Origin of the sequence: Vibrio metoecus, from assembly GCF_009665255.1 — a bacterium.
Lineage (GTDB): Bacteria > Pseudomonadota > Gammaproteobacteria > Enterobacterales > Vibrionaceae > Vibrio > Vibrio metoecus_B.
The window spans coordinates 1,557,129-1,614,799 of sequence record NZ_CP035686.1 but is presented as its reverse complement, the minus strand read 5'-3'; the positions used below and the strand labels follow the sequence as shown (position 1 = coordinate 1,614,799).

Sequence of the window (57,671 nt, the reverse complement as noted above, 5' to 3'; positions counted from 1 at the left end):
TGCTGGCCCAACAGGGGTGGGCAAAACAGAAGTGACTCTGCAGCTTTCTAAACTGCTCGGTATCGAACTGCTACGTTTTGATATGTCGGAATACGGTGAGCGTCATTCGGTAAGCCGGTTGATTGGTGCTCCTCCGGGTTATGTGGGTTATGACCAAGGTGGGTTACTGACTGATGCTGTGATTAAGCACCCGCACTCGGTTGTTTTGTTGGACGAAATTGAAAAAGCGCACCCCGATATCTTTAACTTGCTCCTACAGGTGATGGATAACGGTACGCTAACTGACAACAACGGTCGTAAAGCGGATTTCCGTAACGTGATTTTAGTGATGACCACTAATGCGGGGGTGGCGGAAACGGTGAAAAAATCGATTGGCTTGATCCAGCAAGATAATAGCCATGATGCGATGTCGGAAATCAAAAAAGTGTTCACTCCTGAATTCCGTAACCGTCTTGACCACATTATCTGGTTCAACAGCTTGGATGAACGCGTAATTCATCAAGTGGTTGATAAGTTTATTGTGGAACTGCAAGCCCAATTAGATGCTCGTGGTGTCTCTCTTGAAGTCTCTGAAGATGCGCGTCACTGGTTGGCAGTGAAAGGCTATGACCGAGAAATGGGCGCTCGTCCGATGGGACGTGTGATTCAGGATCAGTTGAAGAAACCACTTGCCAATGAGCTGCTGTTTGGTTCACTCGTCGATGGTGGTACCGTAAAAGTAACGCTCAGTGATGATCGATTGGCTTTTGAGTATTTTGGTACTCGTGAAGAGGTTGTTCACTAAACGAGTTATCCAAATAGACAAAAGGCACCTTAAGGTGCCTTTTTTAATCTCGAATATTTGATGATTGAGTCATTAGCTGAGTAAGATAAAAATGGTACCGGTTAACGTCATCAAAATATTGGCGATAGCATAGGTGCCTGCGTAACCCAGTGCCGGAATGGTGGATTTCGCGTACTCATTTACGATGTCCATTGCTGGTGCGCAGGTGCGTGCACCAATGATGGCACCAAACAACAAGGCTCGGTTCATTTTGAGAATATAAGCGCCGACCAAATAGGCGAACACGACTGGCACGACGCTCACTAAGAAAGCTAAACCAATGACTTGAACACCCACTTCAGAGAGGTGTTGGAACATTTTGCTACCTGCATTGAGCCCAATCCCGACCATGAAGATGGCCAGACCAAGGTCTTTGACCATATTCAGTGCACCTTGAGGTACATAACCAAAAGTGGGGTGGTTGGCACGCAGGAAGCCCAAAGTAATGCCAGAGAGCAGCAGCCCTACCGCATTACCAAGGCTGAAAGAAACCTGCCCAAAGGTCATCGTCACCAACCCAAACAGGATGCCCAAGATAAAGAAACTGCAGAAGGCGAGCAGATCGGCCATTTGGCTGTGTACTGAGATAAAACCGATCTTATCGGCTAGCCCTTTTACCTTGCTCTTTTCACCGCTGACCTGAAGTACATCTCCTTTGGCAAGGACGATATCCAGATCCATCGGCATCTCAATCTGTGCACGCACAACGCGATTGAGGAAACAGCCGTATTCGGAAAGGTTAAGGTCAGACAAACGTTTCCCCGCGATACTGTCACTTTTTACCACGATTTCTTCTTCAGAAATACGCAGGTCAAGTAGGTTGCGGTCAAACACCTCTTTACCATTACGGAAGCTCGGGTCAAGGCGTGCGTGGCTATCCGGGAATCCTACCAGTGCAATTTCATCACCCTCTTGTAAAATCGCGTCACCATCAGGATGCGCCAGAATGCCATGACGACGAATACGCTCGATATAGCATCCGGTTTGACGGTAAATGCCTAGCTCACGTAAGTTGCGGCCATCAATCCAGTTAATCAGCTCAGGACCAACGCGGTAGGCTCTAATAATTGGCAGATACACTTTACGTTGACTACCCAAACCACGTTCTTGCGCGATTTGCTGCGCAGAGTCGGATAAGTTTTGCTTTTGCAACTTAGGAAGCAGTTTTGCAAACATGATCATGCTGATGAGGCCGATAAGGTAAGCCATAGCATAGCCGACTGAAACATTATCGAGGATCAGTGAAAGGTCCATATTTCTTGGTATTGCTGCGAGCCCAGAGTTTAGGGCATCTTGAGCGCCCACCAGTACGGGGGTTGATGTAAGGGCTCCCGCCATCATCCCTGCCGCTAAGCCATAATCGAGCCCGAGATAATAACCGCCGAAATAGGCGATCCAAGTAGCGGTAATCAGTACCACTAAACTTAAAATTAAATAATGCTTCCCATCTCGGAAAAAAATACCGAAGAAGTTCGGACCCGCTTCAATGCCTACACAATAAATAAACAGCATGAAACCAATAGTGAGGGCTTCGGGAGTAAAAGAGAAGCCGAGGTGACCCATCACTAGCGAGGTGATCAAAACACCAATTGAGTTACCTAACTGGAAGCTGCCAAAGCGAATTTTCCCGAAAGAGAGACCAATGGCGAGGACTACAAAAATCAGCAAAATTGGATTTTGCTCTAGCAATAAAACGACGTCGATGTTCACGATTTAACTCAATTCACGCGTGACAAGAGAGGGAATAATAAAATTTTGGGAATTGTATCCGAATATTGCAAAAAGATAAGTGAATTTTTGCGCGAATGCGCATTCTTTGGATCGAAATAGCTAAAAGAAGCGCTGAGCAGTATGAAATCACGAATAACAAAAAGCCCGCGATATTCGCAGGCTAATTTGCTCGTCAAGAAAGGCTTAGTCGAATAGACCCAGATTTTCTTTTGCGTAAGCTTCAAAATCAGTACAACCACCAATGTGTTGTTCATCAATGAAAATCTGTGGAACGGTTTCTACAGGTTTTCCGATGGTTTTCTCTAGATCGGCTTTGGTGATGCCTTCCGCATGGATATCTACGTAGCGGTAGTTGAAATCATCACGTTTTGCTTTCAACGTTTCAGCATGTTCTTTTGCACGAACACAGTAAGGACAGCCAGGACGACCAAAAATGACCACAAACATAACTTTCTCCTTCATTTTGTTTGCGCGTACTATGCCCGATCCAAAGTGGGAAATAAAGTGTGATTTAGCCACTTGATTCAATAGGTAAAAACGATGGTTCCGCAGAGGGTGGCGATGTTTTTTCCTACACTTTCTCACTCGCAGTTATGATGGAACTGATTGAAACGGCTCAACTTAGGTGTGAAGTCGTGCAAGAACCTATAATTTTTTTGTGGTTATGTTTGGCAAGTTGCACTTGGTCAAACAAATTTGCTTACTTTGAGCGCAAGCTAGCACTATCGCTTTATGAGAACGTTGGAGGGTGCATGTTTCAGTTCATGACAGCAACACGGATCATCTTTGGTGAAGGAGTGTTAGAGAGCTCTCTTTCCGTCATCAGCCAATATGGCTATAGCGTGTTGTTGGTCTCAGGGAAAAATTCTGAGCGATATGCACCACTCATCAACTATCTACATCAGCAAAATATGCGCTATCAGCACGTTGTGGTATCAGGGGAACCTAACATCACAATGGTCGAAGAAACAGCTGTGTTGGGGCGCCGCTTTAAACCGGATATGATCATTGCGATTGGAGGAGGTAGCGTTCTTGATATGGGTAAAGCCGTTGCCGCGGTTATTCCCAATCAAGGAAACGTATACGATTATGTTGAGGTTGTCGGGCGTAGTGTACCTCTCAAGACCAAACCTCTGCCTTTTATTGCTATTCCGACGACAGCGAGTTCTGGTTCAGAGGTGACTCGAAATGCGGTTCTCAAATCGGCTCAAGATCGTGTGAAGATCAGTCTGCGTAGTCCTGATATGTTAGCTGATGTAGCAATTGTTGATCCGACGTTGACCTACGGAACGGATCCGTTGACCTCTGGTCGAGGTGCTATGGATGCTTTTACACATTTGATGGAAGCCTATGTGTGTGGTGAGCCGAATCCTCTAACCGATATGATTTGTGAAGAGGGGTTGCGCCGATTAACTCGATCAATGATCCCAGGCTGTTTAAGGGATGATAAAAAGGCCCGTAGTGATTTATCGTTTGCTGCCATACTGGGGGGAATGGCTTCTACAAATGCCAAATTGGGGGCGGCACACGGGCTCGCTTCTGCTCTCGGTGGCAAACTGGATGCTCCCCACAGTGTCATAACCGCACGTTTAGCACCTTATGTAATGCGTGAAAACATTGAAGCTGCGAGAGAAGTGGGGCGTGTTGAAATTTTACAGCGTTACAAAACGATTTCACGAATCCTCACTGGGCGTAAAAATGCGTGTGTCGAAGATGGAATCTTGTGGGTGAATATGATGTTAGAACGACTATCCATCCCTAATTTGACCGATTTTGGTGTGTGCGCCACCTCATTTGAGCGTGTTGCGGGGGATGCATTGAAATCAACTGCGATTAAAGGTAATCCGATACCGCTCACATTAGAGCGACTGTTACATATTCTTCAGCAAGTTTGTGCTTGTCATCAGCTCGATTCGGTTGAGCCAAAAACCTCACAGGGCGAAGTTGAGATTCGTCAGCTGTTGCAGGAAGAAAGTAGTCGTTTAAGTGGCCAGCATTAAGGGAATCGCTGAAAATCCCCTCTAAAACTAACGGAGCCTAATGGCTCCGTTAGTTTTAGAGGGGATTTGTCACTAATAAGGGGGTAACTTATCGTAGCGAGAGTCTTTCAAGACTTCTTTGACTCGTTTGAGGTTTTCTCTAAAGCCAGAACCGCGACGTAAGGTGAAACCGGTTGCCAGTACATCAATCACGGTCATTTGCACCACTCGGCTTGCCATCGGCATATACACGTCCGTATCTTCTGGCACATCAAGACAAATCGATAACGAGCTTGCTTTATCGAGTGGCGAGTCCTTGGCGGTAATCGCGATGACGGTAGCGCCGTTTTCACGAGCAAGATTAGCTATTTCCACCTGGCTTTTGGTACGGCCAGTATGGGAAATCAGCACAATAACATCGTTATCCGTACAGTTAATGCAACTCATACGCTGCATCACAATATCCTCAAAACAGCTGATAGGGATATTAAAGCGAATAAATTTATTTTGTGCATCGCGTGCGACGGCTGATGATGCACCTAAACCAAAAAACGAAATACGTTTAGCTTGGGTGAGCAAGTCAACGGCTCGGTTAATTTGCACAGGATCTAGACTATTTTTAGCAACATCCAGACACGCCATGGTTGATTCGAAAATTTTATGCGTGTACGCGTCTGGGCCATCATCCTCTTCTACGTTACGGTTAACGTAAGGGGTGCCATTGGCAAGGCTTTGCGCTAAATGCAGTTTAAAGTCTGGAAAACCTTTGGTATCAAGGCGGCGGCAGAAACGGTTCACCGTTGGCTCACTGACATCAGCCATCTTCGCTAATGTCGCAATGCTAGAGTGAATGGCTGTTTGTGGTGATGCCATAATCACTTCGGCAACCTTACGCTCAGACTTGCTGAAATTTTCTAGGTTTTTTTGAATTTTTTCTAATGTATTCATAGTGTTCACGCAGGCTAGAGAACAACTCGTTGGTCTGGAGTTCGAAAACAATAGGGGAGAAATCAATGGTTTCCGGATGATTGACCCACCAACGCCGATAAGCCGAGTATAAACCTAAGCGTGATAAATCCAGAAACGAAACTCTCAGAAAGACCGTGAGAATATGACAAGCCTCAATTAAATTTTATAAAAACTACACTTTTGGTGTTCAGTTTGGCTCATATAGACGGCTTCTAGCCCATGATTGACGCAAGAGTTACAACAATCTGAAATTTTATTTCTATTTGCTGTAACTCTTCGTGAGGGCTATTGATTAAGAATAGTTTGAGTCAATTGTTCAATCTGCTTCATCAGTTTGGGGGCTTGCAAGGCAATGTCGCGCTGTTCATCCAATACATTGCGCAAAATTCCTTTCGTTGTGAGCGGATTGGCTAACACGACACGAAACACAATAGTGGCCAATTTATCCCATTGATGCGGGTTCAATTGAGTACGAGATACAAATGACTTGCCGGTTTCCCGTTGCTTTTTCTGGATAAACTTAGTGAGCTCGTTAAGTAACTCATTCAGTGCTGCACGCTGCGCACCTTGCGACTTCTCCAATGCTTCGCGCACATGTGCGGGGAGGTATCGGTATGTCAACAGGCATAATTCAGGTTGAGAAACCAACTCGAAATCGGTTTGAGCATCAATCAGATCTGCAAAATAGCGCGCCTTTTCTATGCTCTGATCTATGAGCAGCTCATAGCCAGGACGGCTAATAATATGCATGCTGGCGTAGACCAACATCGCCATGCCAGAGCGGGAACCTTCTAGTGTGTGGCTCCCTAGATCTTTGGAGCCTTGACGCAGAATGTATTGTGCATGGTGTTCAATAGAATGCATCGCATCTGGGTTTTTAAACAGAACCATGCCAGCCCCCATTGGGATGTAAAGCTGTTTATGTGCATCGATAGTCACGGAATCCGCGAGTTCAACGCCATCAAGAAGATGACGATAGTGGTTCGACATTAAAGTTGCACCGCCCCACGCGGCATCAATATGAAAATGGATCTGTTCACGCTGACAAATTTGCGCAATTGTTCTTAGTGGATCTATATTGCCGGTTTCCGTGGTTCCGGCCACACCGACAACGGCAAAAACTTTGATTTTTTGTGCCGTTAACTCTGCAATTTTTTGTTGGAGATGCTCAGGGCAAATACGGTTGTAGGCGTCTGTTTTGACCGCAACTAACCCTTCTTGCCCAATGCCTAACACATCGGCGGCTTTTTTGAGTGAATAATGACCACGCTCGGAGACTAAAATGGCTAGGCCTTCGTACCCGTAATGGCGCATGGCCTTAAACAGCCCCGCTTTTTCTACGCCAGGGAAATCTCCTTCTGCTTTGAGAGCGTTGTTACGTGCCACCCAAAGCGCCGTGATATTCGCAACGGTACCGCCAGAGCAGAATGCACCGAGAGAGTGATCGGCACTGTGCATCCACTGTTGATAAAAGTGGTCATTTTGCCCGTAAATTAACCGATGAATCATGCCGAGAACTTGACGTTCTAGCGGTGTGAACGCTTTGGAGGTTTCAATTTTGACCAGATTTTGGTTCAGGGCAATCATGATTTTTGACAGCGGCATTAAAAAATAGGGGAGCGCCGAGGTCATATGGCCGATAAAACTTGGCGATGCCGTATGCACCGAATGTGAAACCAAAGTATCAAGCAGATGTTGTGTGTGATCGGAAACGAATTGTGGCTGCTCAGGTATTTGAGCATTCGAAAAATCTTTCTCAATCTCTTTGAGTGGTTTTTCTTCGGCAACAATGTGTTTACGTAGGAACTGATTTAAATTGCGAGAAAGTTCCTCATCGATCTTGGTTAAAGTCGAATCTGGACCTTCTGGCACGGTGAAGATCTTGAGCAGAGAATCGAAGTTGACTTGCGCAGATTTTTGTTCTGATACCATACAGCGTCGTTATTATTTTGATTGATGGGTTTCAAGCGGGACAATCTAATTCAAAACGGGAGCAATGTCCCGTCTTAATTCGGAAAGCCTTGATTGCATTCGCGAGTGCTTAAGGGCATTCAATCGCTTCGACTTTTTCGATCGCTTGGTTATATCGATTTAATGCCGATTCAATTTGTTTAGGGTGGCTGAGTAGATCAGCAAGCGCTGAGCGTAATTCATAATTTTGCGAATGTGGTGCGGCTTGTCGATCCGCAAAAGTGACACTCGCTAGCTTGCCGAGTTCATCACTGCGGGTTGCTAGCTGCTTAATCTCTTGCTGTTCTAGCTTTAACCAAGATTCTACGTGCTGAGCAGTCTCAACCTTGGAAGGATCGTGTTGTAAGTAGTAATGTACGGCTGCTCGATTCAATGCGAAATGATGTTGTCTGCCTTCTAAGAACCATTGACTGACTTCGGTTAATTCTGGGTACTGATCGCTTGTGAGCTTCGTAAGATCGCTATACCAATTAAGAGAGGCGTCGATGTAGGCGTCGTATTTTTGACTTAGGCAAGCATTATCTGCGTAGGCAGAGACTGAGATGACTGACATGAGTAAAGCAGTGCTCAGGCGTTTCATAATCTTTCCTTTTTGAATTGTTATAGTTGGTTAGTTCCGATGGGACTTCACTGAAATAAAGTATTACTCCCAAACGACCTCGTGCGCTAAACCGATCGTTTGAGAATGTTTGGTTAATACATTGTTTGCTAAATTGTAAATCTCAAAGCGAAACATTGTAAATGAGACACTCAGGAAATCTTGAGATCTAGCTTGCAAGAGAAACAAAGAATAGGATTAAAACCGGTACCAACAGGCTGAGAATGAAACCACTGACGATGGCGACAGGGACACACTTTACGCCTCCTGTGGTTTGAATGACGGGTAAGGTAAAGTCCATTGCTGTTGCGCCTGCATATCCAATGGCAGTGCAAGGATGACGGCGAATCAACATCGGGATAAGAACCAAGGCAACCAGTTCGCGTAGCAACTCAATCATAAAGGAGGCGCCACCTAACACAGGACCGAACGCTTCACCAACCAAAATGCCTGCTAAAGAGTACCAACCAAAGCCTGATGCCATGGCTAGAGCTTGATAGATCGGCATATCTAAAACCCAAGCGGCCACCATTCCTCCTAACCAGCTGGTTGAAATAATGATCGCTGCGATCACCATACCATGTTTGTTGAGCAGGATTTGCTTGAGCGACAAGCCGCTATTGCGCAGTTGGATACCGATAAAAAACAGTAGGAGAAACAGAATCCAACCGCTGGCGGATTCAACCCAATGTAAGTCTTGATCCAATATCACGCCTACTGCCAACCCCGCACCGACGACAAGAATAAGCTTAGCAGACTCTAGCATCATGCTAGATAACGGGAGCTTTTTGTGAGTGGTATCCGTTTTCAGCGGAAGATAGCGATCAACCAAAGGTAACGCCATCAGATTACAAGCGCCTAAGAGGATAAAAAACACCGCAGTATATTGAACAATGGTTTGTAGATTGCTTTGCAGGTTATCCAACCCCGCTAAGCTTAAGCCCATTAAGAATAAAATCACGTACACCAAATTTGAGGTTGCACGGCTTAAGCGTTGAAGGTGAGACGGGTTATGAATAGTGAATAGATAACCGACAACAAGTGGTAAAAAAATAAAGATCATCCCTGACAGCATAACATCCTCATGGCTGGCTTGTTCAGATGCCACTGGCACTGATTACATCGCTCAGCTTACTTTTAAATTCCAATTCACTCAAATTACTGAGTTTGTAAAGCACTTCAGCACCTTCAGAGTTGATTTCGACATCGTGGTCGTCAATTGCCTCATCCTGCTTTCTAAACATAAGTAGGTGATGTGCAATACGTGCGATATCCAGATAACTCACTTCTGGACGAGTGGCGACTAATTCGCAGTTGCAGGATACTTCTAAAAAGTCGTTATCAAATCCCCAATGGCGCAACACTAACTGACTGATTGAGGAGCACTGCGATTGGAAGATGTGCAACGCAATATCGGGATCCAAATAGTTCCCATTTTGCAGATATAAGTGGTACTCATTGACCAAACAAAACAGCCCAATATCGGCGAGTAACCCCACCAGTAAGGCCTTTTCTAGTTCAAGATAGTGATATTTTTTCGCATCGACACATTTAAACGTTTGTGTCACTAACAGCATGGTTGCTCCTAGTTCCCGCGAAATCGTTGCACTTTTAACCAGTATTCGGTTGCACTCTTTGCTGAGATTGACAGCGTGCTTTAACTGCTCAATAGCTTGTGCGGTGACGATATCACGAACCCTTAAAATGCCTAGCCGAGAAACGGCGGTGACAATATCGGTACAGGTAATGTTGCGTCGGTTAAAGACAACGGAATTAGCGACACGAATAACAGTGGCTGAAAGGCCAGGATCTTCAATCAAGCAGTCTGCTACATCGGTAATGGAGGTGGACTCCTTCAAGCACAGACGCTGAATTTTGAGAACGACATCCGAGATAGGGGGAAGGGATATTTTTCCGGTACTGATAGAAAGCTCGACCAATTGCGCAAATTCACTTTCCAATCCTTGGATGAGTTTATGTTTAGTTTCTGGTAGCCAGTAAAAAGATAGATGACTCATAAAATACACGATCAAGCAAAGTTAAGCGCATTTTAACTATCGCTAAACTAAATAAGCAAACGGTTCCACACGTTTTGGAGAGTGTGCTAGTTTTTTCGTTGAACTATTGAGCGATTTAGTAAACGAGGTTTAATCATTCCAGACAACAAAAAATTGACGCTGTGATACTTGTCTCATAATGTGGCGCAAAATGATTGCACGGGTGTGAGATAAGTCCGGACTTATTTTTCATCGTTAACTATCATTAACCACATAAAATAAGCAAGCTCATGCTAACGATTGAATAGACTTGCTACCAATTTCATTTTTTCGCTTTATTGCTGCTATCTGGTGATCTTCCTTAATCGGGGAATATGATTAAAGGATCAATGGATATGAATGAGCAACAGTTTTTCGATTACGTAAACAAGTTTGGCGCCTACCAAAAACGCTCGATGTTTGGTGGGATTGGTTTGTTTCAACATGATGCAATGTACGTATTAGTCAGTGAAGATCGAATTTTTGTCCGTGGTGGCGAAGAACTTGATCCTGAACTGATTGCTTTGGGATGTGAAAAATATCGCCATGTTAAGAAGCAGACGACAGCAACGGTAAACTATTACGACATCACTGATTTATATGAACAACATCATCCTGAATTAGACTCCATCATCGAACGTTCCATCCAGTTTTCGGTGAATCAGCGAGAGTTTCAACGTTCAGCTGCGAGCCGTCGTTTGCGTGATCTGCCCAATATGCAGCTCACTTTAGAGCGTATGGTGAAAAAAGCGGGTATTGATGATGTTGAAACCTTCATGAGCATGGGTGCTCCTGAAGTGTTTAATAAAGTCCGTCAAGCTTACGGTAGTGATGTGGATGTCAAACTGCTGTGGAAATTTGCAGGTGCTATTGAAGGGATCCATTGGAAGTTATTACAAGAGCCACGCAAGCGTCAGCTACTTGAAAGCTGTCAGCAACGTTAGAGTACGTCGCTAAACGAATCCAATAACGAACAAGTCGAATAAAGAAGCCGGGCGACCCCGGCTTCTTTATTCATATCAGAGTGTTATCTAAAAACTTAGAAGTTAAAGCGCGCAGTAAACATCAACTGGTCGTCATAAAAGTCATTAAAGCGAGCTTCGGCACCGAGAGAAAAGAGTTCGGTAGAATGGAAACGTGCATACACTGAGCCTAACCAATCATCGTTGTTGTCGATAGACACATAACCTGCCTTGCCACCGACTTCGAGTTGAGGGCCTAACCATTGGCGAATACCAACATTCAGTTCCATGCCAGTATCGGCGCTTGAACGTTTGCGGTTATCCACTAAACGAAATAGCATTTCACCCGTCAAATCCGCCCAGTTATTGACTGGTGCATGGAAGCCAAATCCGGCGGCAACGTCATAGTCACTCTCAAATTCAGAGTCGATACGAGCAATAGCATGAGCATTAGGGTGTATAGAACGGCTCATCGCAGCACCAAAAGTAACCGGGCTAGCGCCGATGCGCGCTTCTACGTAGTCATAGCTAAAGTTGCTCATTACGGTACGGCTATCATTATTATTACCGTCAACAGCGAATGCTGAACCCGCGGTAAGAAGTAGTGCAGTTGCAATGATTGTTTTACGCATAATTAAGATAAACCTATATCTTCTGATTAATTCCAAGGCCACTGCCTGTAAATCCACAGTGACTGAAGCCATAAAATCGACTCCGGGCTCATGGTTGACATCATAAGGCATTGATGTATCAAGCTACTATCAAAAAATGTCAGAGTTTTGTCGTTGATATGAATTTTAAGCAAGTTAAATGCCAGATTGCTACTCACCAAAGCTCATTCTTTTGGCTGAGATCGCATTCAGAATTTTTTCTGCATCTAAGATTTGAATCCAAGGCATTAAGTCATCAGTATTTTCAATGACGTATTGGGTCAGTTGTTCTTTTACCACCTGACGTAATTGTTCACCGTGCCAGGGTTTAGCAATATAAAAGTGTAAACTGGCATGGTTAACCGCTTGAACGGTATCTTCCAGTCCCGCTTGGCCAGTAAGCAGCATTTTGCGTGTTTTGGCTGTATCGCTGTCTTGGTTGAGTTCAATCAGAAATTGGATTCCAGTCTGCTCCGGCATGATGTGATCGCACAGGATGAGAGCGAGGGGGATCGCCTCTTGGCGATAATCCTCAATCACGGATTTCGCTTCCGCAACCGACTCGGCCGCTTCAATAATGAAATGCTCTTCAAAACAATCGAGATCTTGCACGACACTGTCGAGCACTTCTCGTTCATCATCTACACATAAAATCAGGTATTTATTCATCATTAGCTCCTTGTTACCGTGGATGCATCGAGCGGTAGCCACACTGTCATGGTGGTGTAGAGATTGGGTTCGGATTCGACTTCAATCCATCCTTGATGTTGCAGAATGATCTGCTGGCATACAGAAAGCCCAATGCCAAGACCAAAATTACCTTCTCGTTTAGTGGTGTAATTGAGGGCGAATATCTGTTCTTTAAGCTGGTCTGGAATACCACAACCATTATCAGTAAAGCGAACGACGGCATAATCGATATTTTGATGCTGTTGTTGCTGAGTCTCTATACGTAATACGCCATGCTCCGGAAATGCATCAATCGCATTCGAAATGAGGTTGGTCCAGACTTGCTGCAAAGCGATAGGTAAACAATAAATGAAAGGCAGTGGGGCGTACTCTTTTTCTACTTTATGCCGCTTTAGACGATTTTCGAAAATGACCAGAGTGTCTTCGATGCCTTCATGAATATCGACTAATCGATAAGTTTCATCGTCGGGACGCGCATAGCCTTTAAGGCTTTTCACCATATCTGCGATGCGTTGTGCGCAAACTTGAATTGAGCGCAGTGTGCTGCCGGTAATATGGTAACTTTCTAATTGTTCGAGTTGTTTTTGGGCGGTTTCAGGGCTGCTTCTGGCAAGCTGAATCATCGCTTCGTCATTATCAAGGCCGAGCTTGACCATCTTTTTTGCCATCAAACGATGATGAATGAGCTCTTCTAATTGTTTCGCTTTGCCCCGCTCTTCCGAGGTTGAGATCGGTTTGGCTTGCATGGATTGGTAAAGCAATTGTGCACCGAGCTGCTCTGTGTCTGCTCGATCTTCTCCTTCAATAAGAAGACGAATATGCGAAGAGAGGGTTTCCGTACCTCTCAAAATGGCCGCCACCGGATTATTGAGTTCGTGTGCGACCCCTGCGACCAGTTGGCCTAGCATGGCCATTTTCTCGCGTTCCATGAGTTGTTGATGTGCTGATTCAAGAGAATCGAGGGTTTTTTGCAGTTCCAGTTTGGTGGTGATACTGCGTTGTAAACGCCGGTTAAAGTGGCGCAGCAGTAGGTTGGTAAACAGTGGCAGTAAGCTAGTATCGTTATGCATCACCTTGGTAAACACATCGCGATCGAGTTTAATCACTTCAGTTTTGGTTAAGGTTATCGCGGTAGAAAAGGAGGGCTCACCAGTGACAAATGACATCCCTCCAACAATATTGCCCTTTTTATGGCGTACCACTTCACGTTGTTGGCCAAGGTCATCTTTTTTGTAGAGCGCGACTTCTCCTTCCGTAATAAACCATAAAAACCGGTTCGGTTCGCCTTCTTGGGTGAGCAAATGTTGTGCTGAATAGGTTCGGCAGGCCTGTGTTTCATCTTTTTCATCAAAGAATTGGTACAAAGCCCCAATCACTTTTTCGGCTAATTCACTGTCGGAGAGTCGGTGGTAATCGGTGATGAAGCCTTCACTGTAGCTACGCATTTTATAATCAATGTGTGCACGCAGTAGGCGTTGTTGATCCAACACTGTGCTGTAGCTAAGTATATTGTCTTTGTCGTGCTCTAACACAAAGGAGGTCAGCTCTTGTAGTGCGGTTTTACGTAAAACATGATCCTGCAATGGCTTAGTCAGGCAGTAATCTAAACGGCCTTCGTTAACGGCGTTGAGAATGGCTTGGATATCTTGCCCGCAGCTAACCAGAACTTTACGTGCGTAACGAGTGTGGGAAATTTTATCCAATCGGATTAAAAACTCGGCACCGTTGAGTGCTTCATGGTGGCTGGCGATGACGAGAGCGACGATCTGCTCATGTTGTTCAATAAACTCTAACCATTGTTGAGCTTCTTCGATGGATTCTGCACTGCAGAGATCGAATTTATTGGCAAAACCCGCTAGCTCTTGACGCCATTGTTCAATGCTGACCGGGTTGTTATCTAAAATGAGCAGGGCGTAGCGATTCACAACCTTTTCTCTGGCAAGGGTTCACGCCGTTACTTTAGCAGGGATGTCGCTGATGAAGTGGGAGCAGGGTTGGAGAATTCCTAATCAAAAGTGTTGCAATTCAATACTCTGATTTATTTCATACTTTTCCCGCTGTTTGCGCAAATGTTGACAATTATTTGTATCTTGTACGACTTTCGTCCCCTAAACTAATTAAACTCAATCCCAAGGAAATATTCGACTATGAAATCAATAAAAATTATCGGTGCAGTGGGTGGGGCAGTTGCGCTTGGTTTATGCTGGCCGCTCGCGGTAGGACAAATTGGAGAGTCCGCGATAACGGATGGTATTAACAATTTTAAAAGCGCCTCAACCACAGCAGAATTGGTTAATTACCAACGTGGCTATTTATCGTCGCAAATGCAGACGCGTTACCGTATCACAGACCCTGCGATTGTGGCTCAATTGCAAGCGGAAGGGATCCCGACCGAAATCCTAGTGGATAGTCAATTAAGTCATGGTCTGACGGGGGTTTCTGCCGTATCGACATTGCCACAATTCCCGCAATTCCCGTTGCAGATTTTGTCTAATACCCATCTAAATGGAAATACCGATTACACCGTTAAATTGGATCAGTGGAATTATGTATTCCAAGGTGAAGAGCCAATTACGGTAACGGTTGAGCCTGCACAAATGTCGGGTTCTATCACAACATTGGGTGAAATGACCTTCCAACTCAATATGCCTAAAACCATCTTGGATTTTGAAAACCAAGCACAAATGGTGCTTAGCCAAATTTCTGGAGAGGGGCAAGGTAAAGAGAGTGATGGCCTGTGGCTAGGGGCGCAAAATTTCAAACTGGATAAACTGAGTGTGAGTCAAGCGGGTCATTCTGAGTTTGATATGGATGGCTTTAGCTACCATTTCACTTCTGGACTTGATGGCTCGCAAACTCGTTTTACCACGGCGCATCAAATGAAGGTTGCGAATGCCAAATACAGTGACGGCGAGTTTAAAGACTTTGCGTTAGATTTTACGCTCGGTGATTTAGATGCTACGGCGACCAAAGCTCTTTCTGCGCTTTATCAAGGCTCTCCAGAAATGACGGACAAAGATATTGAACAGATTCTGCCACAAGTGGAGGCGCTGTTTAGTAAAGGTTTCTTTGTGGCTATCGATAAATTTGCGGCCAACATTGCAGGGGGCGAGTTTGCTTCTAACTGGCGTTTTGCGGTTCCGGAAGGTACGCAGAATCTTTTACAAGATCCGATGGCGATCGTTCCTGCGTTAACCGGTCAAACGAAAACATTCATTTCTCACCAATTGGTGGAGGCTTTCCCGTTCATTCAACAAGGTATTGACCAGTTGATGATGATGGAGATGATGACAAAAGATGACAAAGGCTACACGCTGGAAGCTGAAATTAAAGAAGGCAATGTGGTTTTCCCGAGTGGAAAAACCATGCCTCTCGTGATGTTGTTAATGCCGTTAATGATGTCGCAAGGCTAACCTGTCATTTTGTTGTATTTTGCTCAAGAAAAGAGGCCGTAAGGTCTCTTTTCTTGCTTTTTATCTGATAAAAAAAGTGGTATTAATCACAACACTTTTCGTTAGCAGGAGCAAAGAACACATGGAGCACAACACCGATACGGTTTATAACTTTAGTGCAGGTCCAGCGGCGTTACCTAAAGCCGTGATGCAGCAAGCACAAGCTGAGTTTGTAAACTGGAATCACCTAGGTACTTCGGTGATGGAAATCAGCCACCGCAGTAAGCCATTCATTCAAGTTGCCGAGCAGGCCGAGCGCGATTTGCGTGATCTTCTGAATATCCCAGTTAATTACAAAGTGCTGTTTTGCCAAGGTGGAGCGCGTGCGCAGTTTGCCGCGGTACCATTGAACTTATTAGGTGAAGCGGAGACGGCAACGTACATTGATGCAGGCTACTGGGCGATGAGCGCAGTGAAAGAAGCGAAGAAATACTGCACTGTCGATGTTTTTGACGCCAAAATCAAAAAAGAAGGCAAAATTGCCGTATTGCCGGCGAGCGAATGGCGCATTGCGAACAATGCTGCCTATGTGCACTTCTGCCCGAATGAAACGATTGATGGAATTGAAATCAACGATTTGCCTGTAACCGACAAACCAATCGTTGCCGATATGTCTTCGACCATCTTGTCGCGTGAAATTGATGTATCGAAGTACGGCGTAATTTACGCCGGCGCACAGAAGAATATTGGCCCTGCGGGGATTTGTATTGCGATCGTCCGTGATGACTTGCTGGATTTGGCTAGCGATCTGTTACCGGGAGTGCTGAATTACAAAATTCTTGCTGAGCAAGAATCGATGTTTAACACCCCACCTACCTTTGCTTGGTATCTATCGGGCCTCGTTTTCCAATGGTTGAAAGCACAAGGTGGCGTCAAAGCGATTGAAGAAGTGAACCGTGCAAAAGCGGCGCTGCTTTATGGCTACATTGATTCATCCGATTTCTACCGTAACGAGATCCATCCAGACAACCGCTCGCTGATGAATGTGCCATTCCAACTCGCGAAACCTGAGTTAGATGACACCTTCTTAGAACTGGCTGAAGCGCGTGGTTTAGTCTCGCTAAAAGGCCATCGTGTGGTTGGTGGTATGCGTGCTTCTATCTATAACGCGATGCCATTAGAAGGCGTTCAGGCTCTTGTCGACTTTATGAAAGAGTTCGAAACGCAATACGCGTAATTCATCTGTCATAGAGGCTTGCATAGCTAACGAAAAAGGCTTCCCTCGGGAAGCCTTTTGTCATACTTGACTCAGCAGAAAACAGAATTTCTAAGCAGTTATAGAATGTACGCCAAATTTACGCACTGAATACGCCACGCGTTCTGCGGGGGTTGGGTAAATCAGTGATGAGCCTAAACTTTCAATGTGCTGCAAACGAGGCAAGAGTCCTGCGCCATTAGCAATCTGAATCGCGAGTCCGGGACGCGCGTTGAGTTCTAACACCATTGGACCTTCTTCTTTATCCAGCACCATGTCGGTTCCAATGTAACCTAACCCCGTCATCTCCCATGCACTGGCGGCTAGTGTGAGCAGTCTTTCCCAGTGGGGTACAACTAACGTGGCAAGCTCTTTACCCGTATCTGGGTGATGAGTCACCGGCTTATTAAATTGCACCGCACGTACAGCTTGACCGGTCGCAATATCAATCCCCACGCCCACTGCGCCTTGGTGCAAGTTGGCTTTACCATCAGAGGCTGAAGTGGAAAGCCGCATCATTGCCATTACAGGGTAGCCCTTAAACACAATAATGCGCACATCTGGCACCCCTTCGTAGCTAAAACCATCAAAACAGTCATCAAACTGAATCAGGTTTTCGACTACTGCGACGTCGTTTTTCCCCCCCAGAGAGAAAAGTCCGGCGAGCGCATTGCTGATGTGGCGTTCCACGTCCTCTTTGTTCATGGTTGATCCCGAAGGCTTGGTGTATATCCCATCTTGGTGAGAGGTCACGACTAAGATCCCTTTGCCACCACTGCCTCGTGCGGGTTTTATGACAAAACCCGGCCAGCTTTTGACCATTTCGTGGATTTTTTTCACTTCGGCTTGATTGCTGATCACTCCGATGAGCTTTGGAACAGTACACCCAGCTCGTTGAGCGATCAGCTTGGTTTTGAGCTTGTCATCCACTAAAGGATACTTGGAACGATCGTTATAACGTCCGATATAAGCGTGGTTACGCTTATTCATCCCCATGATCCCTTTGCGGCGTAACTTAAAAGGGGAGGTGTAATCAGAGAGCGAAAATGAGAACCACATTACTTCTCCTCCACCAATGGTTTGAAGCGGCGTAGTTCAGAAATTCGATAACCGGTGTAAGTTCCTAATAGTAGGATTGCAGCGAGAACAACCAGTTGTAATCCAATGAAATTAAAGGTTAAGTGCTGTACATAAGAGTTGGTCATCGCAAGATAGATGAGTACCGCAGTCGAGAGAGAGCCACCACCTTGCAGCAGCACTTCTTTGGCGCCTTCTTCTTCCCACAGAATCGACATCCGCTCAATCGTCCAAGACAAAATAATCATAGGGAAGAAAGTGATGGTTAAACCTTCGGTTAAACCAACTTTGAACGCGACGACAGTAAAGACCGAGATGATCAAAATCACTGTGATGATGACCGCAGAGATCCGTGCCACCAGCAATAGGTTGAGTTTTGATAAATAACTACGAATGACAAGCCCCGTTCCCACAATCAATAAGAAACCGATGATACCGGTGGTGAGTTGAGTTTGTACAAAGGCCACAGCAATCAGAACTGGCATGAAAGTCCCAGAGGTTTTTAGGCCAATAATCACCCGTAAGAACACCACAATCAGCGCCCCAATCGGGATCAGCATGATGGTTTTGAACATGGCTTGTTCTTCAAGTGGCAAGCTGTGAATCGATAAATTCAGTAACCCATCGGCTTCGACTTTGCTGTCGGTAGCTTGTTGTGGTGTGACTTTTTGCGAAATCATACTGAACATGACTTGGCTGTTTTGTCCACCCACGACATCAAGCAGAGAAACGTTAGATTCATCCCATACTAACAAATCTGGGTGAGTCGGTTGTGTGCCTGTTTCTGGGTTAAACAGGATCCAAGCACTGCCGTTCCATACTTCATTCATATGCTGAATCGACTGACGACGGCGACCATCTTCTAACTGGATTACGCCGACCACTTTATTCGGCACTTGGGCGTAGGAGAGCAGCTTTTGGGTAGTTTCCACCTTGCTCATTTTGTTCAGCAGCAGGGATGCGTTTTGGCTTTCAGTGTCGTTGAGCGTTTTGATCAGTTCACGAGTAAAGGTGACATGATCGGCAGAGCGTTGCGCAGCTCGATCAATCAAAGCAATCGCCGCCGACTCTTCAGGGCCATCAAACGTGGGTTTGACAATTTCTTGTGTCGGTGGAATTTGTACCGCTTTCGCTTGTGGATCCACTAAGAATTGCGCTTTGTAGTAGATGGTTTGTGGGCCGCTGGCTTGACGAATTGACCATTCAATTCGACGACCTGAATCGGTATTAAGGTAAGAAATGCCATAGCCTGGTGATGACGCGGTTTCATTGATCAGGGTATAGCCTTCTTGCGTGAGGGGCGCAGCCAATGAAACTTTGGCCTCTTTGCCTTGCGCGGCAAATTCAATTCGTGCTTCGACATCCCATACTTGACGGGCTTCTCCGGGAGTCCAAGGCACACCGTAATCTTGGTGACGCAATACACTGAGCGTAATACCCGTGACAAACAGCAGGAAGACAGAAATATAAAAAGGAATTTTAGAAGTCATTCGCTCGCCTATTTTTGTTCGGTCTGAATGTATTTTCGACTGACATCGACTAACGCGATGTCACGGATAAACTCGCGGCCGAGTAGAACGGGGTGTGTCATTTGCGAACGGTCAGCAAGAGTAAACTGGGCTTTTTCATGAATCACTCCAAGTTTGACCCAAAGTTCAACCACGGCACGACGTTCTGTATTTTCGTTGGTGGATTGACGAATACGCACATAACGTAGCACAGGCGCTTCAATCCAGTTGGTTTCGGTCTTGGGATTTTTCTCGTCAGCGAGATGGAAACGCACCCAGTTCTTGCCGTTGCGTTCAAACTCTTCAATGTCGATCGCGTTGAGCGAAGAGGTGGCTGCACCAGTATCAATGCGAGCGTCAAAAGATTGTTTGATGGTATCGATGGTAACGCTTTCGATTTCACCCAAGACCACATCATGTCGGGGCTTAGTCAGTGTTGCACTAGGCTCATTAGGAATTTTTACGGACTCGACACGTTTTGGTGCGGGAGGCGGCAGTTTAATTTGGCTGACTTGAGTTTTTAGCTCAGTAATTTGCTGTTCAAGGCTTTCGATATAATCATTTTGCAGACCCAACTGAGATTCTATATTGGTCATTTTTTGGGTCATGTTGGTTTCAGAATTTTGAATCGCGGCGAGTGTCGCTTGGTGGTATTCATCGCCATTGGTGAGTGCGCAGCCCGAAAGCAAACTCAATGCGGCAAAGGGTGCAATTCGCTTAAACATTTGCGACCTTATTATTTTCTAATGAGTGATTGTATAGATAAGTTATAGCAAAGGATGCTTAGCGCATCCTTTGTCAAGGGTAACTTGATACCCGAATAAACGAGTTAAAACTATGTCAATTATGGCTTTTTAGCAATCAGAATGGCACGACGCGGCGCCGGATAACCTTCAACCGTCTTGCTTGGGTCTTGTGGGTCAACGTAATCGGGCAGTGAATTGTGCGTCATCCACTCAGTAGTTCGCTGCTCGCCAAGGGTTGTGGTGTTTTCATCGACAATACGTACATCGACAAACCCAGTTTTTTCTAACCACACTTTAAGAGCCAGCGCAGAAGGGAAGAAGTAGACGTTGCGCATTTGGGCGTAACGATCAAAAGGTACTAAGACAGTATTTTCATCACCTTCTACCACCAAGGTTTCAAGAATTAACTCACCGCCAGAAGTTAACTGGTTTTTCAGCTGTAGCAGATGATCGAGTGGAGAGCGACGATGATACAGCACACCCATGCTGAACACGGTATCAAAGGCGTTCAACTCCGGCATTTGTTCAATACCAAGGGGTAACAAGTGGATGCGTTGGTCATCACCCAGCAGTTTACGCACCGCTTCAAACTGGATCAGAAACAGCTCGGAAGGGTCGATGCCAAACACTTGCTGCGCCCCTTCACCTAACATGCGCCACATGTGATAGCCGTTACCGCAACCTACATCGAGCACCAAACGGTTTTTGAGTGGTGAGATGTGTGGCAGCAAGCGATCCCATTTCCAATCTGAGCGCCATTCGGTATCAATATGAATGCCGTGCAGATGGTAAGGACCTTTACGCCAAGGATGGAAGGTTTTGAGCACCGCTTCCAGCTTCTTCTGTTCACCTTGCGCGAGTGGCTCATGATTGTGTGCCGCTACCGCGTTTTTCAGATCAATCACCTCCGGTTGACCGACCGGAATTTTCTTGAGGTTACGCATCCAGCGATCGAGATCTCCGTGCTGCTTAGCTTGCCAATCCGTCAATTGCTGAGGCAGGGTGTTGAGCCACAACTGTAACTGCGGATGTTGAGCGATCTGTTGGTAAACGTTGGCAAAGTTGAACATGGGGCTAAATACCTAAACTATGCTCTCTGCACATGACTTCAGGATCATGCTTGGCGCAGAGAGTCGCTAACATGAAGATAAATGACAAAAATAGTTAACAAAATAAGCAATTTACTTAATGGCGAACATTGAGCCAAAGTTAAAGCACTGGAACCAGACTTCAAAGCTAGAGAATCCCAACTTAGCAAAGCGTTCTTTATGATCTTGGATTGAATCAGGGCGCATCACATTCTCGATGGCGCTGCGTTTTTGGCTAATTTCCAATTCACTGTAACCGTTGGCACGTTTGAAATCGTGGTGCAAATCGATCAACAGTTCGTGCGCTTCTTGATCAGAAAACACAAATTTTTCCGACAAGATCAAAATGCCACCTGGACGCAGTCCGTTGTAGATTCTCTCCAGTAGTGCGTAGCGATCATCCGGCGCGAGAAACTGCAAGGTAAAGTTGAGTACCACAACAGACGCATTTTCAATCGCGATGTCACGAATATCGGCTTCGATCACTTGCACTGGCGTGTCAGAGCGATAAGCGTTGAGGTGCAGCTTGCAGCGTTCCACCATGGCCGCTGAGTTATCGACCGCAATGATTTGGCAGCCTTCTTGTTTGATATGGCGGCGCATCGACAGCGTAGCCGCACCCAGTGAGCAACCTAAATCGTAAATCTTGGAATGAGGCTTCACAAAGCGCTCAGCCAGCATGCCAATCGCGGAGATGATATTGCTGTAACCCGGCACCGAACGTTGGATCATGTCTGGAAAGACTTCAGCAACGCGCTCGTCAAAGGTGAAATCACCGATTTTATCGATGGGTGCGGAAAAGAGAGTATCTTTTGGGTTCATAGCAGACCTCATGGCAGCGTCTTGTTCCTGATCAAGCTGAACAGGCTCAATAAAAGGCGCGTATTTTATGAAAAATCGCAGCGTCTGTCATTACACACGTGGTGTTTAGGCGAAATAGAAGTATATAGTGCTTGTGGTTTAGAACATGCTCAGTTGTGGTTGTTCTGGTGTGGCGGGAAAGGGGGCTAAGTCAGGCAGCGCGATAGCCTTTTGTAATTGCTGGTAAAGTTGCACCGCGAGCTGAGGTGCCAAATCATTATCTGGCGTATGAATCATCAGATAAGGCTGCTTACCTTGCGCAATCCACTCGGGCAGTTTATGGAGCCAAGCACCGAAAAAGGGTAGGTTAGCCTCAATCTCAGGATGGCCGATAAAACGGATCATCGGATGATTGGCGGTGGCAATCGCATGCACCGGCACTTTCGGTTTTTTCTGCTGCGCATCAATTACCGCTTCGGTATTCGGTAGCGCCGAAAAAACGGGGCGACTGTCCATAATGATGCGATCAATGTTTTGCTCAATCAGCCATTGATGGAGCGCTTTTTCCGCTGCGCCTTTGCCAAAAAAGGCCAAATGACGTACTTCTACGCCCAGTGGAAAATCGGCTGGAAACCAGTCTCTAAAGTTTTTCAATTGCGCCAGATGTTCAGGGCCAAAAGCAGCGGGTAATTGAATGGTCCACATGCCAATTCGGTCGTGCAAGGGCTGCATTAAACGCAAAAAGCTCAGCAGCTCTTCTTTGCAATCGCGCAGTAAATGCTGGTGGGTAATGCTTTTCGGCAGCTTAAAGGTGAAGCGAAAGTCATCATGAGTCGCGGCGCGCCAGTTGAGTACGGTACTGGGCGAGGGCGACGCGTAAAAGGTGGTATTGCCCTCCACGGTGTGAAAAACGCTGGCGTATTTCGCAAGGCGCTCAGAGGCTTGTGTGCCGCTGCCATAAAACTCACTCTGCCATGCAGGGTGAGACCACAGGGTTAAACCGAGTCGCAAGGGAAGAGAAGGCATCACTCTGGCTGGGCTCCTTAAATCATCATCACGAGAGTTTTGAAGAATACGAGATTTTAGCGCTATAATCAGCGCCTATTTTTCCCTTCTGGTTAGCCTTTAATCTCCGGTTGACGGGATTATTGCGTTAAAAAGCAGCAAGGGGTAAGAAAAGACAACAAATTGTACGTGGGAAGGTCGATCTTAAATCCCTTTCGGCGTATAAATGGAACTTTGCTGAAATGGCAGTCTGCTAAGCACACCACGACCTTTCAGCGTTAAATTTGATGACTAATTGAGATTGGGAAATTCACTATGCGTAGCCATTATTGTGGTCACCTGAACAAGTCCTTGGTAGGACAAACTGTAGAGCTGTGCGGCTGGGTTAATCGCCGTCGTGATTTAGGCGGTCTAATCTTCATTGATATGCGAGATCGTGAAGGTGTTGTTCAGGTAGTAGTGGATCCCGATATGGCGGATGTGTTCGCTGTGGCTAACCAACTGCGTAGCGAATTCTGTATCAAACTGACCGGTGAAGTTCGTGCGCGTCCAGAAAGCCAAGTGAATAAAGACATGGCGACCGGTGAAGTTGAACTGTTGGCGCGTGGTCTTGAGATCATTAACCGTTCAGATGTTCTGCCGCTCGACTTCAACCAAAAGAACTCAGAAGAGCAACGCCTTAAGTACCGTTACTTGGATCTGCGTCGCCCAGAGATGAGTGACCGCATTAAACTGCGTGCGAAAGCCTCAAGCTTTGTGCGCCGTTTCTTGGATACACACGGTTTCCTTGATATCGAAACCCCAGTGTTGACCAAAGCGACACCAGAAGGTGCGCGTGACTACTTAGTACCAAGCCGTGTCCACAAAGGCAGTTTCTACGCGCTGCCACAATCACCACAGCTGTTTAAACAGCTACTGATGATGTCTGGCTTTGATCGTTACTACCAAATCGTAAAATGTTTCCGTGACGAAGATTTGCGTGCTGACCGCCAACCTGAATTTACCCAGATCGATATCGAAACGTCTTTCATGACCGCAGAACAAGTGCGTGCTGTGACGGAAAAGATGATTCGTGAAATGTGGCTTGAACTGCTGAATGTGGATCTGGGTGATTTCCCAATCATGCCTTACAGCGAAGCGATGCGTCGTTTCGGCTCAGACAAGCCAGATCTGCGTAACCCAATGGAGCTGGTGGACGTTGCTGATCTGCTGAAAAACGTGGATTTTAAAGTGTTCTCTGGTCCAGCGAATGATCCAAAAGGCCGTGTTGCTGCACTGCGCATCCCAGGTGGCGCAGCACTGACCCGTAAACAAATTGATGAGTACACGGCATTTGTGGCTATTTACGGTGCGAAAGGCTTGGCATGGCTGAAAGTGAATGATTTGGCTGCGGGCATGGAAGGTATTCAATCTCCAGTGGCGAAATTCCTCACTGAAGAGATAATCCAAGCCATCATCGAGCGTACTCAAGCACAAACTGGCGATATCATTCTGTTCGGTGCAGACTCTGCCAAAGTGGTTGCTGAAGCTCTAGGTGCACTGCGTCTGAAAGCGGGTAAAGAGTTGGGTATTACTAATGAATCTGCGTGGGCTCCACTGTGGGTTGTTGATTTCCCTATGTTCGAAGGTGATGACGAAGGTAACGTGGCGGCAATGCACCACCCATTCACTTCACCACTAAACCTGACGCCTGAGCAGTTGAAAGCGAATCCAGAAGAAGCACTGTCAAACGCTTACGATATGGTGTTGAACGGCTACGAAGTGGGTGGTGGTTCAGTCCGTATCCACAACGCAGAAATGCAATCTGCTGTATTTGACATTCTGGGTATCACGCCAGAAGAGCAACGTCTCAAGTTTGGTTTCCTGCTCGATGCGCTGAAGTTTGGTACCCCACCACACGCAGGTCTGGCATTTGGTCTGGATCGTCTGGTGATGCTGCTGTGCGGCACGGAAAACATCCGTGATGTCATTGCCTTCCCGAAAACGACAGCCGCCGCGTGTCTAATGACCGATGCACCAAGTTTGGCGAACCCAGCCGCTCTCGAAGAGCTGGCGATTGCGGTCAAGCTTGCAACGAAAGATAAAGCGTAATCAACGCCTTGCAAAGGGTGGCATTAGCCACCCTTTTTTTTAACCTGCGCAGCACGAGAGCGCAGACAGTAAAATGATACAAACAGGATTTCTTCTTTGGCTCAGATGTACTTTTATTACTCGGCAATGAATGCGGGTAAGTCGACTACCTTATTGCAATCGGCGTTTAACTACCAAGAACGCGGCATGAATCCACTGATTTTTACCGCCGCGATCGACGATCGTTTTGGTGTTGGCAAAGTGAGTTCTCGGATTGGCCTTGAGGCCGAAGCACACCTTTTCCATGCAGATACCGATCTGTTGCATATGATCGCAAAATTACATGAGGCTGAACCTCGTCACTGTATTTTGATGGATGAGTGCCAGTTTCTCTCTAAAGAGCAGGTTTACCAACTGACCGAAGTGGTGGATAAACTGGATATCCCTGTGCTGTGTTACGGCTTACGTACCGATTTCCTTGGTGAGCTGTTTGAAGGCAGTAAATATCTACTCTCATGGGCGGATAAACTGATTGAGCTGAAAACCATTTGTCACTGTGGCCGCAAAGCCAACATGGTGATCCGTACTGATGAACATGGCAACGCCATCAGCGAAGGAGATCAGGTGGCGATTGGAGGCAACGATAAATATGTTTCGGTATGCCGCCAGCACTATAAAGAGGCGTTGGGTCGCTAAGTGGATTCATCTTCTCACTGGTTACCATGACCCGTGACTGAGTAAAGAAAAAAGCCAGACGGATAATGTCTGGCTTTTTTTATGAATGATAATGATCAGCGATTAGGCTTCACGTTTTTCCAGCTCAGCCGCCGCTTCCTCAGTGATCATCGAATCCACAATCACGGCACAAGCCGCATCGCCGGTAATGTTGAGCGCAGTACGGATCATGTCGAAGATACGATCCAGTGCAAACAGCAGTGGTAGACCTTCAATAGGAATACCAGCAGAGAGCAGAACCGCCACCACAAGGAATGAAGGCCCCGGAACACCCGCTTGACCAACCGCACCCAAAGTCGCCGTCACGATGATTGCAATGTAAGCGCCCATGCTGAGTTCAATATTGAACAGCTGAGCAAAGAAGATAGCCACCAGACCGTAGTAGATCGCGTTACCTGACATGTTGATGGTCGCGCCCAAAGGCAGTACGAAAGAAGCCGTTGAGTTGCGCACACCCAGATCGTTTTTCACCGTATCCATAGTGACAGGCAGTGTCGCCATAGAAGAGGCAGTAGACAGTGCAACCGCTTGTGGCTTTTTCATTGCTTGAATGAACTTTTTCGCCGATGTTTTGCTGAACAGTTGGATCATGACTGGGTAAGCCACAAAGCCAAAAATCGCAATCGCTGCTACGTAAACGACAAACAGCTTAAACACCACCATCAGTGCGCTGAAACCGAAAGTACCCACGGCATCGGCCATTAAGCCAAATACACCAATAGGTGCAATCAGCATCACTTTATTGATCATCCACACCATGGCATCAACAATGGTGTTCACCGCGTTGATCACTGGGTCACGTTTTTCTTTGGCTTGCTTAGAAATCGCAATGCCTAAAAACAGACAGAAAACCAAGATCTGCAGGATGTTAGCTTCGTTCAGTGACTGGAAAACGTTGGTTGGGATCATACCAATAATGGTTGCCCAGAAAGTGGGGAGCTCACCTTGCGCTGCGTATTCTGCTGAGAACATGCTCTCAACGCCAGAAACATCAACACCAACACCCGGTTGGAATAGTTCACCCATGATCAATGCTAGAGCAACGGCTGCTGCAGATGTAAGCGCGAAGTAACTGAGTGTAACGGCGCCGACCTTGCCCGCGGCATGGCTATCACCCAGACCTGCCGCACCAGAAATTAGTGCCACAGCAACTAGAGGGATGACCAGCATTTTGATCAGATTAATAAAAATTGCACCTAGTGGGGCAAATAGTGTGGCATCGTGGCCCATTGCTGCACCCACGGCAGTACCCGCGAGCATGGCGATCACGACTTGTACGCCGATGTTGTTTAGTAAACCCTTTGTCTTTAACACTTCCATAACCTCTGTGCTAATAAATTGTAAATTCCTAGTGTTAGCCACTAGTGTCATATCACTATATGGGCAAAAATTTTGCTCCTGCTTTTTACACGGAATGTTTACATTTAGCAATAAGCGCATCGAGCGATTTCTCAATAGCGGAATAAAACGAGAGCGATTTGGCGTTTTTACCCGCAAGGAAAACGTTTGCTATTGGTTTCGTGAATGGGTTTGTGTTGCTGGTATGGGTTTATTGGTGTTTTGCGTGCTGAAGGATTGTTAATGAAATGATGCGGCATTTCGGTGGTGGAAGTGCCGCATCAAATTAAGCTATGAGTTAAATTTGTGTTGCTTGCTTCATGGCTTGAGTGAAGTTTGCGAGCTCAGTAAGCTGTTTTGCAGGGTTATCCAAATGTGTTTCAATGATTTTCACTACTGCAGACCCTGAAATTGCACCGGCTGCGCCGGCTTCAATTGCTTGTTTGACCTGAGCGGGCTCCGAAATACCGAAACCCAGTAACGCAGGTGGCGCATCGAATTGTTGCAGACGTTCAAGTAAAGCATGTACTGGCATATTGGCTTTGGTTTCTGCCCCAGTCACCCCAGCGCGTGATAGTAGGTAGGTGTAGCCTTTGCCTAGTTGAGCAACTGCTCGTAAGGTTTCATCACTGGCCGTTGGTGGCGCAATAAAGATCGGCTGAATACCAAACTTCTCTGCGGCCGCCACAAAAGGTTGGCTTTCATTGGTAGGCACATCCGCAATCAGCACCGAATCCACTCCAGCTTTTTGGCAGCGTTGATAAAAATCTTCGATACCGCGTGCGTACACCAAGTTGGCATACATCAGTAAACCAATCGGAGTGTCAGGGTTGCGCTCACGAATCTGCGCGATCAGCTCAAAACAGACATCTGGCGTGGTTTTCGCCGCTAATGCACGTAAGTTCGCGCCTTGAATCGTCGGGCCATCGGCCAGAGGATCTGAGAACGGCATACCAAGCTCAAGCGCATCTGCTCCTGCATCAATCAGAGTTTGCATGATGGCGAGTGACTGCTCTGGGTTTGGGTCACCAATGGTTACGAAAGGAACGAAAGCGCCTTGCTGCGCAGCGCTCAGGCGTTGAAATAGGGCTTGATAACGGTTCATTACAACGCTCCTTTGTCTTCAAGTAATTTGTGTACGGTGAAAATATCCTTATCACCTCGGCCCGAAAGGTTAACCACGAGCAACTGCTCTTTGTCTGGCTCGGCATACGCCATTTTGATTGCATGTGCGAGAGCGTGTGAAGACTCCAGTGCTGGGATGATGCCTTCGTTACGTGCCAACGCTTGGAACGCATCAAGTGCTTCATCATCGGTAATGCTTTCGTATTCGGCGCGGCCAATGGCATTCAGGTAAGCATGCTGTGGCCCCACCGATGGGAAATCCAGCCCCGCAGAGACAGAGTAAGACTCTTCCACTTGACCATGTTCATCTTGCATCAACGGTGCTTTCATGCCGAAGAAGATACCAGTTTTACCGTGTTTAAGTGGCGCGCCATGTTGGTGGGTATCAATGCCTTTACCAGCTGGCTCAATACCGATCAAACGTACCGATTCCTCTTCGATGAAATCAGCAAACATGCCAATCGCGTTTGAACCACCGCCGACACAGGCGATCACCGCATCGGGCAAACGACCTTCACGAGCAAGGATTTGGTTTTTGGTTTCTTCGCCAATAATGCGTTGGAATTCACGCACAATGGTTGGGAACGGGTGAGGGCCCGCCGCAGTGCCGAGCAGATAATGCGCGGTTTCGTAGCTACCAGACCAGTCACGCAGCGCTTCGTTACAGGCATCTTTTAGCGTTGCTGACCCTGAATGAACCGGAATCACGGTTGCGCCCATCAAGCGCATACGGAACACGTTCGGGCTTTGGCGCTCAACGTCTTTCGCACCCATGTACACGCGGCACTTTAGGCCAAGCAGCGCACAGGCTAATGCCGTCGCCACACCGTGTTGCCCCGCACCAGTTTCGGCGATGATTTCATGTTTGCCCATGCGTTTTGCTAGCAGGGCTTGGCCAAGTACTTGGTTGGTTTTGTGCGCGCCGCCGTGCAGCAGATCTTCACGCTTCAAATAGAGTTTGGTTTTGGTGCCTTTGGTGATGTTTTGCGTCAGCGTCAGCGCCGTGGGGCGACCTGCGTACTCTTGCAGTAGGCTCATAAATTCAGCGCGAAAAACATCATCCTGCTGGGCATCAATAAAAGCTTGTTCCAGTTGATCGAGTGCCGGAACCAAAATTTGTGGCACAAACTGCCCACCGAATTCGCCAAAATAGGCGTTTAATTTAGCCATGCTTACATTCCTTTCTTATGCATGTTGCCATGCTGATAATCTAATAATTCCGTAACTGTTGGAAAACCTGTTGTAACTGGTTGGCGTCTTTTTTACCCGGAGCGCTTTCCACGCCAGAGTTGAAATCCAGTCCGCGGCAGCCAAGTTGCGCCGCTTGGGCGACATTCTCGGCGCTCAATCCACCGGCGAGCATCAGGTCGCTATGTTTTGGCAGCAAGCGCCAATCAAAACTGTGTCCTGTGCCGCCACTCTGTTCGCCGACTTTGGCATCGAGCAGATGTCGATCGATGTGCTCTGGTAGTAGCTCAGGTAAGGCATCACTCACGCCATACGCTTTCCAAATTTCAATGGATTCTGGAAGGGAAGCGCGTAGTTCGCTTACATACGCAGAATCTTCCTCACCGTGCAGTTGCACCGCAAATAAGCCCAATTGGGTCGCGATATCAGCGACTTGTGCTGCTGGGTGATTTTGAAACACGCCGACATACTGTAGCGGTGCGCCGCTCATGGTCAGGCGCGCTTGTTCTACATTCACAAAGCGTTTGGATTTCTCAACAAAAATCAATCCACCAAAAACGGAACCGGCTTGGTAGGCTTTAACCGCATCATCAGGATGAGTCAAACCGCACACCTTGTGTTCGCCGAGCACAATTTTTCGCACCGCCAGTTCAAGATTGCTTTGCGCCATCAGCGAGCTACCAATCAAGAAACCATTGGCGAATTGAGCCAAATCACGAACCTGCTGATGGGTGTAAATGCCGGATTCGGAAATAATGATGGTGCCTTGTGGAATGAGCGGTGCCAACTGCTTGGTGCGATTTAGGTCGGTGGTCAAATCACGCAGATTGCGGTTATTGATGCCGATGACTTTCGCTTGCAGAGCAATTGCACGTTCCAGTTCTTGCTCGTTGCTGACTTCGGTGAGCACGCCCATACCAAGGTCGTGTGCCACAGCGGCCAGTTCACGATATTGATCATCATTGAGCACAGACAGCATCAGCAAAATCGCATCCGCTTGATAATGGCGCGCCAGATATACCTGATACGGGTCGACCATAAAATCTTTGCACAATACAGGCTGAGTCACCTGAGCGCGCACTTGTGGCAAAAATTCAAAACGACCTTGGAAATACTTTTCATCGGTCAGTACCGAAATGGCATTGGCGTACTCGCCATACACGGAGGCGATGTAATCGAGATCAAACGCTTCACGGATCAGCCCTTTTGAAGGTGAGGCTTTTTTGCATTCGAGAATGAATACGGTGTTATCGCCGCTCAAGGCTTGATAGAAATCGCGCTCGGAGCGAGTCAGTAATGGATGAAAGCTAGCAAGAGGTTGCTTGGCTTTGCGCTCCTCAATCCATTGGTATTTATCGTTGACGATTTTGACCAGCACTTGCGCCATTTGCGCGGTTTGTACGGAAATATGCTCAGACAACTGCTCGGACATTCTACTTAACCTCGTTGTGCTAACTGCTGAACCAATCCATAGGCTTGGCCCGATTTCATCACGGCGATCGCTTGTTGGGTGTTGGCTTTCAGATCTTCTTGACCAAATAGACGCAGCAGAAGTGCAACGTTGACTGCCACTGCCGCCATTTGTGCTGCTGTACCATTGCCCGTTAGGATCTGGGTGATGATGGCGCGATTCTCTTCTGGCTCTCCACCACGGATCGCATCCAGTGGGTAACGGCTAACACCAAAATCTTCCGGGGTGAGCGTGTACTCAATCAATTCGCCTTGGCGAATTTCCGCCACTTGCGTTTCGCCATGAATCGCGACTTCATCCAGACCTGAACCATGCACCACCGCTGCGCGTTTCAGACCCATTTGTAACATGGTTTGCGCAATAGGACGAACCAAATCCTTGCTGTAAACCCCCATCAATTCAATATTGGGACGAGCAGGGTTAATCAGGGGGCCTAAGATGTTGAAAATGGTGCGAGTTTTCATGGTTTGACGCACCGGCATCGCATGGCGCACACCGCTGTGATACTGAGGGGCAAACAAGAAAGCGACACCGAGATCATCCAAGGCTTGACGCGAATCTTGCGCGCTCATGGCAAGGTTGATCCCAAATGAGCTGAGTAGATCGGAAGAGCCGGATTTGCTCGATACCCCACGGTTACCGTGTTTAGCGACTTTCACGCCACACGCTGCGGCGACAAATGCCGCGGTGGTTGAGATGTTGATGGTGTTTGAGCCATCGCCACCGGTACCTACGATATCGGCAAAGTCATAATCAGGACGCGGAAACGGATTCGCGTTGGCGAGCAGAGCTTTAGCCGCACCAGCAATTTCATCTGGCGTTTCGCCTTTGATTTTCAGCGCAGTCAGTACCGCAGCCATCAATACAGGATCCATTTCACCGCGAATAATTTGGTCGAAAAGCTGTTGGCTCTCGGCTTGCGTTAGCCCTTGCTGTTCATAGAGTTTATTAATAATGGTTTGCATAACATTCTCTCCCTGTGCGGTTACGCGAATTGAGTCTGTGCTGGTGTTGCAGACAATGCCCAATCAATGGCATTGGCCAGCAAGGTAGCGCCGTGGGTGGTCATGATCGATTCTGGGTGAAATTGAAAGCCGCACACTTTGTCAGCTTCATTAACCACCGACATCACCAAACCATTCACTTCTGCCGTCACGGTCAGTGTTGCCGGTACTTGCGTTGCGACCAGCGAGTGGTAACGCGCAATCGCCAGCGGTGAGGGTAGCCCGCGATAAATGGCGTGGTTTTGGTGCTCCATCATCGACACTTTACCGTGGATGATTTCACCCGCGCCTGCGACCACGCCACCATAAGCCTCAACAATCGCTTGATGCCCTAAGCAGATACCAATCACGGGAACTTTGCCTTTCAGGCGTTGCAGCAGGTCTGGCATGCAGCCCGCTTCAGACGGCGCACCTGGCCCTGGGGATAACACAACTACAGGATTGTCCAGTTGCTGCAGTGCTTGCTCGATAGCATCCGCAGAAAGGTTGTTGCGATAAATCGTTACGACATGACCGAGTGAGCGAAACTGATCCACCAAGTTATAAGTGAAGGAGTCAAAGTTATCGATAAACAGAATATTGGCCATGATCATTCCTTCCCTTGATGAGCGTATAAAATGGCGGAGATTACCGCTTGCGCTTTGCCGCGCGTTTCATCGGCTTCGGCTTGTGGGTCGGAGTCGTAAACGACACCCGCGCCAGCTTGAACTTGGGCGATGCCGTTTTCCACATAAGCGGAACGGATCACGATACAGGTATCCAAGTCGCCTTCACCAGTGAGATAACCCACAGCACCGCCATAGCTGCCGCGACGCGCTTGTTCAACATCGCGGATTAACTGCATCGCGCGAATTTTCGGTGCGCCAGTTAGCGTGCCCATATTCATGCAAGCTTGATATGCGTGCAGCGCATCCAAATCTTCACGTAACTGACCCACCACGCGTGACACCAAATGCATCACATGGCTGTAGCGATCTACTTGCAGCAAGTCAGCGACATGGCGAGTACCGGCTTGGCTAATGCGCGCGACATCGTTGCGTGCTAAGTCAACCAGCATCATGTGCTCGGCGTTCTCTTTTTTATCGGTGCGCAGTTCAAGCTCAATGCGGCTATCGAGGTCAAAATCGATGCTGCCATCGGCGCGCTTACCGCGGCGGCGAGTGCCTGCAATCGGGTAGATTTCCACTTGGTTGGTGTGCATTTCATACTTGAGCGCGCTTTCGGGGGATGCGCCAAACAGGGTAAAGCGTTCATCTTGCATGTAGAACATGTAAGGGCTTGGGTTACTCTGTTTCAGCCGTTGATAAGCTGCGAGTGGTGAAGGACAAGGTAAGCGAAAACGGCGCGAAGGCACAACTTGGAACACATCGCCTTTGACCACGTACTGCTTGAGGTCACGCACGATATCGCAAAACGCTGCATCGCTAATATTGGTGGTCACTTCCACATCAGATAAAGATTGCGCACTCGGCAAAGGCAATTTTTGATTCACTTGCGCACGAATTTCACGCATCCGACTTTTTAATTGGCTGTGCAGCGCATCGCCCGGTTGGAATTGGGTCGCCTGCAGTTGGCAAGTTTCACGCTGATGATCAATGACCATCAGAGTTTCTGCGACATAAAACACGTAATCAGGGCATTGATTGTCGGTAGGTGCTTCACCCAACGGTTCAAAGTTAGCCACTAAATCGTAGGCAAACAAGCCACCTAAAAACAGCGCGAATTTACCGTGGTCAGTGAGATCAAAACTGTGCTGTACTAAACGTAGCGCATCGAAAGAAGACGCTTCGCGCAAGCGAGAGTCTTCATCCAACGTATCACAGGGTGTAGAGAAGGTGAGGGTAAGTTTCGCCTTCTCTACTTTGCAAGGAATCCGATCTGTGAGGTTGCCATGAATAATGTTGAGCAGCGCTTGGCCGTTTGCACTGAGCGCATGATAGGTCACTTGATGGCCTTCACACACAATGCGCACGGCAGCATCCACTAACAGAAGGCTTTTCAGATTTTGCTTGGAATCGATTTCTGCGGATTCCAGCAGTAGGCAGTCGCTGCGCCCAGCGCAAAGAGCATGAAATAAAGCCGTAGGATCTTGCGTATAAGGCAATTCACTGTGTAGTACCTCAAGCGGCGCGGTTTTCTTTATGTTGATGGCCTTATTCATAAGACCTCCTTAACCATGATTCGATTGTGCACTGATCACCGCGATGAGAAAGCAAATAAACAGCAGTGATATTGTGGAAAAAGACGAATAAAAAGCCCGCTCAAATTGGCGGGCTAGGTGTGTGAGTATCTAAACTTAGAAATACACGTGAGCCCACCAAGAACTTGTCCAAGTGCGCCACCAAGTCAGTTCAGCATACGCTGGACTGAAATTGGGTTTATGATTTGGGTTAAATTCTTGTAACATAGTGAGCCTTAGTAAAGAGTCTTGCATTTGCGTACTAGTTAACTAGTGCGGCGATAAAAAGTCAAGCCTAAAAATCAAGCAAATAAAAAATATGAGAATTGACCTGCATAGTCATACGACCGCTTCTGATGGACGGTTTACCTATCAAGAATTAATTGAACGAGCCGTCAGTTTCAATATTGATGTTTTGGCGATCACGGACCACGATACAGTGGCAGCTTTGAGCGATGCTCGCGCTTACATTGCACAGCAGCAATATCCGCTACAATTAGTGAACGGCATTGAGATTTCAACGGTTTGGCAAAATAAAGACATTCATATTGTTGGTTTAAACATTGACCCTGAAAGTGAGGCGTTGGGGCTGCTCATTACGCAGCAACAGCAGCGCCGAGTGGAACGTGCCGAGTTAATGGCACATCGTTTACAAAAAGCCACGCGTGAGGGAGTGTTAGAAGAGGTTCAGCACATTGCTGATGGTGCACCGATTACGCGTGCTCATTTCGCCAAATGGTTGGTGGATAATGGTTATGCAGCGAATATGCAGCAAGTATTTAAGAAATACCTAACCCGAGATAATCCGGGTTATGTGCCGCCTAACTGGTGTTCAATGAGCGATGCAGTGACCGCGATTCACGCCGCGGGTGGGCAAGCCGTATTAGCGCATCCCGGACGATATGACTTGACGGCCAAATGGCTTAAGCGCTTAATGACCGCGTTTGTTGAAGCGGGTGGTGATGCAATGGAAGTCGCCCAGCCGCAGCAATCACCACAGGAAAAACGTACCTTGGGTGATTACGCAATGGAATACCAACTACTCGCCTCCCAAGGCAGTGACTTTCACTATCCTTCTCCTTGGATGGAGTTGGGAAAAAATCTTTGGTTACCTGCCGGAGTAGAACCTGTATGGAAAGATTGGGGCTTATCCCCAAGCAATAGAGTCGAGAGACTCGATGAAGAGGAATAACCATGAGCCAGTTTTTTTATGTCCATCCTGAAAACCCTCAAACTCGCCTGATCAATCAAGCAGTCGCGATTATTCGCAATGGTGGGGTAGTGGTTTACCCAACCGATTCTGGTTACGCAGTCGGTTGTCAGCTAGAAAATAAACACGGGATGGAGCGTATTTGTCAGATTCGTCGTCTGGACGATAAACACAACTTCACTCTGTTGTGTCGTGATTTGTCTGAGATATCGCTGTATGCCCGAGTGGATAACACCGCGTTTCGCTTACTGAAAAACAACACACCGGGACCTTACACTTTTATCTTTAAAGGAACCAAAGAGGTTCCACGTCGTCTGATGAATGAAAAGCGTAAAACCATCGGGATCCGTGTGCCAGACAACAAAATCGCGTTGGATCTTCTAGAAGCTTTGGGTGAACCATTGATGTCGACGTCGCTGATTTTGCCTGGCAACGATTTTACGGAATCTGATCCTGAAGCCATCCGTGATAGTTTAGAGCACGCGGTGGATGTGATCCTCAATGGTGGCTATTTAGGTCAGCAGCCGACCACAGTGATTGATTTCAGTGATGATGAGATTGTTGTGGCTCGTGTCGGAGCTGGTGATCCGACCCCCTTTCAGTAGTTGAATGACGTGGCCGTTAATACCTGACAAAACGGATGCTTTTATCCACAAAATTTGCGATACTACGCGGCCGCGATTTTGAGATCGCAAACAGTCATTCGACGTCTGAGAAGACGACACATAGGTAGATAAATGAGCGAAAAGTTACAAAAAGTTTTAGCACGTGCTGGTCATGGTTCTCGTCGTGAGCTTGAAGCTCTGATCCGAGCTGGGCGTGTAAGTGTTAATGGCAAGGTAGCTGTATTGGGTGAACGCCTAGAAGATGATAACGCTTTAGTGCGTGTTGACGGACACGTTGTGTCTGTAAAAGCGCAAGAAGAGGTCATCTGTCGAGTTCTGGCTTACTACAAACCAGAAGGTGAGTTGTGTACCCGTCATGATCCAGAAGGTCGTCGTACGGTGTTTGACCGTCTGCCGAAAATTCGTGGTTCGCGCTGGATTTCCGTTGGTCGTTTGGACGCCAACACCTCAGGTTTGCTGCTATTTACCACTGATGGTGAATTGGCAAACCGTTTGATGCACCCAAGCCGTCAGGTTGAACGTGAGTATTTAGTTCGCGTATTTGGTGACGTCAATGAAGAAAAAGTTCGCAACCTTGTTCGTGGTGTGCAGCTAGAAGATGGTATGGCGCGTTTTGAAGATGTGATGTACGCCGGTGGCGAAGGCATCAACCATACTTTCTACGTGGTGATCAACGAAGGCCGTAACCGTGAAGTTCGTCGTTTGTGGGAATCACAAGGTACAACGGTAAGCCGTCTGAAACGTGTTCGTTACGGTGATATCTTCCTTGATAAGAAACTGCCTCGCGGCGGTTGGATGGAACTCGATCTGAAGCAAGTGAACTACTTGCGTGAATTGGTAGAGCTGCGTCCAGAGAAAGAAACGGTATTGAACACTGCCCCTGATGCGGCAACGCGTAAGCGTGAACGTACCCGTAGCCAGAAAATTCGTCGTGCGGTTCGTCGCCACGAAGAACGTGTATCGACCGCACCGGGCCGTAGTAGCTCAGCTCGTCGTAAAACGGGTGGTGAGTCAAGTACCCGTAATAAAGTTGCGAATAAGCAGCAAAGTGCGCGTAAGCCTCGCGGCTAAGTGCTTGAACAGCCCTGTTTTTCAATGATTAAAAAGCCAGTCATATCGACTGGCTTTTTTCTTACCTATTTTTTATCACCCGATTATGAGGGGAGTGATAACCCCCCCACTGCTCGTGAGCAATGGGGTCAGCAGGTTATAGCGTTTGGGTTAATTGATGATAACGACCTTGCTGAGCGAGTAGGGCATGGTGGTGGCCGAATTCGACCAGCTGGCCATGTTCAATCAGTGCGATTGCATCCATCTGTTCAAGGTTGATTAAGCGATGCGTAATGAACAGCACGGTTTTATTGGCAAAGTGGCTGTGCAGCAGTTGCATGATTTGCTGTTCAGTCTGCTTGTCCAAACCTTCAGTCGGTTCATCTAACAATAGGATAGGTGCATCATGCAGTAGTGCTCGCGCGATGCCGATACGGCGCTTCTCGCCACCTGATAACTGACGACCACCATCACCCAACCATGCGTTAAGCGCGGAGTCTTGCAACAGTTTTTCTAAACCCACTTGGCGCAAAATTTCACTTAATTGTTCATCGGTTGCGTCTGGTTTCGCCAGTTTCAGGTTGTCGCGCAGCGTGCCATTGAGAATATCGACCCGTTGACTCACCACACTGATCGCCGCACGGAGATCGCTTTCTCGCCACTCTCGAATATCGATTCCGCCAATCGTAACGTGTCCTGCTTGCACATCCCAATAACGGCACAGCAACTGAATTAGAGTTGATTTTCCAGAACCAGTTTGACCCACAATCGCGACTTTATGACCTTGAGGCAGTGATAAAGTGAATTCATCAATGGTGTTCGGTTTATTGGCTTGGTAAGCAAAGTTAACCCCATTGAACTCAATACCGTATTGGCCATTATGTGGGGTGAGTTGATCGGTAAACTCGACCTCCGGTTTCGCCAGAATGATCTCATTCAGGCGGCGTGCTGAAGTGAATGTTTGCCCCAAATGCTGGAATGCGCCAGCAATTGGCATCAGCAATTCTACACTCGCCATCGTGGCAAAAGCGATGAGGGCAATCATAGGATCTGGGGTTTGACCACCGACACCATCGGCAGCCAACCAGAGCATCAATACTAGTATCCAACCATTGGCGAGTAGGAGTAAGGATTGCGCTAATCCAGAGATATGCGCGTTGGTGTATTGGTTACGCAGCAGCTTTTCTTGTGCCGTGAAGATCGCCTGACGATAGGTTTGTTCCGCGCCGAAAATGGTTAGCTCGCTATAGCCTTGCAACCAATCCAAAGTGCGAATTCTTAGCTCTGCTTTATGTTGTGTAAGTTGTTGCCCATTGTGCTTGCCAAGTCGATAGAACAAGATTGGCCAAATCAACAACACTAACAGTAAAACGCCACCAAGGGTAAGACCAAGACTGGTATCAAACCAAGCCACCAATGCTGTGAGTGCGGCGATGCCCAACACACCAACGGTCACTGGGTTAATCAGGCGCAGATAGACGTGATCCATGGCATCCACATCGGCCACGATTCGGTTGAGCATGTCGGCATCGCGTACGGCGCTCAAGCGTCCCGGAATCAGCGGAGTCAGTTTTTCAAAGAAGAACACACGCAAATCGGTGAGCAACTTAAAGGTCGCGTTGTGTGTGACCACACGCTCCCCCCAACGTCCTGCGGTACGTCCCATGGCAAAACCACGTACAAACGCGCCGGGTAGCATGTAGTTGAATGTCTCTCTGGCGATGGTCAGCCCAGCTACCGCAGCGGCAGACAAAAACCAACCGGATAATGTCAGTAAACCTACAGAGGCGAGTACGGTCAACAATGCCAAAAGCATGCCTAGCGTCAGACCGAACCAGTGTTTTTTATAAAGTTTGAGATAAGGTAGCAGTTCACGCATCGAGATTCCCCTGATTCGCAGCTTGCAGGGCTTGGTTAGCGGCTAACATAGTGGCAAATAAACCCGGTTGCTGGCTTAACTCTTCAAAATGACCGGCTTGGACTAGTGCACCGTTTTCCATCACTAAGATTTGTTCGACAGATTGCAGCGGCTGTAACTGGTGAGTCACCAGCAAGGCGGTGCGTTGTTGAATGCTTTTATTTAGACCCCGCATCACATATTGCTCGCTGCGTGCATCTAAACTCGCGGTGGGTTCATCGAGTAACCAAAAGCGGCCGTTTTGCAAAATAGCCCGAGCCAGAGCAATACGTTGAGCTTGGCCTACAGAAAGGCCTGCCGAGCGATCATTGATCTGATAATCCAAACCATGTTGCTCAACAAACTCTTGGGCATAAGCGGCTTGTAGTGCCTGAGTGACTTGTTGATCAGCGATATTATGTTTACCGAGCGTCACGTTATCTCGAATGGAGCCGTGAAGCAGCAGCGGATTTTGACCTACCCAACTGATGGTTTGTCGCCACTGTGCATGATCCAGTTCGCTCAGCTCAATGCCGTTAATGGTTAAGCTGCCTTGATAGGGCATAAAGCCCAAAATGGTATTGATTAAGCTGGTTTTGCCAGCGCCACTTGGCCCGACGAGCGCGGTAGTTTTGCCGCTTTGCAGAGTAAATGACAGTGGACCAGCTAGGCGTTGGCCTTGCGGGCTGAGGACGACAAGATCATTCGCAACGATTTCAATGGGTTGGCCATCGGCCAGTGTTTGTTCGCCACTATGCAGCGTGTCGGCTTCGGTTTGTAGAAAGTCGACGATTGATTCCGCCGCACCTACTGCTAACTGTTTGGCATGGTAGTAAGTGCCAAGATCACGCAGTGGTTGGTAAAACTCTGGGGCGAGGATCAAAATAAACAGCCCAGCAAACAAGGTGACACCAGCACCGTAGTAGCCGAAGTTGAGTTCACCAATGTAACTAAAACCAAAATAAACCGCGGTTAGCGCAATGGAGATCGAGGTGAAAAACTCTAATACCGCGGAAGAGAGAAACGCGATACGCAGTACATCCATAGTGCGATGGCGGAATACTTCAGAAGCGCCGCGCATTTGCTCAGTTTCCGCTGAAGCGCGATCGAATAGACGTATGGTCGTCAGCGCTTGTAAGCGGTCATAAAAATGACCGGACAAGCGCTGTAGTGCTTTAAAGTTTTTCCGGCTGGCATCGGCGGCTTTAATACCAACTAATGCCATAAACAGCGGTACCAGTGGCGCAGTGATAAGAAAAATCAGCCCGGCAGCCCAGTTCACAGGAAAGACCACGGCGAGAATTACAAAAGGCACCATCACGGAAAGAGACATCTGCGGTAGGTAGCGAGCAAAGAAGTCGTGCATGTTTTCGACTTGCTCAAGCATCAAGGTTGCCCATGAGCCGGCAGGCTTACCTTTGATGTACGCTGGCCCTAAATCGCGAAGTTTATTGAGAATGAGTTCACGAATGTAGCGACGGATCTCCTCCCCACAGCGATATCCCGCCATTTCACGTCCCCAAGAGCAAAGGGCGCGCAGCGCGATAAGAACGACTAAACCGATAAATTGTGGGATAAGCAGGTGCTTATCGACTTGTTCAATCACCAGTTGATGAAGGATTGATGCGAGGAGTGCGGCTTGCGCCACCAGAAATAGGCTTGATAAAACACCTAACCCAACAGCTATTGCAAGCCAGCGTTTTGCTAGTTTGCTTTGCTGCTTGAGCCAGAGATTCAAGCTACGCTGTTTTTTCTTGTCCATTTTGAAAAGGCTTAATGAGAATAATAATTGTAATAGGCGGCCAGTATACAAAGAAAAGCCCAACGGTTATACCCGTCGGGCTTTGCAAAAATAAAAACTGGTGTTACGTGTAAAGTAGGTTATTTGCCTAAGCTATCCAGATAACGCTCAGCATCCAATGCTGCCATACAACCTGTTCCAGCTGAGGTAATGGCTTGACGATAGTTGTGATCCATCACGTCACCCGCGGCAAACACGCCTTCAATACTGGTTTGGGTTGCATTACCTTCAAGGCCAGATTTTACGACAATGTAGCCGTTTTTCATTTCAAGCTGGCCTTCGAAGATTTGCGAGTTGGGCTGGTGGCCGATGGCAATGAATACACCCATGACATCCAAGTTTTCAATCTGGTCTGATTGGGTATCTTTCAAGCGAACGCCAGTCACGCCCATTTCATCTCCCAGCACTTCATCCAAAGTGCGATGAGTGTGCAGAACGATGTTGCCATTCGCTACTTTATCCATCAGACGATCGATCAGAATTTTTTCACTACGGAAGCTGTCACGACGGTGAATCAGGTGCACTTCTGCCGCGATATTAGATAGGTAAAGTGCCTCTTCAACTGCAGTATTACCACCACCAACAACGGCGACTTTCTGGTTGCGATAGAAGAAACCATCACAGGTTGCACAAGCAGAAACACCGCGTCCTTTAAACGCTTCTTCGGATTCTAAACCGAGATATTTGGCGGATGCGCCTGTTGAGATGATCAATGCATCACAAGTGTACTCTTGGCTATCACCTGTCAGACGGAATGGGCGAGAAGAGAGATCAACCGCGTTAATGTGGTCAAAGACGATTTCAGTATCGAAACGTTCAGCGTGCTCTTTCATGCGATCCATCAATGCTGGGCCAGTTAAGCCTTCTGCATCGCCTGGCCAGTTTTCCACTTCAGTTGTGGTGGTGAGCTGACCGCCTTGTTGCATGCCAGTGACAAGGACTGGTTTTAGGTTAGCACGCGCAGCGTAAACTGCGGCTGTGTAACCTGCAGGGCCAGAGCCAAGGATAAGAAGTTTGCTGTGTTTCACGTTACTCATGAAGTACTCCGATAAGGAAGAAAGGGAGTTTGCTCATTGCTTGAACTAGGAATTAAGACGCAAGCGAATGAGAAGAATTGGTTTCGATTGTAGGGAATATAAAGTGTGAATGAAAGTAGCTCACTGAGCATAAATCGTAATTGTTTATTCTCTTTCTTCTATTCCATCACAAGACCGGTTTTGATTCGCTTGCGTATAATTTTATGCTAACTGATTGGCCATATTCCCTATTTAACATTGGCTAGTGAAAGGCTCTGGTTTCTCAATTTTCACTATTGACTTACTAGGTGGATTAACGGTTAAAACGCAATAAATCAGCACAAAGAAACAAAATATTATTATGTATGGTTTATTTTTCCAATGATTGTTGTTTTTGCCAAATAATCGATTAATCTTAAATGTAAATAAAATGTGAATTTCATTGCGGTATGGTTCATTCATTAAGGAGTCGATGATGTTACGTTCTCACCCCAATACCCTACATATCACTCAGTTAAGCTCGGCGGCGATTCACCAACTTGCCCCATCTTTTGCTGAGTTACCTCATACTGGTCATGCGGATGGGCAGTATCGCTTACGCCGATACTCAGTCATTCATTTTATGGATGGGCAAGTGGTGGAAGTCGATAAGCATGATTTCATGCAAACGGATCAGATTAATCACTTTCAAGGCAATGTGGTGCGCCGTTTTGAGGCACTTCAACCGAGTACATTAAAAAGTGATGGCTTGCGCGAGTTGTGTTCGTTGTTTATGGAAGCCAACTCGTTACCGAACGGACAAGAGATTGAAATTCATCAAATGCGCATCGCTGCGGTGTTTGATGAAACCTTGGTGGCTCCAGAAGGGGTGCACCAAGATGGTTTCGACCATATTGCGATTGTCGGAATCGATCGCCATAACATAGTCGGTGGCGAGATCATGCTCTATTTAAGCAGTCACGAAGCGCCTTTTTTCCGCAAGGTATTGGAAAATGGTGAAGTTGCTTTACTCGCAGATAGTCAGTTATGGCACAACGCATGCCCGATCCGAGCGGTGAACCATGCTCAAGAAGGACACATGGATGTGTTTGTGCTGACGGCTAAGGATGGTCGCCATGCGCTTCTCTCCTGAGTTAGTTCGTGAGCAGTTTCCAGCTTTAAGTCAAAAAGTGAATGGTAAGCCTGTAGTGTTTTTTGATGGGCCAGGTGGTTCACAAGTGCCACAAACGGTGCTGGATGCCATGGTGACTTACCTTGGGCGCTATAATGCCAACTTGGGTGGGCATTACTTTTCGAGCCACAAAACGGTGGAGTTAGTACAAAGTGCGCGTGAACATGTGCAGGCGCTACTGAATGCTCCCTCTCCAGAGTCGATTGTTTTTGGGCCGAACATGACGTCACTGACGTTTCAGTTTAGTCGAGCGATCAGCCGCGACTGGCAACCCGGCGATGAAGTGATTGTCACGGCTTTGGATCACTATTCCAATGTTTCTAGCTGGCAGCAAGCAGCTCAAGATAAGGGGGCTACTGTTCACCAAGCTAGAGTGAATACGGCTGACTGCACCTTAGATCAAACGCATCTGCTGTCGCTGATTAATTCGCGTACTCGCTTAGTCGCGCTCACTTATGCCTCTAACACCACGGGATCATTGGTTGATCTATCAGCGATTGTGCAAGCGGCGCATCAAGTAGGAGCAATAGTGTATGTCGATGCGGTGCACTATCTTCCGCACTTTCTGCCGGATGTACAGGCACTAGGCTGTGACTTCCTTGCTTGTTCTGCTTATAAATTTTTTGGGCCACATGTTGGTATTGTCTATGTTGCGCCGCAGTGGCAAAGCTCGATTATGCCGTACAAAGTGGAACCCGCGACAAATCAAGGGCCGGGGCGATTTGAAACAGGTACGCTCAACTTTGAAGGCTTGGCGGGGGTTATCGCTGCTGTGCAATATTTGGCGCAATGGGGAGAACCAAAGGAAACGCTGCGTGAGCGATTAGTCTCAAGCTATCAGCAATACCAAGAGCATGAACAACGACTGAGTGAATACTTTCTTCACAAACTAACTGATTTCCCAAAATTGCAGTTGCATGGTGTTTGCCAAGCTGATTTACGGACACCTACGTTTGCTCTGACCATCCGAGATGGCTCACCTTTGTTGATCGCAAAAATGTTGGGCGAGCAAAATATCTGCGTATGGAATGGCCATTTTTATGCGTTGGGTCTTATTCGTCAGCTCGGGTTAGAAGAAAGCGGTGGAGTGTTGCGAATTGGTTTGATGCACTACAACACGACAGCGGAAATTGATGAGTTATTTAGAGTGCTCAATGAGGATTACTTGCAGTTAAATTGATGAGCTTTATCAACCGATGATAGGCAAAAAGCGCAGTTCATTATTTTCCCTATCTTAGATGCCCCCGTTATCCACGCACCACAAGAGTGGTGCGCTTTCTATTATTTAAGCAAAAAGTGAAATGCCTCTGAAAATGTAGGTTTGAAAATAAATAGTCAGTGACAAAACGGCGTACGGTCTTTATTTTTTGGAAGCAATCTCGCTTTATTGGCTTGCTACAATCAAGAGAACGCTTTTTAAGAATGTGATTTTACGCTGGGGTAAGGTTTGTGAAGGTAGTGCCAAGAGTGCTGTTAGGATTAGTTATCATCACTATGGTGACCGTATTGCTTTATTGGCAGTTTGGTTCTGCAAAGCGAATATTGATCTCTCCACAGCGCTACCCCTATTTCGCAACGAATGATCAAGTTTCAAATGGTGCATCAACCAGCTCGCTACAGATCCAAGGTAATAAAGCCCATATTGACTGTGAACTGATCGCCAGTGAGTATCCGTGGCCATATTGCGGTATTTCCGTTCATATTAATCCCGACCCAGTAGTGGGCTTAGACCTAAGCAATATCCACACCATACGGTTAGATATTGACTTACAAGGCCCTACCGCTGAACCCGCGAGCCTACGCTTTTATCTGCGTAACTATAATCCGCTGTATTCCAATACAGAAGATGAATATACCCATAAATACAATGGACTAGAGTTTACACCTGGGGTCGGTAAAGGGAGGATTGATATTCCTATTCGCAGTTTACAAGTGATGACTTGGTGGCTAGTGGATAATCGGATTTCAATTGAGAACTCAGCGCCAGAGTTTAACAATATTAATAAAATTGAATTTGCAACAGGTTCAGAAAGCACTCTGGGTAAATACCAATTAACGATCAATAATGTTGAGTTAATTGGTGATTATGTTTCTGGTGAAAAGCTGTTTCTCGCGATGCTGATCATGTGGGCTGCGGCGGGAGCTTGGTTATCTGGATTGGAAATTCGCCGTAATCGCCGTGAGGCATTGCGTGCACGTATTCGCCAGGCGCACTTACAGCGTTTAAATCATTCGCTGCATGAAGAGAACATGAAGTTTGTCGAAATGGCACACCGTGATGCACTGACGGGCGCCATTAATCGACACGGCATAAGAGATTGGTTGCAAGAGCAAGCACGTTTGGTTCGTTGGCAGTTAAACCAATTTAGTGTGTTATTCATTGATATTGATTACTTTAAACAAATCAATGATATATACGGGCACACTCTTGGGGATGACTTATTGCGAGAGTTCGCATTAGTGCTCGACCGGGAAATTCGCGAGAGCGATCGATTGGTACGATGGGGTGGCGAAGAGTTTGTTGTATTCTGCTCCCAGACTCATCTTGAACAAGCTGTTGAACTGGCCGAACGTTTACGAGTATGTGTGGAAAACCACCACTGGATACATGGCGGGGATTTAACGTGCAGTATTGGTATTGCGCAGATGGGGGATGAACGTATCACAGAAACGGTTTCACGCGCTGATGAAGCCTTATATCGAGCTAAGCGACTTGGCCGAAATCGTATTGAAGTTCATTATGGATTAATTGTCACGGCAAGCTCCAAGTAACTTAATGTGAGTTGATGCTTGCCGTGAACCTATTATTGAGCGGGTGCTTCGTTTGCTTCAGCTTCGCTCTCATTACTTTCCACAATAATCGGCTCTTTAGGGCCAAGAAACTTAGGTTTAGTATCCAACACGAAAAGATCAAAAACGGCATAGGCGCGCGCAAATACCTCACGTAAACGAACTTTTAATCCTGAATGGCTACTCGGGCCCGGCACAGCTAAACAAGAGGCTTGAATGTCTTGGTAGTGCGCAATGAACAGTGCGCGTTCACAGTGAAAACGCTGAGTAATAATTAGGAAATTGTTGGTATCGAAGATTTGTTTTGCACGCACAATCGAATCCAATGTCCGAAACCCCGCATAATCTAACGAAATATTCTCTGCTGGAATGCCTGCTCGTAATAAATCGCGTTTCATCGTCCACGGTTCGTTGTACGAACGGTGTGCATTATCTCCACTGAGCAGGAAATTGCGAACCTTTCCTTGTTGATAGAGCTCAATCGCTGCATCAATTCGGTTGGTGTAGTATTCGTTGAGTGTCTTACCGATGTATTTGCTAGTGCCTAACACCACCGCCACTTGAAAGGGGGGCGTATTGTCGGTGTCATTAATGATGTTATTTTGAGTTTGCCAAGTGACCCAACGATCGATCGCCAATAGGCTGACGATAGATACGACAAAAATCAATAGCAGACTTTTTGCCCACTTGCGCCAAGGGAATCGAGATACTCGAACTCCTATCGACATGGCGATGGAGTGGAGAGTTAAATTTGATGGTTTCTTTGTGCCCATAGGCCTATCACAACAAAACAGCTTACGATAACGGTCAGCATCATGCCGGAATCCAGTTGCGCGAGTGTCCGAGCAACGTAAGGGCTCGCTTTGACGATGATTAAACCGTATCCAAACGCGTTAATAAAGATAAACACTAAAGTACGCACCAGAAAATGTTGATTCCGTAATGCTCTACGCAAAAAGGCATTGATTTCCCCTCCAAGCATCACTAAAGCACAAGCGATGAGTGCGATGGAGATTTCACTGAGGTATGGGTGCAGTTTTTGCCCAACAGGGGCGAGAAGATGAAACAGTTGCATATTTGTTAAAAAGCCCCTGAATGCAGGGGCTTCTCCGCTTAAATTAAAAGGCAGTACGCTTGTAACGACGATAAACCGGTTGCCAGAAGTGTTGATCGATAGATGCTTCCAATGCTTCATCGGTAATTTCTGGTGCGACACCCTGTTCAATGGCTTTTTTAGCGACGGCGAATGCAATCTTCTTCGATACAGAATGAATGGACTCCAAAGGCGGCAGCAAAGGTCCATGTCCATTAATACCCAGTGGTGAGCAGCTTGCTAAGGCACGGCTGGATTCCATCAGCATTTCATCGGTTACTCGGCGTGCATTCGCTGCCAGAACACCTAAGCCAATTCCCGGGAAAATGTAGCTGTTGTTACATTGTACAATCGGGTAGGTTTTGCCTTCGTGCAGCACAGGATCAAATGGGCTACCAGTTGCCACTAAAGCTTCACCATTAGTCCAACGAATAATATCGCTTGGTAAGGCTTCCACGCGGCTAGTTGGGTTAGACAGCGGGAACACAATTGGTCGAGGACAGTGCTGATGCATCTCTTTGATGATCTCTTCACTAAAGAGTCCCGGAGCACCCGATACACCAACCAAAACCGTCGGTTTGGCATTGCGGATCACATCATGCAGTGAGTAGCCGTTATTCTCTGTCGTCCAGTTTTGGGTGTTGGCCTTTTTCTGCACCAAGCGCTGTTGGAAGTCGAGCAGATTAGGCATGCCTTCTTCCAGCAGACCCCAGCGGTCAACCATATAAACTTGCGAGCGAGCTTGCTCGTCACTAATACCTTCAGACACCATTTGCGCGATGATGGCTTCGGCGATACCACAACCGGCAGAGCCAGCGCCCAAGAAAGTGATACGTTGCTCAGAAAGTTGGCTACCTGCCGCTTTACAGGCAGCAAGCAGTGAACCCACAGTCACTGCTGCTGTGCCTTGAATATCATCATTAAAGCAACACACGCGGTTTTTATAGCGCTCCAGCAGCGGCATCGCATTTTTCTGTGCAAAATCTTCGAACTGGATTAATGCATCTGGCCAACGGCGTTGAACCGCTTGCATAAACTCTTCAACAAAGTTGTCGTAGTCAGCCCCAGTGATTCGAGGATGACGCCAGCCCATGTACATAGGATCAGCAAGGCGTTGTGGGTTGTTGGTACCCACATCAAGCACTACAGGCAAAGTATAAGCTGGGCTGATACCACCACAAGCGGTATAGAGTGACAGTTTACCAATTGGAATGCCCATGCCTCCGATGCCTTGGTCGCCCAGACCTAAAATACGTTCACCATCGGTGACCACAATCACTTTCACGTTGTGGTTGGCTGCGTTGTTGAGCAGGTCGTCGATACGATCACGGTTGGCATAAGAGATGAACAGACCACGACCACGGCGGTAAATGTTAGAGAAATTCTCACATGCCGCGCCCACGGTAGGGGTATAGATGATCGGCATCATCTCGGAAATATGATTTTGTACCAAACGGTAGAACAAGGTCTCGTTCGTGTCTTGAATGTTGCGCAGGTAAATATGTTTATCCATATCGCTTTCGAAACCGCGATATTGTTGGTATGCACGTACCACTTGCTCCTGAATGGTTTCTGTCGCTTCGGGCAGTAAACCCTCAAGGTTAAATGAAGCTCGTTCTTCTGCGCTGAAAGCGCTACCTTTGTTGAGCAGGGGAGTACTAAGAAGAGCAGGGCCTGCGTAGGAGATATACAGCGGACGTTTATCGTTATTCATGTTCGGCCTATTGATTGGTAGGGTAGAAGAGAAACGCGAAAATGATACCGACTTGCTGGTTGGATTGTAAATAGACAAACGGCTTGCGTCCGTTGAATATCCTGCTTCTGTGCGCAAGCCCAGTGTTTAAAACACTCAAGAGCTAATGAGATGGATAATTTGTGTGCAACTTGGTGGCTATTAGTGATTAAGTCCTCTGCTTAAAGCTTTAGGATGATTTACACCTTAAGATTATTCGTGCTTTTGATTGGGCTTTACGGAGGGGATTTTGTTTGAATAAGAAAATATTAATCAACAAAACACATATCATTTTAAAAATGTAGGCGTGGTGTTACTACTTTGGTTTTTATATAGCCTTTGAAACCGATTGCCTAACATAAAAGACTATTTTCTTATATCGTATTGCTATATGCACAAGCATGGTCAATAGTGGTTTCACTGTGTTGCCAATCATGTCGGGGGACAGAATGGAAAAAGTAAGGATTAGCGCAGTGTTCGACTACACCACATTTTTAGGCGTATCCTGCACTAAAAAATGGACTTTTGTTGAGGCTGTTGGCTCATTTGCACCGATTTTCGGTATTGCATGGTTGGATGTCATCAAGGAAGAGCAGAGTCCACAAGATCGGCTGTGGGATGTCGCTTTAAAGCGACTCTCCACTCGGCGCAGTGATGAGTCCAACTTAATTACCCTAGTGAAACTGGCGAAACAAGAAGGGATTGAAGAGCTGACTCTGGTGATGCCCTATGCACTTGATGAACAACAACTTACCGCGATTCAAAGCAAGAGTGCTGCGCAGATTGAATCGACAAATCAAGACGAGTTTCTTATTAAGTTGTGATGTTTTGAAAAAAGGCTTAAATCTCAATCGACAATATAAAACAAAGGGGCGTTATCGCCCCTTTGTTCACTTCTATTATTCACTACATCGTTGCATGGTTTTAGCGTTCTATTAGCCCGTATTCTTGGTCTAAAATATCGATGATCTCTTGTTTTGGCTGATTGCTAAGATGAATGGGTTGTCCGGTGATTTTTTCTGCAATGCCTAAATAGGTGCGTGAAATATCAAGTAATGCTTCTAATGGTAAAGCGTTATCACGCGCGAGTGCTTCACGCTCTGGCATACGCTCTTTATTAAGCAGAATATCGGGGTCAGGAAAGTAATTGAGTAAAAATTGGCGGAAGCCCTCTTTTGAGTTTTCAACAATCTTTCCTTGTTGATACTGTTCCGCATCCCAAATACGTGATGAATCAGGAGTACCGACTTCATCCATATAGATCAGTTTTTGTTGTCCTTGCTGATCAGTCACATAGCCAAACTCAAATTTGGTATCGACAAAAATTTGCCCCACACTTTTTAAGGCTTCACTGATCACGGCAAAACCTTGTTTGAGCAGTGTCTCGTAATGGTCAATATCTTGTGGCTGGTTGAAATTAAATGCCGCGTAGTTGGCTTCAATATCTTGGCGCGAGATGTTGACATCATCCGCCTCTGGCACACTGGGAATACCACGCAAAATACCTTTGGTGGAGGGGGTCATCAGCAGTTCTGGGAGTTGGCTATCTTTCTCTAAACCCTCAGGTAAAGTGATACCACAAAACTCTCGCTCACCCTTTGAATAAGCGCGCCACATAGAGCCCGTGATGTATTGACGACAAATCGCTTCAATTTTGATTGGGCGAGCTTTTTGTACAATCCAGACGAAAGGGTGAGGAATATCTAAAATGTGGCTATCCGCTAAACCCTGTTGTTGGAACAGCTTGAACCAGTGATTAGAGATCGCATTCAATGCTGCACCTTTACCGGGTACACCTCGGACATCGCCTTCAGCATGCCAAATACAGTCAAATGCTGAAATTCGGTCACTGATCACCATAATGGCCAATGGCGCATCTTCGGCGACGGGATAACCTTTTTCTTTGATGAGGCGTCGGCTATCTTGCTCTGTCAACCAATACACGGAACGAACTTTGCCGCTATGCACAGGTTGATGAGTACGAATGGGGAGGTCGTCATTGACGGCAAGGACTTGATCTGCAAGGCTCATTGAGACATTCCTATCTGAATTCAAACTTCACTTTGCGATTTTCCTCTATAGAAAATCGCGGGTTGAGCGCATGATACCAGAACTAATTTCTGCCGCCAGACAAAAAGCAAACGTTTGCTTAAATTTATTCTCCGTTCACTCTCAGGTGATTAGTGTAAAGAGTAAGGTGCTTGTTTGATGAAAAACAGTTCGCAATGATGCTGCTGAGCATACTGTTTTAGCTGTTGTTGAGTCATCAGATCAATCGCACTGCTGGCCACAATCGCACTGGCTGTTCGGCAAGCGATGGCTTTGGCAATGATCTCTGCTTCTGAATAAACCTTGGATGGCTTGATATGGATTACCTTGCCACTATCGATCTGGTGTGCATGGAGTAATTGAATATTTGGGCGTTGGCATTGAGCTGTATAGAGAATCCATTGTGCGCGCTCAGATAAACAGGCGAGACGTTGCATTACGTGAGCGTCACCAGTTAATTCGTTCGCTGGACGTAGTGTGGTTCGTGTATGTGATGGGTATAGCCCCAAATGTTTGAATTCAGTGTGTAACATAATACTGTTTCTCCATACATGCTGTATGTAAATACAGTATTATTGATTGGCTGTTTTTGCAACCTATTTTTGGATAAAAAAAGTACAGACAAGTGGATTCTTATCTGGCTTTTTAAGTTAAATTATTATTTTTCAATTGGTTGGATTCTGTGCTGCGAGTAGTGATAATTTTGATGGATGGTGTGTTTTGTGAGCGGTGGCACGTAAAGCAAGTGGAGTGTGAATGGGGCTTAGATGGCTATAAATAGAAAAAGCGCCTTAAGGCGCTTGTCCAATCGAAGAGGATGCTATCTATCGAGCTGCTTGTTGTTTTTCTCGGAATGCCATCTCAGCTAGATTAAATTGCCGCACATCCATACGGGCAAATTCATTGCAGTTTTCACATGAATGATGGGCTTTACCATCCACATATTCATGTTTTGTCAGTAGTTTTGGCTGTTTACACCAATCACAGATGCCTTCTACGCTAAACATTGTCTTTTCTCCCACCCAAATCAGGCGTAAATTTCGCGCGGATTATTGCACGAGTGAATAAGAAAAGTTAACTATTTGTAATTGTGGTTGAGAGGGAGATCGATTGCGCAAACACTGATTTTGCAATTGTTAAACAAGAATTCTCAATGCCTATGCTTGTTTTTGTAACGATTTATTAACTGAATCAATCACGATTTTGACCGCCGAATTGAGTCGTTTCATTTCCTCATCACTCCCGTGTAGATCGGGATGATAGATTTTCGATAGCTGCTTATAACGTAATTTGATGGCTTTTACGTCGGGTGTTTGCGTTGGATGAAATCCCATGACGGCATAGGCGATAGCCACTTTTTGCCCGCTGAGGTCATTGGCTTGGTTTTGTTGCAGCCGTTTGCATTCTTGAAATAGCTGATCAAGCTGTTGTTTCTGTCTCTTAATAATGAACTGTTGCTCTTTGATCTTTGTTTCTGGATCGATGGTGGTGGATGCTATTACTGAGTTGCGAGGTTTCCGCCATATCATGCGAACGGTAATGATCGCGAGCAGAAGCCCCACGGCCGTGAGTAACGGTAATAACCAATCGCTGGTAATCGCTTGGTTGGTTGTTGGTATGGGTTGTGTGGGTGGAGCACTGAGGTCCTGATCAATCACTTTATCTAAGGATTCGATGCTGCTGAGCTGTTTTTCACGCTGTTGATTGAATTTTTGCTCTAGTAAACGTGAATACCCTTGCTCGGATTCGCTGTCTTGATTCGAATTTACGCGATACCAGAGTTCGGCCAAATCCAGTGCGGGAATGGGCGAGGAGTGCTGTTCATACCACTTAGCCAAAGTCGCTGTAGCGCGAACGTTGCCACTAAGGGCGAGTTTGGTCAGCCAATATTGAGTCTGCTGAGCATCTTTGTTTACCCCTTGTCCAGTCATATAAGCGCTGGCAACTTGAGCCATAGCTGCGGGATAGTTTTGCTCTGCCGCTTGCAAAAACCAGTAAAATGCGTCGTTGAGATTTTGTGGTGTCGAACTCCCTGCTTGGTACGCCATTGCAAGTTGATACTGGGCTTGCGGATCATTCTGTTTGGCGAGCTTCGTCAGCTCGGTCAGCTCATCGGCGGCCGCGAGTGGAAATGAAAACGGCAAAAACAGCCATAAACAACGCAAACGCATGGTTGTACTTTCCCTAAAGATGAAAAAAGCCCAGTAGGCACCGGGCTATCATTTTTCAACTTGAATCAATAGCAGTATGGGCTGCAGCTTCAAGTCGTTTAGCTCTTTACACTATTTTAGTGGCAGAATTTGAATTTCAACACGACGGTTACAAGCGCGTCCTTCTGCGGTGCTATTTGAGCATAGAGGGAAACGCTCACCATTACCACGAGCAATTGCTCGACCCGCAGCGACTCCCTGTGCAAGCAAGAATGCGCGTACCGATTCTGCCCGCTTTTCGGAAAGGACTTGGTTAGTGTTATCACTGCCTGTGCTGTCAGTATGGCCTTCTATCACCAGACTCGTATCAGGATATTCCACTAGAATACGAGCCACGCCACGTAAGGTTTTATGGATATAGCTATCAAGTTGATATGAGCTACTAGTAAAACCAATGCCATTTTCCATACGCAGTAACAGTTGATTCTCACCGACACGTACCACTTGAACCCCAGAATCGAGCAGTGCTTTACGCAGTTCCACTTCTTGTTGGTCAAAATAATAACCAATCCCGCCACCCACTGCCGCACCACCAGCCGCACCAATTAATGCATGTTTACGGCGCTCTTTGGCATCGTCACCTGTCGCTAAACCAACGGCTGCACCGGCTAGGGCGCCTAATAATGCACCTTTAGTGGTGGCGTTGGTTTCTGTTTCTCCGGTTGTCGCATTTTGGCGTTGGGTCGCTTGGCACCCAGACAACGCCATCACCGCGGCTAACAACAAAGTTGCTTTATTCAACACATTCTCTCCGTTTATTGAATGATTTTTCGCGCAATAAACGAGAATTCGAGTTCAACGTCAATCGGCGGATTGCGCTTTTTACCAATCTCTTACAAATGGCTACTTGAGAAGCTTTGGTGCTTGCGCACCATGAATAGGACGATTCACTGAAACACGCCGTCCCTTTTTAAGACCGATTTCATAATCCTCGGTCAAATTTTTCATCGCTTCCCTTAATTGCTGTTTAAACGTTTCACGGTCGATGTTTTCGAACTCTTTATCAATGTAGTTATTGATTTTATTCATGGAGTCTTCATCTGGCGTGATGATGGGGAGCTTCTCTAAAGCGCCTTCAATCCAACCAGAAACAAAGGAATTGACGCGACGAGTAACTTCTAGCGACGAAGTCCCCGTGCCGGAAAAACTATTGCGAAACTGGCCTGTTTGCTCATTCATCTCACGATAGATGATATCAAACGCGAACGCCGCAAAGATGGCGCGATCGGCTTCACCAATAAATTCAACCCGCTTGAGTCCTTTATGGTTAATCAATACTGCTTCCACACCGAATCGAGTGTTGATGCCACGAATCACCCGCAAAATACCAGAGGAAATCGCGGCTGGGAGGAGATGGCTCGATTGGGTTTTCCCCATTTTGATGAACTCAATGTCATCCTTATCGAGACCATATTTCAGCATCAAGTTGTGCGCCATTTTGATCGCATTGGCGGCTTCATTGACGTTAGCTGAATTACCTAGCTCAAGGCATTTCGCGATTTTTTTAAGGGCTTTTTGTTTATCCATTGGCAAGTAAAGCAGATTCGGTACGACTTAAGAAAAGTCCGACATTCTAGCCTTTTTGCCTGAGAAGGAAAAGGGAAGAGGTCGTCACAACAGTAACGACCTCTCAATTCACAAGGGTTTAGAATTGATAGAAAAGTTAGATGCCAAGTTGGTCAAGTAAATCCGCAGCCGCATCATCTTGTACCGTGCTGGTGGCTATTGATTGGGATTTTTTCTGCTGCTGCGCGGCTTCGAGAATATCATCTGGGCTTTCATCTTCACGCACATCAAAATCTTCTAATTGGATAAACTCGGTTTTATCCATCGCCAGTTCGAGGTAGAAAATGTTGTTATTCGCGGTAGAGAAAGTCACTCGGCGTGCTTGAGGGCGGTCTAGGTTCGTATCGACTGAAAGCAGAACCTGTTTATTGAGTGACAGCATTTTAGGCTGGTTTTGGGTGATGTTGGTTTGCAGTTCTTTGCGCACCTTATTGGTAAAATCACCCACTAGCTGGTTCATCAGTTCGCCCAGTACATCACCAACTTCATCGGAGGTGTGCAGCACCGCTAGCTCATCGTCAGGCATCCCCATGTTGCGCATATAGTTGGTGTAGACTTCAAGCGCCGCTTTAGCGGTGAAGTTAATGACCACCAGACCAGTAAAGCCCCCGTCGAAGAGAACGAAACAACCAAAATCAGGTTTTAACGAGGTTTTGTTGATTTTCTGCACCATCGCAGAATAAGTGATCGGTGAATTTGTAGCGGATGTGAGAACCGTAGAAACCGATTGGCACAGCATCAGTAAAATGTCTTCCGTTGTTACTATTTGATTTTTTTTCATCGTTTTTTCCATACAGTTCTTGATAAGTCGTATAACAGAATAGGTCAGCAAGAAATTAAGTTGATAAAATTCTGTTTCACCGCATTCTGGCACTCAGATTCTGATTTGATCACCATTTTAAATGTTGTAAAGTGACCCAATTCAAAGATTACTCTTTAAAATCCAACATTAACCCAAAGCTGATTGGATCAGCGTAGTAGGGGCAGGAAGCAAATGTTACCAAGACTTCATCACCAATCCGACGTTGATCCGGTGGTTTTAACTTTTTTACATGAGTTAAAAACCGCAGGATTTACTGGCGATATTGAAACCCAATACTCTAGCCGACTTGCCGTTGCGACGGATAACAGTGTTTATCAGCAACTGCCCCAAGCTGTCGTGCATCCTAGATCCACCGAAGATGTGGTACTCATAGGAAAGATTAGTTCAAAACCTGAATTTGAGAGAGTGACTTTCTCACCTCGTGGCGGCGGTACTGGTACAAATGGTCAATCGCTCACTAAAGGAGTAGTGGTTGATCTCTCTCGGCATATGAACCGCATCTTAGAAATTAATCCACAAGAAGGTTGGGTGCGTGTTCAAGCCGGGGTGATCAAAGATCAACTCAATGATGCGGTACGCCCACACGGTTTTTTCTTCTCTCCCGATCTTTCGACCAGTAATCGCGCGACGCTTGGCGGCATGGTCAACACCGATGCTTCAGGGCAAGGGTCGCTACAATATGGCAAAACGTCGGATCACGTACTCTCGCTGCAAGCAGTATTTGCCGATGGTTCTTTGCTGGAAACCGATCTCTCGCAAGGTTTGCCTGCTCCCAATACGTTTGCTGCGCAAGCGATGCAAGTCACGGAGCAGGTTTGCCGTACCAAACGTGAGCAAATTGTCGCGAAATTTCCGCCGCTCAACCGTTTTTTGACCGGGTACGATTTAAAAAATGCCCTCAATGAAGCAGAAGATCGCTTTGATATCACGCGGGTGTTGTGTGGGGCGGAGGGCTCTCTGGCTTTCATTACTGAGGCCAAACTCAATCTAACGCCAATCCCCAAAGCACGCACTTTAGTGAATGTGAAATACGACAGCTTTGATTCTGCACTGCGTAATGCGCCGTTGATGGTTGAAGCCAAAGCGCTCTCGGTAGAAACCGTTGACTCGAAAGTGCTCAATCTTGCCAAAGAAGACATTATTTGGCACAGCGTAAAAGACTTGCTGGCTGATGTGCCGGGCAAAGAGATGCAAGGCATCAATATGGTCGAATACGCAGGCCAAGACAGCGCGCAGATTAATCAGCAAGTCGCACAATTAACTGCGCGCCTTGATGAGATGATGGCTAACCAACAAGCGGGAATTATTGGTTATCAAGTCTGCAGCGATTTAGCGAGCATCAACCGCATCTACAATATGCGCAAAAAAGCGGTGGGCTTGCTCGGCGCAGCCAAAGGCCGAGTTAAACCGGTTGCGTTTACCGAAGATACCTGTGTGCCGCCAGAAAATTTGGCCGATTTTATCGTTGAATTTCGCGCACTGCTCGATTCCAAAAATCTGGCTTATGGCATGTTTGGACATGTGGATGCGGGCGTATTGCATGTGCGTCCTGCGCTTGACTTGTGCGATCCCAAACAAGAACTGTTGATGCGTGAAATCTCCGATCAAGTGGTCAAGCTGGTGGCTAAATATGGCGGCTTGATGTGGGGTGAACATGGCAAAGGCTATCGTTCGGAATATGGTCCAGAATTTTTTGGTGAGGAACTGTTCACTGAACTGCGTCGTGTGAAAGCGGCGTTTGACCCGCACAATAAGATGAATCCGGGCAAGATTTGTACCCCACTCGATACGCCGTTTGAACTGGTCAAGGTATCGGATACTAAACGTGGCTTTTACGATCGCCAAATCGACGTCAAAGTGCGCGACAGCTTTAAGCAAGCCATGGAGTGTAACGGTAACGGTTTGTGCTTTAACTACGAAACCAGCTCTCCGATGTGTCCGTCAATGAAGGTGACGGCGGATCGTCGTCACTCGCCGAAAGGGCGCGCAGGATTAGTGCGGGAATGGTTACGTCAACTGACGGAGCAGGGGATTGATATTCTCGATCTTGAAAAAGCCACGCTCGAATCCTTACCAACAGTCAAATCCATGCTGGATCGCGTTCGTCATGCTTTTAGCAAAGATAAAGAGTATGACTTTTCGCATGAAGTGTATGAAGCGATGAATGGTTGCTTGGCCTGTAAGGCCTGTGCAAGCCAGTGCCCGATTAAGGTGGATGTGCCAAGTTTCCGTTCACGTTTTCTGAA

Annotated in this window: 52 protein-coding genes and 1 other annotated feature (2 of these 53 cut by a window edge); of the genes, 15 read left to right on the top strand and 37 right to left on the bottom strand. The window is 46.8% G+C overall.

From position 1 onward, the window contains the following. A protein-coding gene (gene clpA, locus EPB59_RS07270) for an ATP-dependent Clp protease ATP-binding subunit ClpA (RefSeq protein WP_055034400.1) crosses the window boundary here: on the top strand, positions 1 to 784 show its final stretch. Its footprint begins 1,487 nt before the window's first position; only the last 784 of its 2,271 coding nucleotides appear in the window; its start codon lies off the left edge, out of view; its stop codon occupies positions 782 to 784. A 72-nt stretch (positions 785 to 856) separates the two neighbouring features. Here clpA and EPB59_RS07265 read toward each other — a convergent pair whose 3' ends face one another. Both EPB59_RS07265 and EPB59_RS07260 read right to left on the bottom strand, forming a co-directional pair. Next, positions 857 to 2,533, bottom strand: a complete 1,677-nt coding sequence (locus EPB59_RS07265) for an aspartate:alanine antiporter (RefSeq protein WP_154172084.1) — start codon at positions 2,531 to 2,533, stop codon at positions 857 to 859. A gap of 204 nt (positions 2,534 to 2,737) precedes the next feature. Beyond that, on the bottom strand, positions 2,738 to 3,001 hold the full coding sequence (locus EPB59_RS07260; RefSeq protein ID WP_000498418.1) for a GrxA family glutaredoxin: 264 nt from the start codon (positions 2,999 to 3,001) through the stop codon (positions 2,738 to 2,740). 305 nt (positions 3,002 to 3,306) lie between these two features. Here EPB59_RS07260 and EPB59_RS07255 point away from each other — a divergent pair, with 305 nt between their 5' ends. After that, positions 3,307 to 4,554: an iron-containing alcohol dehydrogenase gene (locus tag EPB59_RS07255; RefSeq protein WP_154172083.1), complete on the top strand. Its 1,248-nt coding sequence runs from the start codon at positions 3,307 to 3,309 to the stop codon at positions 4,552 to 4,554. Between the two features lie 72 nt (positions 4,555 to 4,626). On the opposite strand, the gene EPB59_RS07250 is transcribed toward EPB59_RS07255, so the two are convergent. The 5 genes from EPB59_RS07250 to EPB59_RS07230 all read right to left on the bottom strand — a co-directional run bounded on the left by EPB59_RS07250 (position 4,627) and on the right by EPB59_RS07230 (position 10,089). Then, entirely contained in the window at positions 4,627 to 5,481 is an 855-nt protein-coding gene (locus EPB59_RS07250; protein WP_001093848.1) for a MurR/RpiR family transcriptional regulator, read from the bottom strand. A gap of 306 nt (positions 5,482 to 5,787) precedes the next feature. Continuing rightward, the gene (panP, locus tag EPB59_RS07245; RefSeq protein WP_055050564.1) at positions 5,788 to 7,434 is read right to left on the bottom strand and encodes a pyridoxal-dependent aspartate 1-decarboxylase PanP; all 1,647 of its coding nucleotides are present in this window, start codon (positions 7,432 to 7,434) and stop codon (positions 5,788 to 5,790) included. Positions 7,435 to 7,543: 109 nt separating this feature from the next. Continuing rightward, positions 7,544 to 8,053 carry a hypothetical protein gene (locus tag EPB59_RS07240; protein ID WP_055050565.1) on the bottom strand — a complete coding sequence of 170 codons (510 nt, stop codon included), beginning with the start codon at positions 8,051 to 8,053 and terminating at the stop codon, positions 7,544 to 7,546. Between the two features lie 187 nt (positions 8,054 to 8,240). Then, the gene (locus tag EPB59_RS07235; RefSeq protein WP_055050853.1) at positions 8,241 to 9,146 is read right to left on the bottom strand and encodes a lysine exporter LysO family protein; all 906 of its coding nucleotides are present in this window, start codon (positions 9,144 to 9,146) and stop codon (positions 8,241 to 8,243) included. A 22-nt stretch (positions 9,147 to 9,168) separates the two neighbouring features. Continuing rightward, the gene (locus tag EPB59_RS07230; RefSeq protein ID WP_195706945.1) at positions 9,169 to 10,089 is read right to left on the bottom strand and encodes an HDOD domain-containing protein; all 921 of its coding nucleotides are present in this window, start codon (positions 10,087 to 10,089) and stop codon (positions 9,169 to 9,171) included. Positions 10,090 to 10,463: 374 nt separating this feature from the next. Here EPB59_RS07230 and EPB59_RS07225 point away from each other — a divergent pair, with 374 nt between their 5' ends. Continuing rightward, entirely contained in the window at positions 10,464 to 11,051 is a 588-nt protein-coding gene (locus EPB59_RS07225; protein WP_055050567.1) for a TfoX/Sxy family DNA transformation protein, read from the top strand. 95 nt (positions 11,052 to 11,146) lie between these two features. Here EPB59_RS07225 and EPB59_RS07220 read toward each other — a convergent pair whose 3' ends face one another. The 3 genes from EPB59_RS07220 to EPB59_RS07210 all read right to left on the bottom strand — a co-directional run bounded on the left by EPB59_RS07220 (position 11,147) and on the right by EPB59_RS07210 (position 14,334). Continuing rightward, positions 11,147 to 11,701 (bottom strand): hypothetical protein, encoded by a 555-nt coding sequence (locus EPB59_RS07220; protein WP_055050568.1) that lies wholly within the window; start codon positions 11,699 to 11,701, stop codon positions 11,147 to 11,149. A gap of 189 nt (positions 11,702 to 11,890) precedes the next feature. Next, the gene (locus EPB59_RS07215) at positions 11,891 to 12,388 is read right to left on the bottom strand and encodes a response regulator (protein WP_055043814.1); all 498 of its coding nucleotides are present in this window, start codon (positions 12,386 to 12,388) and stop codon (positions 11,891 to 11,893) included. A gap of 2 nt (positions 12,389 to 12,390) precedes the next feature. After that, the gene (locus EPB59_RS07210) at positions 12,391 to 14,334 is read right to left on the bottom strand and encodes an ATP-binding protein (RefSeq protein WP_154172081.1); all 1,944 of its coding nucleotides are present in this window, start codon (positions 14,332 to 14,334) and stop codon (positions 12,391 to 12,393) included. A 222-nt stretch (positions 14,335 to 14,556) separates the two neighbouring features. On the opposite strand from EPB59_RS07210, the gene EPB59_RS07205 reads away from it, so the two are divergent. Then, on the top strand, positions 14,557 to 15,822 hold the full coding sequence (locus EPB59_RS07205; RefSeq protein ID WP_055050570.1) for a DUF945 family protein: 1,266 nt from the start codon (positions 14,557 to 14,559) through the stop codon (positions 15,820 to 15,822). A 121-nt stretch (positions 15,823 to 15,943) separates the two neighbouring features. Then, the gene (gene serC, locus EPB59_RS07200) at positions 15,944 to 17,038 is read left to right on the top strand and encodes a 3-phosphoserine/phosphohydroxythreonine transaminase (protein WP_195706944.1); all 1,095 of its coding nucleotides are present in this window, start codon (positions 15,944 to 15,946) and stop codon (positions 17,036 to 17,038) included. A gap of 90 nt (positions 17,039 to 17,128) precedes the next feature. Here the strand turns inward: serC and EPB59_RS07195 are convergent, their stop codons facing one another. From EPB59_RS07195 to EPB59_RS07170, 6 genes are all read right to left on the bottom strand, one after another. Beyond that, positions 17,129 to 18,115 (bottom strand): alpha-L-glutamate ligase-like protein, encoded by a 987-nt coding sequence (locus EPB59_RS07195; RefSeq protein ID WP_154172079.1) that lies wholly within the window; start codon positions 18,113 to 18,115, stop codon positions 17,129 to 17,131. Next, entirely contained in the window at positions 18,115 to 19,623 is a 1,509-nt protein-coding gene (locus tag EPB59_RS07190) for an inactive transglutaminase family protein (RefSeq protein ID WP_055050573.1), read from the bottom strand. Before EPB59_RS07190 ends, EPB59_RS07195 begins: the two co-directional genes overlap by 1 nt. A gap of 8 nt (positions 19,624 to 19,631) precedes the next feature. Further along, positions 19,632 to 20,366: an ATP-dependent zinc protease family protein gene (locus EPB59_RS07185; RefSeq protein ID WP_154172077.1), complete on the bottom strand. Its 735-nt coding sequence runs from the start codon at positions 20,364 to 20,366 to the stop codon at positions 19,632 to 19,634. A gap of 119 nt (positions 20,367 to 20,485) precedes the next feature. Next, the gene (gene cmoB, locus EPB59_RS07180; RefSeq protein WP_000481528.1) at positions 20,486 to 21,457 is read right to left on the bottom strand and encodes a tRNA 5-methoxyuridine(34)/uridine 5-oxyacetic acid(34) synthase CmoB; all 972 of its coding nucleotides are present in this window, start codon (positions 21,455 to 21,457) and stop codon (positions 20,486 to 20,488) included. Positions 21,458 to 21,568: 111 nt separating this feature from the next. Next, the gene (gene cmoA, locus EPB59_RS07175; protein WP_002043690.1) at positions 21,569 to 22,297 is read right to left on the bottom strand and encodes a carboxy-S-adenosyl-L-methionine synthase CmoA; all 729 of its coding nucleotides are present in this window, start codon (positions 22,295 to 22,297) and stop codon (positions 21,569 to 21,571) included. Positions 22,298 to 22,435: 138 nt separating this feature from the next. After that, complete coding sequence (locus tag EPB59_RS07170; RefSeq protein WP_154172075.1) at positions 22,436 to 23,305, bottom strand: DUF72 domain-containing protein; 870 nt, start codon at positions 23,303 to 23,305, stop codon at positions 22,436 to 22,438. Between the two features lie 291 nt (positions 23,306 to 23,596). On the opposite strand from EPB59_RS07170, the gene aspS reads away from it, so the two are divergent. Continuing rightward, complete coding sequence (gene aspS / locus EPB59_RS07165; protein ID WP_154172073.1) at positions 23,597 to 25,372, top strand: aspartate--tRNA ligase; 1,776 nt, start codon at positions 23,597 to 23,599, stop codon at positions 25,370 to 25,372. Positions 25,373 to 25,468: 96 nt separating this feature from the next. Then, positions 25,469 to 26,047 (top strand): thymidine kinase, encoded by a 579-nt coding sequence (locus tag EPB59_RS07160; RefSeq protein WP_055050578.1) that lies wholly within the window; start codon positions 25,469 to 25,471, stop codon positions 26,045 to 26,047. 102 nt (positions 26,048 to 26,149) lie between these two features. Here the strand turns inward: EPB59_RS07160 and EPB59_RS07155 are convergent, their stop codons facing one another. The 8 genes from EPB59_RS07155 to EPB59_RS07120 form a co-directional block, all read right to left on the bottom strand. Continuing rightward, entirely contained in the window at positions 26,150 to 27,406 is a 1,257-nt protein-coding gene (locus tag EPB59_RS07155) for a dicarboxylate/amino acid:cation symporter (RefSeq protein WP_154172071.1), read from the bottom strand. Positions 27,407 to 27,722: 316 nt separating this feature from the next. Then, a complete protein-coding gene (gene trpA / locus EPB59_RS07150; RefSeq protein ID WP_055030982.1) occupies positions 27,723 to 28,529 on the bottom strand; it encodes a tryptophan synthase subunit alpha in 807 nt (268 codons plus the stop codon). Beyond that, positions 28,529 to 29,719 carry a tryptophan synthase subunit beta gene (gene trpB / locus EPB59_RS07145; protein ID WP_033930861.1) on the bottom strand — a complete coding sequence of 397 codons (1,191 nt, stop codon included), beginning with the start codon at positions 29,717 to 29,719 and terminating at the stop codon, positions 28,529 to 28,531. The genes trpA and trpB overlap by 1 nt, the downstream gene beginning before the upstream one ends. A 40-nt stretch (positions 29,720 to 29,759) precedes the next feature. Further along, positions 29,760 to 31,169, bottom strand: coding sequence for a bifunctional indole-3-glycerol-phosphate synthase TrpC/phosphoribosylanthranilate isomerase TrpF (gene trpCF / locus EPB59_RS07140; RefSeq protein ID WP_154172069.1), 1,410 nt, complete (start codon positions 31,167 to 31,169; stop codon positions 29,760 to 29,762). Between the two features lie 5 nt (positions 31,170 to 31,174). Next, positions 31,175 to 32,173 (bottom strand): anthranilate phosphoribosyltransferase, encoded by a 999-nt coding sequence (trpD, locus tag EPB59_RS07135; RefSeq protein WP_001193368.1) that lies wholly within the window; start codon positions 32,171 to 32,173, stop codon positions 31,175 to 31,177. Between the two features lie 20 nt (positions 32,174 to 32,193). After that, a complete protein-coding gene (locus tag EPB59_RS07130; RefSeq protein WP_195706943.1) occupies positions 32,194 to 32,799 on the bottom strand; it encodes an aminodeoxychorismate/anthranilate synthase component II in 606 nt (201 codons plus the stop codon). A 2-nt stretch (positions 32,800 to 32,801) separates the two neighbouring features. After that, on the bottom strand, positions 32,802 to 34,373 hold the full coding sequence (locus EPB59_RS07125; protein WP_154172065.1) for an anthranilate synthase component 1: 1,572 nt from the start codon (positions 34,371 to 34,373) through the stop codon (positions 32,802 to 32,804). 86 nt (positions 34,374 to 34,459) lie between these two features. Then, positions 34,460 to 34,562: a sequence feature (Trp leader region), on the bottom strand. Then, positions 34,509 to 34,646, bottom strand: a complete 138-nt coding sequence (locus EPB59_RS07120) for a Trp operon leader peptide (protein ID WP_154172063.1) — start codon at positions 34,644 to 34,646, stop codon at positions 34,509 to 34,511. Its footprint overlaps the feature before it by 54 nt. Positions 34,647 to 34,710: 64 nt before the next feature. On the opposite strand from EPB59_RS07120, the gene rnm reads away from it, so the two are divergent. The 3 genes from rnm (at position 34,711) to rluB (ending at position 37,298) form a co-directional block, all read left to right on the top strand. Beyond that, positions 34,711 to 35,583, top strand: coding sequence for an RNase RNM (gene rnm / locus EPB59_RS07115; protein ID WP_154172061.1), 873 nt, complete (start codon positions 34,711 to 34,713; stop codon positions 35,581 to 35,583). Positions 35,584 to 35,585: 2 nt separating this feature from the next. Continuing rightward, a complete protein-coding gene (locus EPB59_RS07110; RefSeq protein WP_000077263.1) occupies positions 35,586 to 36,206 on the top strand; it encodes an L-threonylcarbamoyladenylate synthase in 621 nt (206 codons plus the stop codon). Positions 36,207 to 36,338: 132 nt separating this feature from the next. Then, on the top strand, positions 36,339 to 37,298 hold the full coding sequence (gene rluB / locus EPB59_RS07105) for a 23S rRNA pseudouridine(2605) synthase RluB (protein WP_055050582.1): 960 nt from the start codon (positions 36,339 to 36,341) through the stop codon (positions 37,296 to 37,298). Positions 37,299 to 37,434: 136 nt separating this feature from the next. Here rluB and cydC read toward each other — a convergent pair whose 3' ends face one another. The 3 genes from cydC to trxB form a co-directional block, all read right to left on the bottom strand. Further along, positions 37,435 to 39,156: a heme ABC transporter ATP-binding protein/permease CydC gene (gene cydC / locus EPB59_RS07100; RefSeq protein WP_154172059.1), complete on the bottom strand. Its 1,722-nt coding sequence runs from the start codon at positions 39,154 to 39,156 to the stop codon at positions 37,435 to 37,437. Next, on the bottom strand, positions 39,149 to 40,936 hold the full coding sequence (cydD, locus tag EPB59_RS07095) for a heme ABC transporter permease/ATP-binding protein CydD (protein WP_154172057.1): 1,788 nt from the start codon (positions 40,934 to 40,936) through the stop codon (positions 39,149 to 39,151). The genes cydC and cydD overlap by 8 nt, the downstream gene beginning before the upstream one ends. Before the next feature lie 119 nt (positions 40,937 to 41,055). Then, positions 41,056 to 42,012 (bottom strand): thioredoxin-disulfide reductase, encoded by a 957-nt coding sequence (gene trxB, locus EPB59_RS07090; protein WP_154172055.1) that lies wholly within the window; start codon positions 42,010 to 42,012, stop codon positions 41,056 to 41,058. Positions 42,013 to 42,466: 454 nt separating this feature from the next. On the opposite strand from trxB, the gene EPB59_RS07085 reads away from it, so the two are divergent. From EPB59_RS07085 to EPB59_RS07075, 3 genes are all read left to right on the top strand, one after another. Then, complete coding sequence (locus EPB59_RS07085; RefSeq protein ID WP_055050586.1) at positions 42,467 to 43,123, top strand: 2OG-Fe dioxygenase family protein; 657 nt, start codon at positions 42,467 to 42,469, stop codon at positions 43,121 to 43,123. Next, positions 43,107 to 44,342, top strand: a complete 1,236-nt coding sequence (locus tag EPB59_RS07080) for a cysteine desulfurase-like protein (RefSeq protein WP_195706942.1) — start codon at positions 43,107 to 43,109, stop codon at positions 44,340 to 44,342. Before EPB59_RS07085 ends, EPB59_RS07080 begins: the two co-directional genes overlap by 17 nt. A 269-nt stretch (positions 44,343 to 44,611) precedes the next feature. Beyond that, on the top strand, positions 44,612 to 45,934 hold the full coding sequence (locus tag EPB59_RS07075; RefSeq protein ID WP_055050588.1) for a GGDEF domain-containing protein: 1,323 nt from the start codon (positions 44,612 to 44,614) through the stop codon (positions 45,932 to 45,934). Between the two features lie 32 nt (positions 45,935 to 45,966). Here EPB59_RS07075 and EPB59_RS07070 read toward each other — a convergent pair whose 3' ends face one another. Genes EPB59_RS07070 through EPB59_RS07060 form a run of 3 tightly spaced genes read right to left on the bottom strand, consistent with a single transcriptional unit; the run spans position 45,967 to position 48,759 of the window. Then, positions 45,967 to 46,725, bottom strand: coding sequence for a SanA/YdcF family protein (locus EPB59_RS07070; protein ID WP_154172051.1), 759 nt, complete (start codon positions 46,723 to 46,725; stop codon positions 45,967 to 45,969). Continuing rightward, on the bottom strand, positions 46,698 to 47,027 hold the full coding sequence (locus tag EPB59_RS07065) for a DUF3392 domain-containing protein (protein ID WP_055050590.1): 330 nt from the start codon (positions 47,025 to 47,027) through the stop codon (positions 46,698 to 46,700). The genes EPB59_RS07070 and EPB59_RS07065 overlap by 28 nt, the downstream gene beginning before the upstream one ends. A 43-nt stretch (positions 47,028 to 47,070) precedes the next feature. Next, a complete protein-coding gene (locus EPB59_RS07060; RefSeq protein ID WP_055050591.1) occupies positions 47,071 to 48,759 on the bottom strand; it encodes an NAD-dependent malic enzyme in 1,689 nt (562 codons plus the stop codon). A 491-nt stretch (positions 48,760 to 49,250) separates the two neighbouring features. On the opposite strand from EPB59_RS07060, the gene EPB59_RS07055 reads away from it, so the two are divergent. Beyond that, entirely contained in the window at positions 49,251 to 49,601 is a 351-nt protein-coding gene (locus tag EPB59_RS07055; protein ID WP_162231899.1) for a transporter, read from the top strand. A 100-nt stretch (positions 49,602 to 49,701) separates the two neighbouring features. Here the strand turns inward: EPB59_RS07055 and EPB59_RS07050 are convergent, their stop codons facing one another. The 7 genes from EPB59_RS07050 to EPB59_RS07020 form a co-directional block, all read right to left on the bottom strand. Beyond that, positions 49,702 to 50,808 carry a phosphoribosylaminoimidazolesuccinocarboxamide synthase gene (locus EPB59_RS07050; protein WP_055050592.1) on the bottom strand — a complete coding sequence of 369 codons (1,107 nt, stop codon included), beginning with the start codon at positions 50,806 to 50,808 and terminating at the stop codon, positions 49,702 to 49,704. Positions 50,809 to 50,957: 149 nt separating this feature from the next. Continuing rightward, positions 50,958 to 51,359 carry a helicase gene (locus EPB59_RS07045; RefSeq protein WP_154172044.1) on the bottom strand — a complete coding sequence of 134 codons (402 nt, stop codon included), beginning with the start codon at positions 51,357 to 51,359 and terminating at the stop codon, positions 50,958 to 50,960. A 291-nt stretch (positions 51,360 to 51,650) separates the two neighbouring features. After that, complete coding sequence (locus tag EPB59_RS07040; protein ID WP_000493164.1) at positions 51,651 to 51,833, bottom strand: hypothetical protein; 183 nt, start codon at positions 51,831 to 51,833, stop codon at positions 51,651 to 51,653. 150 nt (positions 51,834 to 51,983) lie between these two features. Further along, entirely contained in the window at positions 51,984 to 52,997 is a 1,014-nt protein-coding gene (locus tag EPB59_RS07035; RefSeq protein ID WP_154172042.1) for a J domain-containing protein, read from the bottom strand. Between the two features lie 111 nt (positions 52,998 to 53,108). Then, positions 53,109 to 53,777: an OmpA family protein gene (locus EPB59_RS07030; protein WP_195707102.1), complete on the bottom strand. Its 669-nt coding sequence runs from the start codon at positions 53,775 to 53,777 to the stop codon at positions 53,109 to 53,111. Between the two features lie 102 nt (positions 53,778 to 53,879). After that, positions 53,880 to 54,563 carry a DUF2786 domain-containing protein gene (locus EPB59_RS07025; RefSeq protein ID WP_055050596.1) on the bottom strand — a complete coding sequence of 228 codons (684 nt, stop codon included), beginning with the start codon at positions 54,561 to 54,563 and terminating at the stop codon, positions 53,880 to 53,882. A gap of 136 nt (positions 54,564 to 54,699) precedes the next feature. Further along, positions 54,700 to 55,383: a DUF3334 family protein gene (locus EPB59_RS07020; RefSeq protein ID WP_055050597.1), complete on the bottom strand. Its 684-nt coding sequence runs from the start codon at positions 55,381 to 55,383 to the stop codon at positions 54,700 to 54,702. Positions 55,384 to 55,596: 213 nt separating this feature from the next. Here EPB59_RS07020 and ydiJ point away from each other — a divergent pair, with 213 nt between their 5' ends. After that, positions 55,597 to 57,671, top strand: partial view of a D-2-hydroxyglutarate dehydrogenase YdiJ gene (gene ydiJ / locus EPB59_RS07015; RefSeq protein ID WP_195706941.1) — the 5' portion only. The gene runs 961 nt beyond the window's last position; only the first 2,075 of its 3,036 coding nucleotides appear in the window; it begins with the start codon at positions 55,597 to 55,599; the stop codon falls past the right edge of the window.

Coding starts and splice junctions, on each gene's coding strand:
- EPB59_RS07250 (WP_001093848.1), bottom strand. CDS start 5,481: ATGAATACATTAGAAAAAATTCAAAAAAACCTAGAAAATTTCAGCAAG.
- trxB (WP_154172055.1), bottom strand. CDS start 42,012: ATGAGTAACGTGAAACACAGCAAACTTCTTATCCTTGGCTCTGGCCCT.
- EPB59_RS07255 (WP_154172083.1), top strand. CDS start 3,307: ATGTTTCAGTTCATGACAGCAACACGGATCATCTTTGGTGAAGGAGTG.
- EPB59_RS07120 (WP_154172063.1), bottom strand. CDS start 34,646: ATGCAAGACTCTTTACTAAGGCTCACTATGTTACAAGAATTTAACCCA.
- EPB59_RS07080 (WP_195706942.1), top strand. CDS start 43,107: ATGCGCTTCTCTCCTGAGTTAGTTCGTGAGCAGTTTCCAGCTTTAAGT.
- EPB59_RS07225 (WP_055050567.1), top strand. CDS start 10,464: ATGAATGAGCAACAGTTTTTCGATTACGTAAACAAGTTTGGCGCCTAC.
- aspS (WP_154172073.1), top strand. CDS start 23,597: ATGCGTAGCCATTATTGTGGTCACCTGAACAAGTCCTTGGTAGGACAA.
- EPB59_RS07130 (WP_195706943.1), bottom strand. CDS start 32,799: ATGGCCAATATTCTGTTTATCGATAACTTTGACTCCTTCACTTATAAC.
- EPB59_RS07035 (WP_154172042.1), bottom strand. CDS start 52,997: ATGCGTTTGCGTTGTTTATGGCTGTTTTTGCCGTTTTCATTTCCACTC.
- cydD (WP_154172057.1), bottom strand. CDS start 40,936: ATGGACAAGAAAAAACAGCGTAGCTTGAATCTCTGGCTCAAGCAGCAA.
- rluB (WP_055050582.1), top strand. CDS start 36,339: ATGAGCGAAAAGTTACAAAAAGTTTTAGCACGTGCTGGTCATGGTTCT.
- trpCF (WP_154172069.1), bottom strand. CDS start 31,169: ATGTCCGAGCAGTTGTCTGAGCATATTTCCGTACAAACCGCGCAAATG.
- EPB59_RS07220 (WP_055050568.1), bottom strand. CDS start 11,701: ATGCGTAAAACAATCATTGCAACTGCACTACTTCTTACCGCGGGTTCA.
- rnm (WP_154172061.1), top strand. CDS start 34,711: ATGAGAATTGACCTGCATAGTCATACGACCGCTTCTGATGGACGGTTT.
- EPB59_RS07045 (WP_154172044.1), bottom strand. CDS start 51,359: ATGTTACACACTGAATTCAAACATTTGGGGCTATACCCATCACATACA.
- EPB59_RS07065 (WP_055050590.1), bottom strand. CDS start 47,027: ATGCAACTGTTTCATCTTCTCGCCCCTGTTGGGCAAAAACTGCACCCA.
- cydC (WP_154172059.1), bottom strand. CDS start 39,156: ATGCGTGAACTGCTACCTTATCTCAAACTTTATAAAAAACACTGGTTC.
- serC (WP_195706944.1), top strand. CDS start 15,944: ATGGAGCACAACACCGATACGGTTTATAACTTTAGTGCAGGTCCAGCG.
- cmoA (WP_002043690.1), bottom strand. CDS start 22,297: ATGAACCCAAAAGATACTCTCTTTTCCGCACCCATCGATAAAATCGGT.
- EPB59_RS07070 (WP_154172051.1), bottom strand. CDS start 46,725: ATGGGCACAAAGAAACCATCAAATTTAACTCTCCACTCCATCGCCATG.
- EPB59_RS07195 (WP_154172079.1), bottom strand. CDS start 18,115: ATGTGGTTCTCATTTTCGCTCTCTGATTACACCTCCCCTTTTAAGTTA.
- EPB59_RS07040 (WP_000493164.1), bottom strand. CDS start 51,833: ATGTTTAGCGTAGAAGGCATCTGTGATTGGTGTAAACAGCCAAAACTA.
- EPB59_RS07215 (WP_055043814.1), bottom strand. CDS start 12,388: ATGAATAAATACCTGATTTTATGTGTAGATGATGAACGAGAAGTGCTC.
- EPB59_RS07240 (WP_055050565.1), bottom strand. CDS start 8,053: ATGAAACGCCTGAGCACTGCTTTACTCATGTCAGTCATCTCAGTCTCT.
- cmoB (WP_000481528.1), bottom strand. CDS start 21,457: ATGTTCAACTTTGCCAACGTTTACCAACAGATCGCTCAACATCCGCAG.
- EPB59_RS07235 (WP_055050853.1), bottom strand. CDS start 9,146: ATGCTGTCAGGGATGATCTTTATTTTTTTACCACTTGTTGTCGGTTAT.
- EPB59_RS07085 (WP_055050586.1), top strand. CDS start 42,467: ATGTTACGTTCTCACCCCAATACCCTACATATCACTCAGTTAAGCTCG.
- EPB59_RS07050 (WP_055050592.1), bottom strand. CDS start 50,808: ATGAGCCTTGCAGATCAAGTCCTTGCCGTCAATGACGACCTCCCCATT.
- EPB59_RS07125 (WP_154172065.1), bottom strand. CDS start 34,373: ATGAATAAGGCCATCAACATAAAGAAAACCGCGCCGCTTGAGGTACTA.
- EPB59_RS07155 (WP_154172071.1), bottom strand. CDS start 27,406: ATGGAAGTGTTAAAGACAAAGGGTTTACTAAACAACATCGGCGTACAA.
- trpB (WP_033930861.1), bottom strand. CDS start 29,719: ATGGCTAAATTAAACGCCTATTTTGGCGAATTCGGTGGGCAGTTTGTG.
- EPB59_RS07185 (WP_154172077.1), bottom strand. CDS start 20,366: ATGTTTAAGCGAATTGCACCCTTTGCCGCATTGAGTTTGCTTTCGGGC.
- EPB59_RS07020 (WP_055050597.1), bottom strand. CDS start 55,383: ATGAAAAAAAATCAAATAGTAACAACGGAAGACATTTTACTGATGCTG.
- panP (WP_055050564.1), bottom strand. CDS start 7,434: ATGGTATCAGAACAAAAATCTGCGCAAGTCAACTTCGATTCTCTGCTC.
- trpD (WP_001193368.1), bottom strand. CDS start 32,173: ATGCAAACCATTATTAATAAACTCTATGAACAGCAAGGGCTAACGCAA.
- EPB59_RS07060 (WP_055050591.1), bottom strand. CDS start 48,759: ATGAATAACGATAAACGTCCGCTGTATATCTCCTACGCAGGCCCTGCT.
- EPB59_RS07025 (WP_055050596.1), bottom strand. CDS start 54,563: ATGGATAAACAAAAAGCCCTTAAAAAAATCGCGAAATGCCTTGAGCTA.
- trpA (WP_055030982.1), bottom strand. CDS start 28,529: ATGAACCGTTATCAAGCCCTATTTCAACGCCTGAGCGCTGCGCAGCAA.
- EPB59_RS07260 (WP_000498418.1), bottom strand. CDS start 3,001: ATGTTTGTGGTCATTTTTGGTCGTCCTGGCTGTCCTTACTGTGTTCGT.
- EPB59_RS07110 (WP_000077263.1), top strand. CDS start 35,586: ATGAGCCAGTTTTTTTATGTCCATCCTGAAAACCCTCAAACTCGCCTG.
- EPB59_RS07190 (WP_055050573.1), bottom strand. CDS start 19,623: ATGACTTCTAAAATTCCTTTTTATATTTCTGTCTTCCTGCTGTTTGTC.
- EPB59_RS07205 (WP_055050570.1), top strand. CDS start 14,557: ATGAAATCAATAAAAATTATCGGTGCAGTGGGTGGGGCAGTTGCGCTT.
- EPB59_RS07230 (WP_195706945.1), bottom strand. CDS start 10,089: ATGAGTCATCTATCTTTTTACTGGCTACCAGAAACTAAACATAAACTC.